This is a genomic window from Pseudorhodoferax aquiterrae (assembly GCF_014652235.1).
GTDB classification, from domain to species: Bacteria; Pseudomonadota; Gammaproteobacteria; order Burkholderiales; family Burkholderiaceae_C; genus Pseudorhodoferax; species Pseudorhodoferax aquiterrae.
Genome location: NZ_BMYK01000004.1, coordinates 464,298 through 510,293 on the forward strand (window position 1 = coordinate 464,298; position 45,996 = coordinate 510,293).

A 45,996-nucleotide genomic window follows, 5' to 3' on the forward strand; every position below is an offset into this window, starting at 1 on the left:
TCACGCTGCGCCACCGCGTGCGCGACTACCGCGCCGGTGACCTGGAGCGGCGCTACGCCCGGCTCGGCATCGAAGAGGATTTCTTCGTCAACTACGGCTTTCTGCCTCGCGCGCATGCCGACCTCATGCACCCGCGCAGCGCGCGCGACACCTGGACGCCCGAGCGCGCATTGCAGGCCGCCGCCGTGCTGGCCTTCGTGCAGGAGCGCGGCGCCGTGCACCCGCGCGAGGTCGAGGCGCAGTTCGCCCACGGGCGCACGCGCAACTGGTTCGGCGGCCATTCCAACGCGAGCACCCAGCTGCTCGACGCCATGCACTACCGCGGCCAGCTGCGCGTGCTGCGGCGCGAGGGCGGCACGCGCGTCTACGCCGTGCGTGTGTCCGGCCTGCCGCCCGACGACGCCCAGGCCATCGCCGCGCGCATGGACGCCCTCATCGATGTGGTCGTGGCCAAGTACGCACCGCTGCCGGCCGCCAGCCTGGGCCAGCTGCTGAGCCATCTGCTGCGTGGCGGCACGCCGCAATGGGCGGCCGAGCGCGCCGCCGCACTCGCGCGCGTTAGAGCGCGGTTGGCGCGCGCGCGCGTTGACGGCGTGGACTGGTACTGGCCGGCCACCGAGAACCCCGCCGCTGCGCGCTGGCGGACCGACGACGGCGTGCGCCTGCTCACGCCGTTCGACCCCGTGGTCTGGGACCGGCGCCGCTTCGAACTGTTCTGGGGCTGGGCCTACCGCTTCGAGGCCTACACGCCGGCGCCCAAGCGCCAGCTCGGCTACTACGCGCTGCCGCTGCTGTGGCACGAGCAGATCGTGGGCTGGGGCAACCTGTCGGTCGTGGGGGGCGTGCTGCAGGCGCAGTTCGGCTACGTGGCGGGCAGACCGCCGCGGGCCGCCGCGTTCCGCCGCGGGCTCGAAGAAGAACTCGCGCGCATGCGCGCATTCCTGGCCCTGTAGGTCAGAGCAGCAGGAAGGCCGCGGCAGCGACCGCGGTCGGCCCGAGTGCGCCCAGCACCAGGGCGCCGATGCTGATGGTCTCGTCGGCGAAGCCGCGCTTGAGCAGGGCCACGCCGGCCGGGTTGGGCGCGTTCGCGATCACGGTCAGCCCCCCGCCGGCCACGGCACCGGCCACCAGCATGTACTTCGCCGGGTCGGACATGCCCTCGATCAGCGAGCCCAGGTAGGTCAACGCCGCGTTGTCGGTGACGGCCGTGAGCCCCAGCGCGCCGAAGAACAGCGCCAGCGGCTCCAGCCCCGAGACGATGGGCTGCAGCCACCACTGCTGCATGCCGCCCAGCACCACCAGCCCGGCCAGGAAGAAGCCGACCAGCAGTGCCTCCTTGAGAATCAGCGGGCTCTGGTGCTGGGCATAGGCCTGCGTGAAGCCCAGGAACAGCAGGAACAGGCCGAGGAAGATCACGGGGTGGTGGGCGAACAGCACCACGCCCGCGAGCAGGGCCACGTGCACGAGCACCACGGCGGCCGGCAGCGGCTTGGCGGCCGGCGCGGGCGCCGTGCCGGGACTCTGCGCGCGCAGGAAGCGACGCAGCACGAAGGTGGCCACCGTGGCATTGACGAGCACCGCCAGCGCGGCCTTCCAGCCGAAGTTCTGCAGCATGAACAGGCTGTCCCATTGCCAGGCGCTGGCCACCATGAGCACCGGCGGCGCGGCATAGGCCGTGAGCGTGCCGCCGATGGACACGTTCACGAACAACACGCCCAGTGCCAGGTACTTCGCGCCCTCGGGCACCTCACGGCGGAAGATCTGCGGCGCGAGCATGAGCGCCGCGATGGTCATGGCCGCGGGCTCGGTCACGAGCGAGCCGAACAGCGGCACGGCCGCCAGGCCCAGCCAGGCGGTCGCCATGGGCGTGGGCACGGGCGCCAGCCGCGCCGCCTGGTCGACCAGCGCCGCCACGGTGCGCACGATGGGGCGCGAGGCCGCCATGACCATCACGACGAAGACGAAAAGCGGCTCCGTGTAGTTGCGCGATTCGGCATAGGCCAGCGCCTGGGGACCGCCCGCGGCCAGCGCGAGAACGGCGATGAGCACCATGGCCCAGAAGCCGAACACCACCTCTACCTCTCCGAGCAGGTGGAACAGGCCGGCATGGCGCGGGAAACGGTGGGAGAGCCGCTCGAGCTGCTTGGCGGCGAAGGTGTGGGCCAGCGCGATGGCGAACAGCGCGGCGGCGATCCACTGGATCGTGGGGTCGGACATGGGACGGGCAGGGCTAGACCGCGCGGCGGCCCGACCTGCGCGAAGACCTGGCATGCCCCTGCGGCACCCACCCGGGCGCGGATTCTACGGACGCGGGCCAAGCCCTTGCGCCGGACCAGGGCACCGCGCCGCGCCGGTGCCCGAGCGATCTTTCCAAGACCGCAAGTTTCACTTTCGAACTTCTCGGTTTTCCGCGCGCGGCGTGCGCCAGATACTTGCCCGCAACCCCGGATGGCACCGGACAAGACGGAAGGCGAACACCATGCAAACGTACCAACTCTTCATCGACAACCAGTGGGTGGAGCCCGACTCCGGCAGCTACTTCGACGCACTGGACCCCTTCTCCGGCGCGCCCTGGGCGCGCGTGCCGCAGGGCAATGCGCGCGACGTCGACCGTGCCTGCCGCGCGGCCGAGGCCGCGTTCCACGGCCCCTGGAGCCGCCTGTCGGCCACCGAGCGCGGCATGCTGCTGGTGCGGCTCGCGCAGCTGATCGAGCAGAACGCGGAACAGCTGGCGGCGGCCGAGAGCCGGGACAACGGCAAGCTGCTGGGCGAGGTGCTGGGCCAGGTCCGCTACACCGCCAAGTACTTCCGTTACTACGGCGGCCTGGCCGACAAGATCCAGGGTGCGGTGGTGCCGATCGACAAGCCCAAGGTCTTCAACTACACGCGCTACGAACCCGTGGGCGTGGTCGCCACCATCACGCCCTGGAACTCCTCGCTGCTGCTCACGGCATGGAAGGTGGCGCCCGCGCTGTGCGCGGGCAACACCATCGTCGCCAAGCCCTCCGAGCACACCTCGGTGTCCATGTTCCTGCTGGCCCGCCTGTTCGAGCAGGCCGGGTTCCCGGCGGGCGTGTTCAACGTCGTGACCGGGCTGGGCAAGGACGTGGGCGAGCCCCTGGTCGCGCATCCCGCGGTGGGCGTGGTGGCGTTCACCGGCGGCGACGAAGGCGGGCGGCGGGTGGCCGTGCAGGCCGCGCAGCACCTCAAGCGCTGCACGCTGGAGTTGGGGGGCAAATCGCCCAACATCGTGTTCGACGATGCCGACCTGACCAATGCGGCCAACGGCGTGGTCACCGGCATCTTCTCGGCCGGCGGGCAGACCTGCATGGCCGGCTCGCGCCTGCTGCTGCAGGAGAGCATCCACGACCGCTTCGTCGCGCGTCTGCTGGAGATCTGCAAGGACGCCCGCCTGGGCAATCCCGCCGAGCCGGGCGTGCAGATGGGACCGGTGGCCACGCGTCCGCAGTTCGACAAGGTCATGGACTACATCGCGATCGCCAAGGCCGAAGGCGCCCAGTGCGTGCAGGGCGGGCGTTCCCGTTCGGGCCCGGGCTATGGGGCGGGGCAGTTCGTCGAGCCGACCATCTTCACGGGCGTGCACAACGGCATGCGCATCGCACAGGAGGAGGTGTTCGGGCCGGTGCTGTCCGTGATCCCCTTCAAGGACGAAGCGGACGCCGTGCGGATCGGCAACGACATCCGCTTCGGCCTTGCGGCGGGCGTCTGGACGCAGAGCCTGCACCGGGCGATGGTCATGTCCGAGCGACTGCGCGCCGGCACGGTGTGGGTCAACAACTACCGCTCCACGAGCTTCACGACGCCGTTCGGCGGATTCAAGAACAGCGGCCTGGGCCGCGAGGGCGGCGTGGAGGCGGTCAAGGAGTTCCTGGAGGTCAAGAGCGTCTGGATCTCCAGCGACCTGCAGATGCCCGATCCCTTCATCCGCAAGTACTGACACGGCCGAACGGCGCCACCAAGAGGGAGCGGGAGACACCATGGACCAGATTCCAAAGGACGGCACGGCGTACGACGTGCTCGTCATCGGCAGCGGCATCGCCGGCCTGTCCGCGGCATGCGCGGCGGCGGACCGCGGTGCGCAGGTGGCGGTGCTGGAGCGTTCGCCACCCGGGGAGTTCGGCGGCAACACGCGCTGGACCGAGTCCTATCTGCGCATGAAGAACGAGCACGAGGTCAGCGACGACTTCGAGGAACTGCTGGTCGCCAACGCGGGCCACCATATCGATCCGAACGTGGTCGCCGAGGCATCCGGTCCATATGCACAGTGGCCCGGCTACGTGAAGGCCCACGGCATGCCGGATCCGGAGCTGGTCGCCACGCTCTCGGGCGGCGCGGGCCCCACGGTGCAGTGGCTCAAGGGCTACGGCATCCGCTTCGCGGCCCTGCCCACCTACTTCGTCACGGCGGCCGCGCCGCGCCTGATGCCGGTCGGCGGTGGCCTGGCGATGATCGAGGCGTTGCAGGCGCATGCGCGCGCGCAGGGCGTGGTGCTGCATTTCCACACCACCGCGCTGTCGCTGTCGCGGCGTGATGCCGAAGGATGGCTGCGCGTGGGTGTTGCTGCGGGGGTGGAGGCGGGCACCGCCATCACGCTGCGCGCGCGTGCGGTCGTGATCGCGTCGGGCGGATTCGAGGGCAACCCGGAGATGATGACGCGCTACATCGGTCCGACGGCGCGCTACCTCCGTCCGGTGGCGCGGGGCGGCTACTACAACAGGGGCGAAGGCATCCGCCTGGCCTTGGAACTCGGCGCGGCGCCGGCCGGCGACTTCAGCTCCTTCCATGCCGAGCCGCTGGATCCGCGCTCGCCCGCGCCCGAGGCGCTGGTCATGAACTTTCCCTACGGCATCCTCGTGAACCGGCAGGGCCGCCGCTTCACCGACGAGGCGCCCGGCCCGGTGGACGTGCACTACGACCACATCGCCCGCGCGATCAAGGACGAACCCGACGGCATCGCCTGGGTGGTGTTCGACCAGCGCATCCACGACGTGCCGAACTGGAAGCGCAGCATCCGCACGGACCAGCCGCCGATCCAGGCCGACAGCATCGCGGCCCTGGCCCAGGCCTGCGGCATCTCCGCCGCCGGCCTGGAGCGCACCGTGCAGGCCTACAACGCGGCATGCGGAAACGGCGAATTCAGCCCGCTGCGGCCCGACGGTCTGGCCACCCGGGGCCTGGAGCCCCCCAAGTCCCACTGGGCGCGCCCGATCAAGGATGGGCCCTACATGGCCTATCCGATCATGGCCGGCATCTGCTTCACCTACGGCGGCATCAAGACCGACAGCCAGGCCCGGGTCGTCGATGCCGACGGGCGCCCCGTTCCCGGCCTGTACGCGGCCGGCGAAGCCACCGGCCTGTACCACCAGGTCTACACGGGCGCGACCTCGGTGCTGCGCGGCGCGGTCTTCGGAAAGATCGCCGGGGAGCTGGCCGCGGCGTCGTCCGGTTGAGCTGCCTGGAACACGTCGAAATGCACAAGGAGACACCATGAACATTCCTGACCACGGCGCCACGCGCCGCGCTGCGCTCAAGGCCATGGCCTGGGGCGCAGCCGCCGGCCTGTCCGGTGCCGCCGGGGCGCAGACCGCCGCGAAGTGGGTGCCCGCCGGTCCCGTCAAGATGACCGTGCCCTATGCCGCGGGCGGCGGCACGGACGTGCTGGCACGGCTGGTCTCCAGCCAGGTCGGCAACGCGCTGGGGCAGCCCATCGTGATCGAGAACCGTCCGGGCGTGAACGGCATCCTGGGGACCAACCTGGTCTACGGCGCCCATCCGGACGGACAGACCCTGCTGTTCGCGGCCGCGGACTTCATCTCGATCGCGCCGCATGTCTACAGGAACGCGGTCAAGTTCGACCCGGCCCGGTTTGCGCCGGTGGCGCTGATTGCGAAGATGGGTTTCGTGCTGGCTTCGCGCGCCGACAACAGCGCGAAGGATCTGCAGGAGGTCATCGCGCGGGCCAGGGCCAAGGAGGTCACGTACGCCCATTGGGGGCCGGGCAGCACCTCGCAGATGGCCATGGAACTGCTGCGCTCGAAGGCGCCCGGATTTCGGGCCTTGCCGGTGCCGTACGGCGGTGCCGCGCCCGTGCTCAACGCGGTCATGGCCGGCGACGTGGAGTACGGCTTCGTGCCCACGCCGCTGGCCATGGCGAGCCAGAGCAAGCTCAAGCTGTACGCCATCGCCTCGCCGCAGCGCTTCGCGGGCATCAAGGACGTGCCCACGCTCGCCGAGAAGGGCTACGCCGTGGATGCGGACACCTGGTTCGGCGTGCTGGCACCGCCGAAGACACCGGCCGCCGTGGTCGAGGCCCTGCGCGCGCAACTGGTCGCGGCGGCTGCCGATCCGCGCGTGGGCGCGCGCATGGCCGAGATGGGCTACACGGCCACCAACATCACGCCCGAGAACTTCGGCGCCTTCATCCAGGCGGAGTACGCGCGCTGGGGCAGCGTCGTCCGCGCCGCGAACATCCAGTCCGTCGATTGACCCGCGGCGGCCCGCTGCGGGGCCGCGCGCGGCGCGACAATCCGCGCGCATGAAGCGCAAGATCCCCAGCACGATCGCCCTGTCCGTCCTCGAGGCCGCGGCCCGGCACGGCAGCTTTGCACGTGCCGCGGCCGAGCTCTACATGACCGAGAGCGCCGTGAGCCGCCAGATCGCCACGCTGGAAAGCTACGTGGGCGTGCGCCTGTTCAGCCGCGAGAAGAAGCAGGTCGAGCTGACCGAACTCGGCGCCCGCTACGCTGCCGCCATCCGGCCCGGCCTGGACGAGATGGAGGCCCAGACCCTGGCCCTCATGCACAGCAAGGACGGCGGCGGCGTGCTGGAACTGGCGGTCATCCCGACCTTCGCCGCGCGCTGGCTGCTGCCGCGCCTGCACGCGTTCCGGGCCGCGCATCCACGCATCTCCGTCAACATCGGGGAACGTGCCGACCCGTTCCTGTTCCGTGGCACGCCCTTCGACGCGGCGCTGCACTTCGACGACGGTTCCTGGGAAGGCGTGCACAAGGTCCACCTGTTCGACGAAGAGGTCGTGCCGGTCGTGAGCCCGCGCCACCACGATGTGCAGGCGCTGCGCGATCCAGCGCGCCTCGCGCAGGTGCCGCTGCTGGTCAAGCGTTCGCGCCCGGAAGCGTGGCAGCGCTGGTTTGCGCTGGCGGGCTGCACGCCGGGCAGCGTGGCGCCGGCCATGCGCTTCGAGCTCTATTCCACCGTGATCGACGCCGCCAAGGCCGGGCTCGGTGCGGGCCTGGTGCCGCGCTTCTACATCCAGGACGACGTGCGCCGCGGCGAACTCGCCATCCCGCTGGACCTGCCCATCCGCCACGAGAAACGCTATTGCCTGTTCTACCCCAGCCACCGCCCGGTGTCGTCCGTGGTGGCGGCGTTCGAGTCCTGGGTCGTCGCGCAGGCCGCGGCATTCAGCGCGGAGCTGGCGGAGGACCGCGGCGCCGCACCGTAGCGGGATGACGGGGCGCCGTGGCTCCGCGGCGTCCTCAATCCAACCGAATCCCCGCCGCCCGGATCACCGCGCCCCAGCGCCTGGACTCGGCCCGCGCCAGCGCCAGGAACTGCGCGGGCGTGCCTGGCAGCGCCTCCATGCCGATGTCGGCGAAGCGCTTCTGCACGGCCGCGGTCTGGAACGACTTGTTCAGTTCGGCATTGAGCCGCGCCACCACGGGCGCGGGCAGGCCCGCCGGCCCCAGGATGCCCTGGAAGGCGTAGACCTCGCTGTCCTTCACGCCGGCCTCGGCCAGTGTGGGCACGCCGGGCAGCAGCGCGCTGCGCTGCGCCGAGCCGATGGCCAGCACGCGCACCTTGCCGCTTTGCATCACCGACAGGCCCGAGGCCAGGTCCAGGAACATGCAGGGCACCTGGCCGCCCATCACATCGGCCATGGCCGGGGCCGCGCCGCGGTAGGGGATGTGCACGAGGAAGCTGCCCGTGCGGTTCTTGAACAGCTCCATCGCCAGGTGGTGCGGCGAGCCGTTGCCGGGCGAGGCGTAGTTGACCTTGCCCGGGTTGGCCTTCACATGGGCCAGGAACTCGGCGAAGGTCTTGGCCGGGAAGTCCGGGTGCACCACCAGCGCCAGCGGGAAGCGGCCGATCGCGCCGATGTAGCTGAAGTCCTTCTCGGGGTGGAAGGGCAGCTTGGCGAACAGGTGCTCGTTGAAGGCCAGCACGGCGTTGTCGGCCGACAGGATGGTCAGGCCGTCGGGCTTGGCGCGTGCGACGAGTTCGGCACCGATGTTGGTGGCCGCGCCCGGGCGGTTGTCGACCACGATGCTCTGGCCCAGCGGGCCCCGCATGGCCTCGGAGAGCGTGCGCGCCAGCACGTCGGTGCCGCCGCCGGCCGGGTAGGGCACGACCCAGCGGATCGGCTGGTCGCTGCCCTGGGCGTGGGCGGCCGGCGTGGCGAAGGCGGTGGCAGCCAGGGTGGCCAGAAGGTGGCGTCGTTGCATGGGGGTCAGTCTCCGTTCTCGTGGGCGGACAGCGATGGTAGGGGCAGCGCGTGCAAGGCCTCGGCCAGCGCCTGGCGGCAGCGCGCCTCGTCGCCGACCTGCTCCATGAGCAGCAGCGCCAGCCGGGCCAGGAACAGGGCCTCGCGCGCCGGGCCGGCCTCGGTGATGGCCTGGGCGCAGGCCGCGTAGAGGCGGTCGCGCGCGTCGGCGGGCAGGGCGCGGCTCACTGCTTCCATGACGGGTCCAGCCGGTCGATGCGCCGCAGCATCGCGGCGAACAGGTCCTGGCCCATGGCCGCGCCACCCAGGAAGCGGCGCGCATCCTCCACGCAGCCCTGGCGCACGGCCTCGCCGATGGGCTGGCGCGGGCCCAGCGCCGCGCCGGCCACCTGCACCTCGCAGGCGCGCTGCAGCGCCCACAGCGTGTACAGCGCCTTGGGCAAGGTCTCGCTCCAGACCAGCAGGCCATGGTTGCGCAGGACCACGGCCTGGCGCTCGCCCACGCTGGCCAGCAGGCGTGGTCCCTCGTCGGCGTGCAGCGTGATGCCCTCGAAGTCGTGGTAGGCCACGCGGTCGCTGAGCTGGGCCGCGTAGAAGTTCGTGGTTTCCAGGCCCTGGGCGCTGCAGGCCACGGCCATGCCGGCCGTGGTGTGGGTGTGCATCACGCACTGCGCGCCCGGCAGGTGGCGGTGCAGCGTGGCGTGCGGCGTGAAGCCGGCCGGGTTGATGGGCCAGGGGCTGTCGGACAGCAGGCGGCCGTCCAGGTCGACCTTGACGAGGTTGGAGGCCGTGACCTCGCTGTAGTGCAGGCCGAAGGGGTTGAGCAGGAAGTGGTGCTCGGGTCCCGGCACGCGCAGCGAGATGTGGTTGTAGATGCCTTCGCTCCAGCCCCAGAAGTCGAAGATGCGGTAGCAGGCGGCCAGTTGCAGCCGGGCCTGCCATTCGGTGTGCGCCATGCCGGGCGGGCAGGCGGCGAGCGCGGCCGGCAGCGGATCGTGGGCGGTGTTCATGCGGTGGTCTCCTCGTCGTGGTGGATGCAGCTGGCGCGCGCGAGGGCGCGGGCCAGCGCGCCGGCTGGCGGCAGCCCGGGCCAGCGCGCGGCCACGTGGCCGTCGGGGCGCAGCAGCAGCGTGGGGCCGTCGTCGCTCTGCAGCGGCAGCAGCGCCAGCGGCAGCGCCCCGGCATCGCCCGCGAGCGCCGCGGCATGCGCGGGCCGGCACAGCAGCGCGAAGCCCGGGCCGGTGTGGTCCAGCAGGTGGCCGCCGCCGGGCAGCGGCCGGTCGGCCAGCACCTCGCCGGGCAGCGGGCCGGCGATGGCGTGGGTGTCGGGCGTGGACAGCGGCGAGTCCACGTAGCGCACGGCCTCGGTCTGGCGCGGGTTGATGAGCTGGGCGATGCCGCGGTGCCGTTCGGCCAGCGACAGCGCGGCCTCGCGCAGCAGCTCGAAGCCGCGCGAGGGCGGCGACATGAACTCGGTGCTGCGCATGGCGCTCTCGGCGTTGGTGTGGAAGGCCGCGATGCGTTCCTGCGAGTAGCTGTCGAGCAGCGCGTGGCCGGCCCGACCCTGCGCCACCAGCGCGAGTTTCCACGCCAGGTTGTCGGCGTCGTCGAAGCCCGAGTTGAGTCCGCGCACGCCGAAGATCGGCATGGCGTGCGCCGCATTGCCGGCGAACAGCACGCGGCCGTGGCGGTAGCTTCCCAGCGTCATCGCGCCGGCGCGGTAGACCGAGGTCCAGACCGGCTTCCAGGGCAGGTGGCCTTCGCCGATGGCGTCCAGGTGGCGCTGCACGAAGGCCTGCACGGCGGCCGGCGTGAGCGCCTCCTCGGTGCTCTGGCCGGCGCGCAGCTGGTAGTCGATGCGCCAGATGTCGTCGGGCTGGGGGTGCATCAGCACGGTGCCGCCGCGGTGCCAGGGCGGATCGAACCAGGCGCGGCGCTCGACCGGGTGGCGGCTCGGCAGTTCGATGTCGATGATCACGTAGCGGCCTTCGTAGGCCGCGCCGTGCAGTTCCAAGCCCAGCGCCTTGCGCACGAAGCTCTGGCCGCCGTCGCAGGCGACCAGCCAGTCGGCATCGAGCGTGTAGTGGCCCAGCGCATTGCGCGCCTGCAGCTGCACCCCGTCGGCCTGCTGCGCGAAGCCGCTCAAGGCCGTGCCCCAGCGCAGGTCGATCCGACCCGGCGTGGCGGCGTTGCAGCGGTCGATCGCGTCGAGCAGGAACTGCTCGATGTAGTACTGCGACAGGTTCAGCATGGGCGGCAGCTTGTGGCCGGCGTCGTGCGGCATCGCGAAGCGCAGCACCTCGGTGGTCTGGTAGAAGCTGCGGCCTGCCGTCCAGGGCAGGCCCTTGGCCAGGAAGGCCTCGAGCGCACCCAGGCGCTGCAGGATCTGCAGGCTGCGGCGCGAGACGCAGATCGCCCGGCTGCCGGTGCAGACCGTGTCGTCGGCCTCCAGCAGCACGCTGGCCACGCCCTGCATGGCCAGCCCCAGTGCCAGTGCCATGCCGACCGGGCCGCCGCCGGCGATGGCCACGGCATGGCGGCGGGTCTCCCGGCCGTCCTGCAGCGCCGGTAGCCGCGGCGCATGGCGGGTGTAGTGGAAGGCGCCGACGGATGGCGGCGGGGGCTCGGGCGCGGGCATGTCTGTCTCCTCGGTTCTGCGCGATGGCGGGATTGTCAGGAGCCGGCGCGCCGCCGTGTGTAGTAACTTCTGATGACAAGGACAAACCCCCACCATGCAACGCTGGCGCATCCCTCCCACCGACCGGGCGCTGGCCGCCCGCGTGGTCGGCGGCGTGCTGGCCGGCGTGGGCACGGCGCGGCTCGCGGCGCACTACCTCGCGGCCCTGCAGGAACTGCTGCCCGTGACCTTCTGCACCGTGTTCGCGGTCGGTGCCAGTGGCCGCATCGAGACCGTGTCGGCCGCCAGCAGCTATGGCGACACGGCCGAGCGCACGGCCGGCCGCTACGTCGCCGAGCGCTTCGACCGCGTCGACCCCATGCTGGTCTGGCTGGCCGCGCGCAAGCGGCCCGCACGCGCCCAGCTGTGGCTGGGCCACCACCGCGGCGACGAGCTGGCCGACGCGGCCTACCGTGCGGCCTGCTACACCGATGTGGGCATCCGCGAGCGCGCCTCGGTGCTGGTGCTCTCGCCCAACGGGCAGCGTGCGGCCATCAGCTGCTACCGCAGCCTCGCCCAGCCGGCCTTCGCGGCAGCGGACTTTGCACTGCTGGAGGCGCATGCGACGCTGCTGGCCGAGGCGACCGCCGCGCATGGCCGCGTGGTGGCGGCCGGCGCCCCGGTGGCCGCCGGCCTGGCGGGCGCGCTGCTGCGCTTAAGCCCGCGCGAGCGCGAGGTACTGGACCGGCTCGCGGCCGGCCGCACGGCCAAGGAGGCGGCGCAGGACCTGGGCGTGGCACTGAGCACGGTGCGCACGCTGCAGTACCGCGCGTTCCGGCGGTTGGGGCTGCGTTCGGTCAAGGACCTGTTGCGCGGCCGGGCCTGATCGGTTCCCGGCGCAGGCCGCCCTGGCCACGCTGCAGCATCCGTGCGATGCCCTCGGAGCAGCGCCGGGTGCGGCGCAGCGTTTGGAAGTCTTGCGAGGACGGCATCGGTAAGGGGTGCCGCGCTTACTTGCTCAGCACGCCCTTGACCGGATCGGCGCGGCCCAGCGTCTGTGCGCTGACCGGGGCGCCGGCCGCGATCAGCGCCGCGCGCTGCTGCGCAATCGGCGTGCGCGTGCAGATCTGCTCGAAGCGCGCGAGGGTGTCGAAGCAGGGCAGGGCGAGCACGCGCGCCACGAAGGCGGCCGTGCGCGGCCAGCGCGTGGCGTCCAGCTGGTAGCGCGCAAAACCCAGGTTGCGGAAGAAGGTGGCGACCGCGATGTCGGCCAGCGACAGCGGGCCGAACAGCAGGCCGTCGGCGGGCAGCAGGGCCTCGAGGTGGTCCAGCGCGGCCGGGATCTCCACATCGCGCGCCTTGGCCAGCACGGCCTCGTCCACGGGCTGGTTCCAGACGAAGCGGTTGATCACGAGCTGGTTGAAGTAGCGCCAGATGAAGACCTCGCCCAGCACCGAATCGGCATATTCCTCCAGCGCCCTTGCGCGCGCCCGCGCCACGGTGTCGTCGGGCCACAGCGCGGGCGTGGGGTGCTTGTCCTGCAGGTACTCGCAGATCACCGTGGAGTCGGCCAGCGCAAGCTCGCCATCGAGCAGCACCGGCACGCGCCGCGCCGGGCTCAGCCGGGCGAAGCGCTCGTCGCCGAAGAACGGCACGATGGGGTCGATGGCATAGGGCAGGCCCTTGTATTCCAGCACGGCCAGCACCTTGCGCACATAGGGCGAGATGTAGGAACCGATGACGGTCAGCGGCGCGGTGGTCACCATGGGGCTACCTTCGGATGTTCAGTCGAACACGGCGTGCCACAGGGCCAGCACGGCGTCGCGTTCGCCGGCCACGTCGGCGGCGTCGACCTGGGTCGAGGCTTCGTCCAGCCGGGCACGGTGCTGCAGATGGCGCAGCTCGCGGTAGGCGTCGGCCGCGGCATGGCCCACGCCGGTGGGCAGCAGGCCACAGGCCTCGGCGCGGTGCAGCAGTGCGATGTTGCCAACGTTGGCGATCAGTTCGGCATGCCGGGCGGACTGCGACAGCACGAGGTACTGCACGGCGAACTCGGCATCGACCATGCCACCCGGGCTGTGCTTGAGGTCGAACTTCTCGCCGCGCACGGGATGGGCCGCGCGCACCTTCTCGCGCATGGCCACGATCTCGCTGCGCAGTGCCTGCGCATCGCGCGCCGACGTGACCACGGCGCTGCGCACGGCGTCGAAGCGCGGCTGCAGCGCATCCATGCCGACCACGAAGCGCGCGCGCGTCATGGCCTGGTGCTCCCAGGTCCAGGCGGTGTTGCTGCCGCGGCCCTTCTGGTAGTTGGCGTAGGCCTCGAAGCTCGTGATGAGCAGGCCCGAGTTGCCGTTGGGGCGCAGCGCGGTGTCGATCTCGAACAGATCGCCCTCGCGCGTCTTGACGGTCAGCCAGTTGATCATCTTGCGCACGAAGGCGGCGTAGGCCTCGGGCGCGCGCTCGTCCTCGTCCTCGTAGACGAACACGATGTCCAGGTCGCTGCCGTAGCCGAGTTCCTTTCCGCCCAGTTTGCCGTAGCCGATGATGGCGTACTGCGGCTCGGCGCGGTGCGCGTTCTTCAGGCGCTGCCAGCACCAGCGGGCCGTCACGCGCAACATGGTGTCGGCCAGGGCCGAGAGGTCGTCGGCCACCTGCTCCACGGTGAGGCGGCCCTCGACGTCGCGCGCCAGCGTGCGGAAGGTCTCGGCATGGTGGGCGCGGCGCAGCAGGTTCAGCAGTTCCTCCTCGTCGTCCTCGCCGGTACGGGCCAGCGAGGCCCGGCGCTCCTCCAGTTCGCGCTCGAAGGCCTGTGGCTCGAAACGCTCGGACAGCATCGAGGCCGAGGCCAGCTCGTCGATCACGCCGGGGTGGCGCAGCAGGTAGCGCGCCGGCCAGCGTGCCGCGCCCAGCAGGCGCAGCAGGCGCTCGTGCGTGGCCGGCCGCTCCAGCAGCAGCGCGAGGTAGCTTTCGCGGCGCAGCAGCGGCTCGACCCAGTCGGTCCAGCGCAGCGCGCCCTGCAGCCGGTGCGTGGCATCGATGCCCTCGCCCGGATGCGCGTCGCGCAGCCAGTCGGCCGTGCGCTGCACCAGGCGCAGCAGCCGCCCGCGGCTCTCGTCGCGCAGCGCCGCCACGCGCGGGTGCTCGCGCCAGGCCTCGATGCGCTGGCGGAAGTCGGACGGCAGGCGGTCGAGCACGGCGTCGAAGTCCGGCACCGCCGGGCCCTGCGCCTTGGGGCCGCCCTTGCAGTTACCCTTGCAGGGCTTGGCGTCGCCGCCAAGCAGGATGTCGAACTCCTGCGCGACGAACTCGCGGTGCTGGTCCAGCTCGGACAGGAAGGGGCAGCACGAGGCATAGCCCATGGTCTCGGCGATCCAGGCCAGGTCCTCGTCGCCCGAGGGCAGCACATGGGTCTGCTGGTCGTCCAGGTACTGGATGCGGTGCTCCACGCGGCGCAGGAACACGTAGGCCTGGGCCAGCGCCTCGGCCGTGGCCTGGGGCATGAGCCCGGCGCGCGCCAGGCGCGGCAGTGCGTCCAGCGTGGAGCGCGTGCGCAGCTCGGGGAACTGGCCGCCCCGCACCACCTGCAGCAGCTGGACGATGAATTCGATCTCGCGGATGCCGCCGCGCGAGAGCTTGACGTCGTTGGCACGCTCGGGATGGCCGGCGGCGCGGCGTGCGGCGTGCTCGCGGATCTGCCGGTGCAGCGTGCGCAGCGCCTCGAACACGTTGTAGTCCAGGTAGCGGCGGAACACGAAGGGCAGCACCACGCTGCGCAGCTCGCTGGCCGAGCCGTCCTGCACGCAGCGGCGCGGTGCGACCACGCGGCTCTTGAGCCAGGCGAAGCGCTCCCATTCGCGGCCCTGCACCTGCAAATAGTCTTCCAGCGCGCCGAGCGAGACGGCCGGTGGGCCGGAGTTGCCATGGGGACGCAATGCCAGGTCCACGCGGAACACGAAGCCGTGCTCGGTGGTGTCGCCGACCAGCGCATAGACGGTCTTGATGGCGCGCGAGAAGTACTCGTGGTTGCTGATGCGCCCGCGCCCGTCGGCCGTGCCGGCGGTCTCGCCGTCCTGGTCGTAGATGTAGATGAGGTCGATGTCGCTGGAGACATTGAGCTCGCGCGCGCCGAGCTTGCCCATGCCGATGACCCACAGCTGGGCGCGCCGGCCGTCCGCCGTGCGCGGCATGCCGTGGCGTTCGTCGAGTTCGCGCTCGGCCTGCAGCAGGGCTTCGTCCAAGGCCAGTTCGGCCAGCTCGGTCACGGCCGTGGTCACCACCGCCAGTTCGGCGCGCTGCTCGCAATCGAGCACCACCAGCCGTTCCATGACCAGCTGGCGCAGCACCCGCAGCGCGGCGCTGAGGCCATGGCCGCCCGCCAGCAGTTGCGCCAGCGTGGCCTGCATGGCGGCCTTGCGCGGCGGGCCCGGTGGCAGCAGCGCCAGTTCGGCGGCGTAGCGGCGGCGCAGGCGTTGCACGAAGCGCGAATGCAAGGTCGGCACCGGGGCCGCGGCAGGAGATTCGGGAAGGAATGGCGTTAACAAAGGGTCACGGGGGAGGGCGGAACCGGTGCCGGGGTCGCGGGTCATAATTCCTGGCCGATCTAGCTTGCAATGACTGTTCCGACGCCACGACCTTCACGCCTGCTCAGGCTGGCGGCCGTCCTGGCGCCCTGGGTGCTGGGTCTGGTTCTGTGCGTGTGGGTGGTCGTTGGCCTCGCCTGGGGGGCGTTGCACGGCTGGATTGTGCCGCGTATCGGCGAATTCCGTCCGCAGCTCGAAGCGGCCGCCAGCCGCGCGCTCGGCGCCGAGGTGCGCATCGGCGCCATCACGGCCAGTTCCGGCCGCATCCTGCCCAGTTTCGAGCTCGCCGACGTGGTGCTGCGCGACACCCAGGGCCGTGAAGGCCTGCGTCTGGCAAGGGTTTCTGCCTTGCTGTCGCCGCGCTCGCTGGTGCGCTTGGGCTTCGAGCAGCTCGTGGTCGACGGGCCGGTGCTGGATCTGCGCCGCAGCGCCGACGGACGCCTGCTGGTGGCGGGCATCCCCCTGTCCGAAGGGGCGGGCGGCAGCAGTCCTGCCGCCGACTGGGTCTTCTCGCAGCGCGAATTGGCCGTGCGCCAGGCCACTGTGCGCTGGACCGACGAGCGCGCCGGCCTGCCCACGGTGGAGCTGGCCGATGCCGACCTCGTCATCCGCAACGGCGCGCGCGGCCACCGCATCCGTTTCGATGCCACGCCGCCCGCGGACTGGGGCCAGCGCTTCAGCCTGCGCGCGGCCATGCGCCAGTCGCTGCTGAACCCGCGACGCGGCAACTGGCGCGAATGGGATGGGCCGGTCTACGCCGAGTTTCCGCAGCTCGATCTCGCGCAGCTGCGCGCCCAGCTGCCACCCGGCGTGGCGCGCGACGTGGAACTGCTGGCCGGCCGCGGCAGCCTCGCGGCCTGGATCGATGTCGTGCATGGCGAGGTCATGGGTGGGCAGCTGGACGTGGCCCTGGCCGACGCCAGCGCGCGCCTGGGACCGGGCCTGGCGCCGCTGGCGCTCACGCAGTTGCAGGGGCGCATCCGCGGCCGGCAGCTGGCCAGCGGCATGGAGCTGCAGACGCGGCAGCTGCGCTTTGCCACGGCCGAGGGCGCGCAATGGCCGCAGGGCGATGTGTTCCTGAGCTACATGCGCGGCGAAAGCCGGGTGCCGGGCCAGGGCGAACTGCGCGTGGACCGCATCGACCTGGCGGCGCTGGCCGAAATCGCCGGCCGCCTGCCGCTGGCGCCCGCATGGCAGAGCGAGCTGCAGGCGCTGGCGCCGCGCGGGCGCATCGAGCAGCTGCAGGCGCATTGGACCGGGCGCATCGAGGCGCCGGCCAGCTACCGCGCGCAGGGCCAGGTGCAGGACCTGGCGCTGGCCGCCGGCGCGCCCGGGCCGCGCCAGCCCGACCTGCACTACCCCATGGGCCGGCCTGGCGTCGAAGGCCTGTCGGCGGACTTCCAACTGACCGAGGGCGGCGGCGAGGCCCGCCTGGCGCTGGCCGACGGCGTGCTGGAGTTCCCCGGCGTGTTCGAGGAGGCCCGCGTGCCCATGGCCCAGCTCGACGGCCTGGTGCGCTGGCAGCATGTGGGCGCGCGCCTGGCGGTGCAGGTGCCCGAACTGCAGTTCGCCAATGCCGACGCCGCCGGCCAGCTGCAGGCGCGCTGGGAGAGCCAGGCCGATGCGCCCACCGACGGCGCGCCGCAGGGGCCCGGCACGCTCGCACTGGAAGGCAGGCTCACGCGCGCCGACGGCACGCGTGTGCACCGCTACCTGCCGCTGGCCGTGGGCGACGACGCCCGCCACTACGTGCGCGATGCCGTGCAGCGCGGCCGCGCCAGCAGCGTGCAGTTCAAGGTGCGCGGCGAACTCGACCACTTTCCCTACAAGGATCCCAAGCTCGGCGAGTTCTACATCGCCGCCGAGGTCGAGGACGTGCAGTACGCCTACGTGCCGCCGCGCCTGCAGGACGCAGGCGAACTGCCCTGGCCGATGCTGACCGGCCTGGCCGGCCGGCTCGTGTTCGACCGCAACGGCATGCAGGTGCGCAACGCGCGCGGCCAGCTGGCCGGCGCCGGCGGCTTCGCCTTGGCCAAAGCCGAGGCCGAGATCCCCGATTTCGCACACCCCGAGGTGGCCGTGCGGGCCGAGGGCCGTGGCCCGCTCGCGGGCATGCTGGCGGCCGTGGCCGCCTCGCCGTTGGCGCAGATGACCGAGGGCGCGCTGGCACAGGCCCAGGGCAGCGGCGCGGCCGACCTCAAGCTGCAGCTGGCCCTGCCGCTGGAGCGGCTGCAGGCCAGCCGCGTGCAGGGCAGCGTGGTGCTGGCCGGCAACGACATCCAGCTCAAGCCCGGCACGCCGCAGCTGGCGCGCACGCGCGGCACCGTGGCCTTCAGCGAGACCGGCTTCGGCCTGGCCGGCGTACAGACCACCGTGCTGGGTGGCGAGACCCGCGTGGACGGCGGCCTGCAGAACGGTGCGCTGGCCCTGCGTGCCCAGGGCACGGCCACGGCCGAGGGCCTGCGCCAGGCCGGCGAGCCCGGCGCACTGGCCCGGCTGGCCCAGCGCGCCAGCGGCAGCGCCGCCTACACCGCAGCCCTCACGCGCGCCGCCGATGGTGCGCTGGCCTTCACGCTGGAGAGCGCGCTGCAAGGCCTGGCGCTGGACCTGCCCGCACCGCTGGGAAAGCCGGCCGATGCCGCGCTGCCGCTGCGCGTGGCGCTCGCGCCCCAGCAGGCGCACCGGCAGGACCTGCTCACGCTGGGCCTGGGCAGCGTGCTGCAGGCGCGCTTCGAGCGCGACACCGCGGGCGCCACCCCGCGCGTGCTGCGTGGCAGCATCGGCCTGGGCCTGCCGGAAGGCGAGGCCGCCACGCTGCCGGCGCAGGGCGTGGCCATCGACCTGCGGCTCGACGACGTGGCGCTGGAATCCTGGCAGGCGCTGTCCGGCGTGATCGGCGAGGGCCAGACCGGCATCGGCGTGGAGGCCGGCTACCTGCCCGACCGCTTCGCGCTGCGTGCCAGGGAGCTGCGCTGGGGCAGCCGCCGCCTGCACCAGCTGGTGCTGGACGGCGCGCGTGAAGGCAGCACCTGGCGCGCCCGCATCGACGCGCGCGAACTGGCCGGCCAGCTCGAGTACCGCCAGGGCACGGGCAGCCAGCCCGGCAACGTGCACGCGCGGCTGCAACGCCTCGTGATCGCCGCCGGCGAGGAGGAGGAAGTCACCACGCTGCTGGACGAGCAGCCCTCCAGCGTGCCGGCGCTGGACATCGTGGTGGACGACTTCGAACTGCGCGGCAAGAAGCTCGGCCGGCTCGAGGTGAATGCCGTGAACCAGGGTGCGGAGTGGCAGTTGCACAAGCTGGCCCTGCGCCTGCCCGAGGCGCGCTTCGAGGCCTCGGGCCAATGGGGTGCGCGCAGCACGGGCGGCGCCGGGCGCCGCACGGCCATGGACTTCAAGCTCGCGATCGACGATGCCGGCGCACTGCTGGCGCGCCTGGGCATGGCCGGCGTGTTCCGCCGCGGCCAGGGCGAGCTCGACGGCACGGTGGCCTGGGACGGCTCGCCGCTGGCGCTGGACTATCCCAGCATGGCCGGCAAGCTGCACCTGGACGTGCGCGACGGCCAGTTCCTCAAGGCCGACGCCGGGGTGGCGCGGCTGCTCGGCGTGCTGAGCCTGCAGGCCCTGCCGCGCCGGCTCACGCTGGACTTCCGCGACCTGTTCAGCGAGGGCTTCGCGTTCGACTTCGTGCGCGGCGACGCCCAGATCGCGCGCGGCGTGGTCAGCTCCAACAACCTGCAGATGAAGGGCGTCAATGCCGCCGTGCTCATGGACGGCCGCGCCGACATCGCCCGGGAAACGCAGGACCTGCGCGTGGTGGTGGTGCCCGAGATCAACGCCGGCACGGCCTCGCTGGTGGCCTCGGTGATCAACCCGGCCATCGGCTTGGGTACCTTCCTCGCACAATGGGTGCTGCGCCGCCCGCTCATGGAAGCGGCCACGCAGCAATTCCACATCGATGGGACCTGGAGCGAGCCGCGCATCGAGCGCGTCGCGCGCAGCGCGAGCGCCCAGGCAGAGGACAGCGACAAGAAGGGAGCCGTGCGATGAAGCTGGCCGCATTGCAGATGGTCTCGGGCATGGACCTGCACGAGAACCTGGCCGCCGCGCGCGGCCTGCTCGAAGAAGCCGCCGCAGCCGGTGCCGAACTCGCCGTGCTGCCCGAGTACTTCTGCCTGCTCGGCGCGCGCGACACCGACAAGCTCGCGATCCAGGAGCCCTTTGGCGCAGGGCCCATCCAGGACTTCCTGGCACGCGCCGCGCGTGAGCTCGGCCTGTGGATCGTCGGCGGCACGCTGCCGATCACGGCGGGCGGCGAGCGCGTGCGCAACACCGCGCTGGTGTTCGATCCAGAGGGCGCCTGCGTGGCGCGCTACGACAAGATCCACCTGTTCCGCTTCGACAACGGCAGCGAGCGCTTCGACGAGGCGCGCGTGCTCGAGCGCGGCAGCGATCCCGTGCTGTTCACGCTCACCGCACGCGACGGCCGGGCCTGGCGCGTGGGCCTGTCGGTCTGCTACGACCTGCGCTTTCCCGAGCTCTACCGCAGCTACGCCGCCCAGGGCGCCGAGCTGCTGCTGGTTCCCAGCGCCTTCACGCACACCACGGGCCAGGCGCACTGGGCCACGCTGCTGCGTGCGCGCGCCATCGAGAACCTGGCCTATGTGCTGGCGCCGGCCCAGGGCGGGCTGCATGCCAACGGCCGGCGCACCTGGGGCCACAGCATGCTGGTCGACCCCTGGGGCACCGTGCTGGCCGAGCAGGCCGAAGGCCAGGCCTGCGTGCTGGGCGCGCTGGAGGCCGAACGGCTGGCGCAGGCGCGCCGCCAGCTGCCCGCGCTGGAGCACCGGCTGCTGTGACCACGCTGGCGGTGCCCGCGCTGCTGCGCCGCTGGGCGCAGTTCATCCAGCGGCGCTGGTCGCTGTGGTCGCTGCTCATCCTGCTGGTGGTGGGCCTGCTGGGCACGCTGGTCTGGCTGGCCGGCCGCTACGAGGCCACCCAGGTGCAGGGCAAGGTCGAGCGCGACACGGCCGACGCGGTGGCCGACATCCGCGCCGGCCTGCTGCGCAACGTGCAGAGCCTGCAAGCCCTGCACGCGGCCGACCCGCTGCACGAGGACTGGGGCCGGCGCGCGGCCGAGCTGCTGCGCGAGCGCCGCGAGATCATGCGGCTGGAATGGCGCAGCGCCGGGCAGCGCCTGCTGGGCGAGGCCGATACCCCGTACCGCGCGCCGGTGTTCAGCCTGCTGCCGCGCCAGGACACGCTGGGTGACGTGACGCTGAACTGCGCGACGGCGCGGCGCCTGAACGGTCCGGCCTATTCGGCGAGCTACTACCTGCCGCAACCCGATGGCCGCGGCATGGAGGTCATGGACCTGTGCCTGCCGCTGCAGGCCGATGGCCGCGTGACCGGCTACGTGCTGGCCACCTACGCGCTGCAGGACATCCTGGCCGAGTTCCTGGGCCGCCAGCTGCCGCACTACCAGGAGGCTTCGTTCATCGAGGCCGACGGCACGCGGCTGGCGCTGCACGGCGCCACGCGCCGCGGCGCGCGCGTGTTCACGGCGCAGCAGCTGCTGGACCTGCCCGGCAACCCCATCCTGCTGCGCCTGGCCAGCTGGCGCGCCGCGCCGGACCTGCTGCCCAACGTGATGACCGCGCTGGTCACGGGCATGTCGATCGCGCTGGTGTCGGTGCTCATGCTGCTGGCCAAGGACATGCGCCGGCGCCAGCGTGCCGAGCGCGACCTGGCCGATGCGCTGGCCTTTCGCAAGGCCATGGAGGATTCGCTGCTGACCGGCCTGCGCGCGCGCGACCTGGACGGCCGCATCACCTACGTCAACCCGGCCTTCTGCAGCATGGTGGGCTATTCGCCCGAAGAGCTGTGGGGCAAATCGGCGCCTGCACCCTACTGGCCGCCCGAGCTGATCGGCGAGTACGAGCAGCGCCAGGCCATCCGGCTGGCCGGCAAGATGCCGCCGCGCGAAGGCTATGAGTCGGTGTTCCAGCACAAGGACGGCACCCGCTTTCCCGTGCTCATCATCGAGGCGCCGCTGATCAACGCCCAGGGCGTGCAGACCGGCTGGATGAGCGCCTTCCTGGATATCAGCGAGCAGCGGCGCGTGGAAGAACTCTCGCGCGCGAGCCAGGAGCGGCTGCAGGCCACTGCGCGGCTGGCCACCGTGGGCGAGATGGCATCGCTGCTGAGCCATGAGCTGAACCAGCCGCTGGCCGCCATCTCCAGCTATGCCACCGGCGCGCTGAACATGCTCGCGCACGAGCCGGCCTCGGCCGCCGACATGGCCATGGCCATGCGCCGCATCGCCGAGCAGGCCGAGCGCGCCGGCCGCGTGATCAAGAGCGTGCACGACTTCGTGCGGCGCCGCGACGAGGCGCACGAGGCCGTGCCGCCGCAGGCCCTGCTGGAGGCGATCTGGCCGCTCGTGAGCCTGCAGGCGCGCAAGCTCGCGGTGCGCGTGCGCACCGAACTCGCGCCGGGGCTGCCACGCGTGCACTGCGACCGCACCATGGTCGAGCAGGTGCTGCTGAACCTGGCCCGCAACGGCATGCAGGCCATGGACGGCACGCCCGTGGCCCAGCGCGAACTGCTGCTGCGCGTGGCCCCGGCCGGCACGCGTGCGGGCGCCACGCGGCCGCAGGGCTGGCTGGAGTTCAGCGTGGCCGATTGCGGCGGCGGCATCGCGCCCGAGGTGGCAGCGCGCCTGTTCACGCCCTTCTTCACGACCAAGGCCGAAGGCATGGGCCTGGGCCTGTCGCTGTGCCGCACCGTGGTGGAGCAGCACGGCGGCTCCATGGTCTACGAGGCGCGCGAGCCGCGCGGCACCGTGTTCCGCTTCACGCTGCCGACCGAGGCCGCCGATTCCGAACCCCCCACCGATCCCATGCCGCTGCGCCCCGCGGCCGTGGCGGAGACATCGCATGCAAATCCCTAAAGACGCCCTGGTCCACATCGTCGACGACGATGCCGGCGTGCGCGACGCGCTGTCCTGGCTGCTGCGCTCGCGCCGGCTGCTCAGCGAAGGCTTCGACAGCGCCGAAGCCTTCGACGCCCGGCTGCAGGCCGGCTTCGTGCCGACGCAGGCCAGCTGCCTGCTGCTGGACGTGCGCATGCCCGGCATGAGCGGGCTGGAGCTGTTCGACCAGCTCGTCGCGCGCGGCCTGCACCAGGCGCTGCCCGTGATCTTCCTGACCGGCCACGCCGACGTGCCGACCGCCGTGGACGCCGTCAAGCGCGGCGCCTTCGACTTTTGCGAGAAGCCGTTCTCCGACAACGCGCTGGTCGACCGCATCGAGCAGGCCCTGGTGCAGTCGGCGCGCGTGCTGCAGGCCCGCCAGCACGAGACGCTGCTGCGCACGCGCCTGACCGAACTGACCGAGCGCGAGCGCGACGTGATGCGCCTGGTGGTCGAGGGCATGCCCAACAAGCTCATCGCCGACCAGCTGGAGATCAGCGTGCGCACGGTGGAGGTGCACCGTGCGCGCGTGTTCGACAAGATGGAGGTCAAATCGGCCGTCGAACTGGCGAACCTGCTGCGTGGACTCTGAACGTCTCTGGCGGTCCTACAACGGGCGCCGACGGGCGCCGACAGCGGCCACGCGGCCGACCCATCATGCTGAGGCTGTCTTCAACACAACAGCCCATACACCATGAACTCCGTCATCTACATCGTTGGCCTGGTCGTCGTCGTCATCGCCGTTCTGTCGTTCTTCGGCCTGCGTTGAGACTGCGCCGGGAGACGCCCGTCTCCCGGCTGCTCCCTCATTCTTCGCCGAGGAAGCCGCCGCTCTGGTGCGCCCAGAGGCGCGCGTACAGGCCGTCCCGGGCCAGCAGCTCGCGGTGCGAGCCTTCCTCGACCACCCGCCCACCGTCCAGGACGATCAGCCGGTCCATGGCCGCGATGGTCGACAGGCGGTGCGCGATGGCGATCACGGTCTTGCCCTCCATGAGCCGGTTCAGGCTCTGCTGGATGGCCGCTTCCACTTCCGAATCGAGCGCGCTGGTGGCCTCGTCCAGCAGCAGGATGGGCGCGTTCTTGAGCATCACGCGCGCGATCGCCACACGCTGGCGCTGGCCACCCGAGAGCTTCACACCGCGCTCGCCCACATGCGCTGCAAGTCCCCTGCGGCCCTGCAGGTCCGTCAGCTGGTCGATGAAGCCTGAAGCTTCTGCACGTTCTGCCGCCGCGCGGATCTGCGCTTCGGTGGCGTCCGGCAGGCCGTAGGCGATGTTGTCGGCCAGCGAGCGGTGCAGGAGGCTGGTGTCCTGCGTGACCATGCCGATCTGGGCGCGCAGCGAGTCCTGCGTGACCTGGGCGATGTCCTGCCCGTCCACCAGCACGCGGCCGCCGGCCACGTCGTGAAAGCGCAGCAGCAGGTTGACCAGCGTGCTCTTGCCCGCGCCCGAGCGGCCCACCAGGCCGATGCGCTCGCCGGGGCGCACCGTGAGGTTCAGGTGCTCGATCACGGCGGGCTTGTCCGGCCCGTAGCGGAAGCTCACGTCCTCGAAGCGCACCTCGCCCCGCGTCACCTGCAGCGTCCGGGCGCCCGGCGCATCGACCACGGTGCGTGGCCGGCTCAGTGTGTTGATGCCGTCCTGCACCGTGCCCACGGCCTCGAACAGGCTGGTCATCTCCCACATGATCCATTGCGACATGCCCTGCAGCCGCAGCGCCATCGCGATCGAGGCTGCCACCGCGCCCACGCCGACCTCGCCGCGCGACCACAGCCACAGCGACATGCCGGCCATGCCGGCCACCAGCCCCATGGACAGGGTGTGGTTGACGATCTCGAAGCCGCTGACCAGGCGCATCTGCCGGTAGCCCGTGACGATGAAGTCCTGCATCGCGCTGCGCGCCACCTGGGCCTCGCGCTGGGTGTGCGAGAACAGCTTGACCGTCATGATGTTGGTGTACGCGTCGGTGATGCGGCCGACCATGGCCGAGCGCGCATCGGCCTGGGCCTTGCCCACGCGGCCCAGGCGGGGCACGAAGTAGGTGGCGGCCAGGATGTAGAGCAGCAGCCAGATGACGAAGGGCCAGATCAGCCCGCCCGCGAACACGCCGGCCAGCACCGCGATGGTGGCGACGTAGATGCCCATGGTCACCACCACGTCGGCCAGCACGAACAGCGTGTCGCGCACCGCCAGCGCGGTCTGCATGACCTTGGTCGTGATGCGGCCGGCGAACTCGTCCTGGTAGAAGGCCATGCTCTGGCCCAGCATCAGGCGGTGGAAGTTCCAGCGCAGGCGCATGGGCAGGTTGATGGCCAGCACCTGGTGCTTGACGATGGTCTGCAGCGCCACCACCAGCACGCTGGCGGCCAGCGCCGCGCCCAGCCAGAGCAGCGCGCCGCCGCGTTCGGCCCACAGCTGCGCGGGCTGCACGCCGGCCAGCCAGTCGATCACGCGGCCGAGGAAGGCGAACATCAGCGCGTCGAAAGCGGCCATCGCGGCCGTCAGCAGCGCCAGCCAGGCCACCTTGCCGCGCAAGCCGTCGGTGCAGGCCCACAGGAAGGCGAAGAAGCCCTTGGGCGGCAGGGCCGGCTCGGCGGCAGGGTAGGGGGAAAGAAGTTTCTCGAAGTAGCGGAACAGCAAGGCAGGGGTCTCCGGGGCGCCGGAGACTGTAGCCGCCCTGCGTGTCGCGGGCTGGCGTGGGGACTTCAGCCCTGCGGATCGTCCGGCTTGCGCTCAGTCTGCGGCAGCTCGCCCTTGTCCCGGCCCGAGAACATGGTCCACCAGACGATGCCCACCAGCAGCAAAAGGGCTGCGAGGGCTTCGAGCAAAATCAGGACCATGAAGCGACTCTCCTGGTGGGTGGTGGGCGCGGCGATTGTAGGAACGCTCGTCGCCTGCTCCAGCAAGCCCCCACGGCCCGAACCCCCAAGCCAGCCCCCGCCAGCGGCCACCCCGGCGCCGACCTGGCCGCCCCTGCCACCGGTCGCCGACTGGCCCGGCGACACCGCGCCCCTGCCCGCACCCATCCTGCGCGGGCGCAGCCAATGGATTCCGGTGCGCTGGAACGAACTGCCCGGCGTGGGCCAGGACGCATTGCACGAAGCCTGGAACGCGTGGATGCGCAGCTGCGAGCGCCCGGGCAGCACCTGGGCCCAGCTCTGTGCCGAGGTGCGGCGCCTGTCCATCGCCACGCTCGAGGAGCAGCGCGCCTGGATGATCGCGCGGCTGCAGCCCTACCGCATCCAGCCCCTGCCGGGCCAGCCCCCCAGCGAGGGACTGCTGACCAGCTACTACGAGCCCATGTTCGATGCGGCGCGCCAGCCCAGCGCGGCCTTCCCCGTGCCGCTGTACCAGCCGCCGGCCTCGCTGGCCCAGCGCCGGCCCTGGTACACGCGCCAGGAGATGGAGACGCTGCCGCAGGCCCAGGCCGAACTCGCGGGCCGCGAGATCGCCTGGCTGGCCGACCCGGTCGACGCGCTGGTGTTGCAGATCCAGGGCTCGGGCCGGTTGCGCGTGACCGAGCCCGACGGCAGCCAGAAACTCGTGCGCCTGGCCTATGCCGGCACCAACGACCAACCCTACAAGAGCGTGGGCCGCTGGCTGCTGGACCAGGGCGCGATCCGCGATGCTACCTGGCCGGGCATCAAGGCCTGGACCCTCCAGAACCCCGGCCGCGTGCGCGACATGCTGTGGGCCAACCCGCGCATGGTGTTCTTCCGCGAAGAGCCGCTGCCGCCCTTCGATGCGGCCTTCGGCCCGCGCGGCGCCCAGGGCGTGGCGCTCACGCCGGGCCGCTCGATCGCGGTGGACCCGCAGAGCATCCCTTACGGCACGCCGGTCTGGCTGGCCTCGCAGGGGCCGGTCACCACGCTGGCGCGGCTCGTGCTCGCGCAGGACACGGGCAGCGCCATCGTCGGCGCCGTGCGGGCCGACTACTTCGCGGGCTGGGGGCCGGAGGCGGGCGATTTCGCGGGGCGGCTCAAGCAGCCGTTGAAGATGTGGGCGCTGTGGCCACGCACTACTCCACCGTGATCCCCTGCGCCTTGATCAACGTCTCCAGCTGCCTGCCCTCGCGCTGCAGCAGCGCACGGAACTCAGCCGTCTCCATCGCCAGCGGCTCGGCTCCCAGGTCGCCGTAGCGTTTGGCCAACGCGGGCTGGGCCAGCGCGCGGGCCAGCTCCTTGTTCATGCGCGCGAGGATCTCGGGCGGCGTGCCGTTGGGCGCCCACAGGCCGAACCAGATGTCCAGGTCGGCGCCGGCCACACCCTGTTCGCCGACCGTGGGCACGTCGGGGAAGAACGGCGAGCGCTTGGCGCTGACCACGCCCAGCAGCTTGACCTTGCCGCTGCGGATGTGCGGGAACGCGATGCCAGGGTCGCACACGAAGTCGGCCTGGCCCGACAGCACGTCCTGCAGCGCGGGCGCCGCACCGCGGTAGGGGATGTGCGTGACGAAGGTCTGGCTGGCGGCCTTGAACATCTCGCAGGCCAGGTGCGGCGGCGTGCCGGTTCCCGCAGACGCATAGGACAGCTTGCCGGGCTGGGCCTTGGCCAGCGCCACGAGTTCGCGCACGTCCTTCGCCGCGATCTGCGGCTTGGCCACCAGGTACATCTGCGTCTTGCCGATGCTGCCCACGGGCGCGAGGTCGCGCGAAGGCAGCAGCGGGGACTTGAACAGCCAGGGGTTGGCGGTCTCCACCGAGGTCGGCGCGATCAGGAAGGTGTGGCCGTCGGGCGCGGCGCGCACCACCTCGGCTGCGGCGATGTTGCCGCTGGCGCCGGGCTTGTTGTCGATGACGACGGTCTGGCCGATGGCCTCGCCGACCGACTGCGCGACGATGCGCGCCATCACGTCGGTGCTGCCGCCCGGCGCGAAGCCGACGACGATGCGCACGGGTTTGGCGGGCCAGGCCGGCGCCTGCGCCCACACGCTGCCGGCCAGGGCCAGGCATGCGGCGGCCAGCGCGCCGCGGCGCGCGATCTTCTTGTCCATGGTTGTCTCCTCGGGTCGTTGTGGGAATCAGGCGGTCGCGTGCTGCACGATCTCGCGCAGCTTGAACTTCTGGATCTTTCCGGAGGGCGTGGCCGGCATGGCGTCGAGCACGAGCAGCTTCTCGGGCGCGTACTGCACGGCCACCTGCTCGGCCTTCAGGAAGCGCACGATCTCGGGCAGGTCGATGCTCTGGCCGGGCTTGGGCACCACCACCGCGCAGGCGCGCTCGCCCAGGCGTTCGTCCGGGTAGGCCACCACGGCCACCTGCAGCACGGCCGGGTGCTTGTAGAGCAGCGATTCGACCTCGAACACCGGGATGTTCTCGCCGCCGCGGATGATCACGTCCTTGCTGCGGCCGCTGATGCGGATGTAGCCGTCGGCGTCCATGCGCGCGAGGTCGCCGGTGTCGAACCAGCCCTGCTCGTCGGTGCCGTTCAGGTGCGGGCGCTTGAGGTAGCCGCCGAAGTTCGACGCGGCGCGCACCAGCAGCCGGCCGGATTCGCCGCGCGGCAGCTCGGTGCCGTCGAAGTCCACCACCTTGAGTTCCACACCGGGCAGGGGGCAGCCGTCGGTCGTGGTGGCAAGTTCGTCGGGGTCGTCCAGCCGGATCAGCGTCACGGCGCCGTTCTCGCTCATGCCCCAGGCCGAGACGATCTTGGTGCCCAGCGTCTCGCGCGCCTGCTGCACCAGCGGCCCGGGGATGGGCGCGCCCGCGCACAGGAAGGTGCGCAGGCTGGGCACGGCCAGGCCGCTCTCGCGCACGCTGCGCGTGAGGTCGGTCAGGAAGGGCGTGGACGCCATCGTGAACGTGGCGCCCTCGGCGCGGATGGCCTGCACCGCGCGCGCCGGGTCCCAGACGTCCTGCAGCACGGCCGGGCACTGCAGCAGGATGGGCATGACCAGGCCATACATGAAGCCGGTCTGGTGCGCCATGGGCGAGGCCATGAACACCGTGTCGGCGCTGGACAGGCCCAGCCGTTCGGCGTAGGGCCGGATGTTGGCCAGCAGCGTGTTGGCGCTGTGCAGCACGCCCTTGGGCTCGCCCGTCGTGCCCGAGGTGTAGATGAGTTGCACGATGTCGTCCGGCCCCGGGCGGCTCTTGTGCAGGATGTCCTCGGCGTCGCGCTCGTGCTCCCAGGCGGGGCCGGACAGCAGCGTCTCGAAGTCGTCGGCGCCGCCGCTGCCGACCACCACCACGTGCTGCAGCGTGGGCAGTTCGGCCTGCAGGGCGCGCGCCATGGCCGCATGGTCGAAGCCGCGGAACTGCGCGGGCACGACGAAGACCTTGGCCTCGCCGTGGCCCAGCATGAAGCGCAGCTCGCGCTCGCGGAAGATCGGCATCATCGGGTTGATCACGGCGCCCAGCCGCGCGCAGGCCAGCGTGAGCAGCGCGAACTGCCACCAGTTGGGCAGCTGCATCGCGACCACGTCGTTGCGACCCACGCCCAGGCGTGCGAGGCCCACGGCGATGCGGTCGGCCATGGCGGCCAGTGCGCGGTAGGTGAAGCGCCGCGGCTCGGCCGCGTCGCTGCGCAGCGCGGTCAGCGCCACGCGCTCGGGGCAGGCCTGCACCGCGGCATCCAGCAGGTCGTTGAGGGTCTGGTCGCTCCAGTGGCCCTGCGCCACGCTGGCGGCACGCCGCGGTGGCAGCAGGACGGCATCGAATTCCATGGGGTGTCTCCTCTGCGTCGTTGTCGTTCAGTTCGGTACGGCCTGCCGGCCGGCGCGGGCGCGGGCGATGATGGTCTTCATGATCTGGGCCGTGCCGTCGCCGATCTGAAAGCCCAGCACGTCGCGCAGGCGCTGTTCCATGGGCCCGCGGTCGTAGCCGCCGTGGCCGAAGGACAGCAGGCACTGGTGCACCACGTCGTAGGCCAGCTTGGGCGCCCACCACTTGCACATGGCCGCCTCGGCGCTGTGCGGCAGGCCCTTGTCTTTCAGCCACAGCGCCTGCAGGCACAGCAACCGCGCGGCCTCGACCTGGGTGTCGCCGTCCGCCAGCGGGTGCGAGACGCCCTGGAAGGCCGAGAGCGGCTTGCCGAAGGCCTCGCGCTCGGCCGCGTAGGCCCAGGTCTCCTCCAGCGCCACACGTGCCACCGCCAGCACCTGCAGGCCGATCAACGCGCGCGAGTAGTCAAAGCCCTGCATGACCTGCACGAAGCCCTTGTTCTCCTCCCCCAGCCGGTGGTCCACCGGCACGCGCACGTTCTCGAAGAACAGCGCGCCGCGGCCGATGGCGCGCTGGCCGTGGCAGTCGAAGCGGTTGCGCGTGATGCCGGGCAGGTCCATGGGCACGAGCAGCGCGGTCACGCCATGGGCCTGCGATTCCACGCTGCCGGTGCGGCCGAAGACCACGGCCGCGTCGCACTGGTCGGCCGCCGAGATCGAGGTCTTCTCGCCGTTCAGCACGTAGTGGTCGCCGACGCGCTCCACGCGCAGCCGCAGGTTGGCCGCGTCCGAGCCGCCGCGCGGCTCGGTCAGCGCGATGGCCAGCAGCGCCTCGCCGCGCGTGAGCCGGCGCAGCCAGGGCGCGGCCACGTCGGGCAGGCCGTGCTGCGACAGGATCTGCCCGTTCAGCGAAGCCAGCAGGTTGATGTAGCTGATGGACAGGTCGGCCCGCGCGATCTCTTCGTGGACCACACCGGCCGCCAGCGCGCCCAGGCCCTGGCCGCCCTGGGCCTCCGGCAGCTCGGGCGCGATGAAGCCCATCTCGCCCATCTCGCGCATGAGCGCGCGGTCGAGCACGCGCGTGCGGTCGCGTTCCTGGAAGCCGGGCGCCACGCGGTCCGTCGCGAAGCGGCGCGCCTGCTCGGCAATGGCCGCCAGATCCTCGTCGATGTAGGGGTTCATTCTGGATGTCTCCTGACAAACATGGGGTGAATGGCGCCGCCTTGCGCATGCCGCGACCCGGCCCAGCGGCCGCCGCGGAACCGGCTCTGCCGGGCTGCTGGCGGCGCCCCCGGAAGGGGGTTGGCGGAGCGCGCAGCGCGCAGACTGGGGGAGAGCTATTTCGCGTACTTGCGGAAGTCGGGCTTGCGCTTGTCCTTCAGTGCAGCGACACCCTCGCGCGACTCTTCGGTGTCGTAGTACAGCTTGAGTGCATACATGCCCATGCCCGCGATGCCGGCCTGGTGGGCGGTGTCCATGTTGAAGCTGCGCTTGGCGATCGCAATCGCCGTGGGGCTGCGCTCGCAGATGGTCTCGGCCCACTCCTGCACCGTGGCGTCCAGCTGCTCGTGCGGCACGCAGACGTTGGCCAGGCCCATGGCCACGGCCTCCTGGCCGGAGTAGCGCTTGTTGAGGTACCAGATCTCGCGCGCCTTCTTCTCGCCCACCACGCGGGCCAGGAAGGCCGTGCCGTAGCCAGGGTCGACCGAGCCCATCTTGGGGCCGACCTGGCCCATGATGGCCTTCTCCGAGACGATGGTCAGGTCGCAGATGGTGGCCAGCACGTTGCCGCCGCCGATGGCGTAGCCCTGCACGCGCGCGATCACGGGCTTGGGCACGTCGCGGATGGCGGTGTGCAACTCCTCCATGGGCAGGCCGATGGTGCCGCGGCCGTCGTAGTTGCCGTCGTGGGCCGACTGGTCGCCGCCCGTGCAGAAGGCCTTGTCGCCGGCGCCGGCCAGCACGATGCAGCCCACGGCCTTGTCGTAGCCGGCCTTGTTCAGCGCGCGGATCAGCTCGTCGCAGGTGGTGCCGCGGAAGGCGTTCATCTTCTCGGGCCGGTTGATCGTGATCCAGGCCACGCCGTTGCGGACCTCGTACAGGATGTCTTCGAAGTTCATGGGATGTCTCCTTGGGTCGGGGGAAAGGTTCAGCCGTGCATGGTCAGCCCGCCCGAGACGGAGACCACCTGCCCGGTCACGAAGCCGGCGTCGTCGCTGGCGAAGAAGGCGATGGCGCCGGCCAGGTCGTCGGGCTGGCCCAGGCGCCCCAGCGGAATCGCGCTGCGGAAGGCCTCGAGCAGCTTGGCCGGGTCGCGCGCGCCTTCGGCCACGCCGGCCAGCAGCGCGGTGTCGGTCGGGCCGGGGCAGACCACGTTGACCGTGATGCCCTGGCGCGCGTGCTCGCGTGCCAGCGTCTTGGACAGCGCCACCAGTCCGCCCTTGCAGGCCGAGTACACGGCCTCGCCCGAGGAGCCGCCGCGCGCCGCGTCGGATGCCACGTTGACGATGCGGCCGCTGCGCCGCTCGGCCATGCTGGGCAGCACCGCATGCAGCATGTGCAACGCCCCGGTCAGGTTGATGGCGATCAGCCGTTCCCACTCGGCCGGCACGGTCTTCACGAAGGGCTTGAACACGTCCCAGCCCGCGTTGTTGACCAGCACGTCGACGGGCCCCAAGGCCTCCTCGGTGGCGGCGACGGCCTGGTCCACGCTGGCGCGGTCGGTGATGTCGCAGCGCAGGGCCTGGGCCGTTCCTCCTGCCGCACGGATCTGTGCGGCGACCTGCTCGGCCGCCGCCTGGTTCAGGTCGAACACCGCCACCTTGGCGCCCTCCGATGCGAGGCGCCGGCAGGTCGCCCCGCCGATGCCGCCGCCGCCGCCCGTCACCACCACCACCTTGTTCTCGAGTCCTCGCATCGCACCGCTCCTTGGGTTGCCGGGTGCCGCCTTGCTATCGTCGTGGCAAGGCATTGCCCGGATCAGAAATATAGGTAAATATGTTGACTCAATTGTGGGTCGACTGGTGCCGCAATGCAAGTCGCAGGTTCAAGGAGTTTTGATGGTTTACCCTGAAGAGGAAACGCAGGCGGCGCGCATGGCCTTGGCCAATCGCCTGTTCTTCCGTTTGTACCAATGCGCAAACATGTTGCATAAAACCGGAACGCGCGCCGTGGAGCAGGAGGGCTTGACGACGCAGCAGTGGGCGGTGCTGGGCGCGCTGTCGCGGCCCGAGGCGGGCGCGGGCATGAGCGTGGGCGAGCTGGCGCGCTACCTCAAGGTGAGCCGGCAGAACCTGTCGGGCCTGGTCGGCCGCATGGAGCGCGACGGCCGCGTGCAGACCGGGCCCGACCCGGCCGACCGGCGTTCGCGCATCGTCAGCATGAGCGAGGACGGCCGCCGGGTCTGGCAGGACGAAGCCCTGCCCAAGATCCACGGCTACTACGGCCAGGTGCTGGAGGGCTTCTCGGTCAACGACGTGACGCACAGCCTGCATTACCTGCTCAAGCTGCTCGAGAACATGCAGCGTGTGGACCGGGCCCAGGGTGGCGGCGAAGCGGCGGCCGACTGAGAACGTGTGAACGAACCGCTCACACCCACGCGAGGCCCTCGATGAGCACCCGTTCCATCATGATCGTTGCGCTCGGGGCCTCGCCCTTCGGACCGGGGCGCGCCAGGCCGCATGCGGGCGTTGCGGTCCTTGCCCGGGCACGAGCCCGGGCTGCGGCCCGCGCCTACGCCTGCGGCCCGCCGCCCCCCGTCGTGGGCGCGATCGGTTCATTCACACGTTCTGAGACGCACAATGCGGCCCCTGTCCGTTCGCCACCGCTGCCATCCATGTCCACCACCACCACGCCCGCGGCCGAGCCGCGCCTGACTTCGCTCTCCCACGGCGGCGGCTGCGGCTGCAAGATCGCGCCCGGCGTGCTGTCCGAGATCCTGCGCAACCAGGGCGGCCTGCCGGTGCCGCCCGAGCTGCTGGTGGGCATCGAGACGGCCGACGATGCCGCCGTCTACCGGCTCAACGACGAGCAGGCGCTGATCGCCACGACGGACTTCTTCATGCCCATCGTGGACGACCCGCATGACTTCGGCCGCATCGCGGCGACCAATGCGATCTCCGACGTCTACGCCATGGGCGGGCGGCCCATCCTGGCGCTGGCCATCGTGGGCATGCCGGTCAACGTGCTGTCCACGGCGACGATCGGCCGCATCCTGGCAGGCGGGCAGTCGGTCTGCCAGGCGGCCGGCATCCCGATCGCCGGTGGCCACACCATCGATTCGGTCGAGCCGATCTACGGCCTCGTGGCGCTGGGCCTGGTGCATCCGGACGGGGTGCGGCGCAATGCGGGCGCGCAGCCGGGCGACCGGCTCGTGCTGGGCAAGCCGCTGGGCGTGGGCGTGCTGTCGGCTGCCTTCAAGAAGGAAAAGCTCGACGCCGCCGGCTACGCCCGCATGATCGAGACCACCACGCGCCTGAACACGCCGGGCCCGGCCCTGGCCGCGCTGCCCGGCGTGCACGCGCTGACCGATGTGACGGGCTTCGGTATCGCCGGCCATGGCCTGGAGGTGGCGCGCGGCGCCAACTGCCAGGTGCTGCTGGACTGGGCGCGCGTGCCGGTGCTGGAGGGTGTGCGCGAACTCGTCGCGGCCGGCTGCGTGACGGGCGCCTCGGGCCGCAACTGGCTGGGCTACGGCGCCGAGGTCGGCAGCACCTTGCCCGAGGCCGAGCGCGCGCTGCTGACCGACCCGCAGACCAGCGGCGGCCTGCTGGTGTCCTGTGCGCCCGACAGCGTGGAGGCGGTGCTGGCCCTGTTCCGCGAACACGGCTTCGCGCAGGCCGCCGAGATCGGCGAGGTGCGGGCCTGGATGGACGGGCCGCGCCTCGTGGTGCGCTGAGGCATGGCCTTCGGCGCTGGGGCAGCGTCAGGCCGATGAGCCGATCTGGATGAAAGCATCGGACGCAGTCACGATGCGCATTCCATGGAAGTTCTTGAGGTCGAGAAGATGTGCGTCGCCCGACACGATCATGTCGGCTTGCGCGCCCAGCGCGGCGGCCAGGACTGCGTCGTCAGCGGGATCGCGCAGGATGGTTGGCGCGATGGAGGCCGGCCGCACCATGGCGGCCAGCGCGGCGTAGCCGTGCAGCAGGTCGTCGACGGTCAGTCCGCGTTGCGCCAGCGGTCGCGCGAACTTGGGGCGCGACAGCACACCATGCAGTTCAGCCAGCAGCGCAGCGCTGGTGAACAGTGCGACGTGCCGGGCGTCGGCTGCGTCGATGAGACGACCCGGTGTCCCGCCCCACAGGAGGCCGGACAGTGCGATGTTGGTGTCAAGAACCAGCCGCATGCCGCTGCTCGGCGCGGTAGGCGCCGATCTCGGCGTTGATCTCGTCCGGTGTCATGGCCTCCAGCGGTTCGGCGGCCAGTTGAGCGCGGGCGGCCTGCATCTTCTCGATGCGGTCCTTGCGCAGTTGCTCGCGCAGCATGCGCTCCAGCTTCGGCGGTGCCAGCAATCCCGCACTGGCGGCCTCGCGGGCCAGCGCGTCGGGTAAGGTGATCTGCAGATCGGTCATGGACGGGCTCCCTGCGCAATGCGCACGACAAGGAGTTTCTCACGGGCGCTGGTGATGGGGGCATGACGATATGTCCCTGCGACAGGTCATTTCGTAGCACACCTGCATCATCCCGCCCGCAGGCTGGACCCCCGCACCAGCAGCTGCCCCTGCAGCACGATGCGCCGCGGCGCGCGGTCGGGCTGGGCCATGCGTTGCAGCAGCAGCTCGGTGGCACTGCGGCCGATGTCCTGCGTGGGTTGGGCCAGCACCGTGATGGCGGGCTCGGGCATGGTGGTCCAATCGTTGTCGTCGAAGCCGGCCAGGGCCAGGTCGTGCGGCAGCGCCAGGCCAGCGGCCCGGGCGGCGCGCCAGGCACCCAACAGCAGCAGGCCGCTGGTGGCCAGCAGCGCATCGGGCCGGGTGCCGTCGGGCTCGGCCAGCAGCCCCGCTGCGCCGTCCTGCCCGGCCTGTGCGTCGGGCCGCAACGCCTGCACACGGGGCGCGAGGCCGGCCTCGCGCAGCACCGCCTCGTAGCCGGCCTGGCGCTGCCGGCCGGTGGTGCTGTGGCTGCCTGCCAGCAACGCGATGCGCCGGCAGCCCTGCGACAGCAGGTGGCGCGTGAGTTCGCCGGCCGCACCGGTGTTGTCCAGCAGCACGGCATCGGTGACGGCGGCCTGTGGGGCGCGGTCCACCATCACCAGCGGAAACGGCCACTGGCCGGGCGCATGGCGCTCGGTGAACTCCAGCGTGGGTGCCAGGATCACGCCGCTGGCGCGCTCGTCGGCCATCAGCTCCAGGTAGGACCGCTCCTTGGCCGGATCCTCGTCGCTGTTGCACAGGATCAGCCGCAGGCCGGCCGCGTAGGCCATGTCTTCCACGGCCCGGCTGATGGCGGTGAAGAACGGGTTGCGGATGTCGGCCACCACCAGGCCGATCAGCGAGGTGGTGCGCTGGCGCAGTCGGCGCGCCGCCAGGCTGGGCCGCCAGCCCAGCTCGGCGATGGCCTGCTGCACGCGCTCGCGCAGCGCGGGGCGCACGGCGTCCGCGTCCGTCAGCACGCGCGAGACGGTGGTCGTCGAGACGCCGGCGCGCTGGGCCACATCCTTGATGCTGGCGCTGCCCGGGTTGGCGAGAGAAGACGGCATGGAACCCATTTTGGTATCGATTCCTCGATTCTCAGGGGCAATCCTGGCGCTTATAGGCTCTTTTCACGGGTGTTTACCCTTGATTTCCGACGTGTAGGTCGCCATTCGCTGGACTGACCTCCAATTCTTGCGGAATAATTTTGGAATCGATTCCAAAACTCCGGAGACGCGCTTGGAACCCCTCCCCACCCCCGTGGAAGTCCGCCTCGCGGCCCGCCCGGCCGACCGCGACGACGCCGTGCGCAGCGCCGGCGCACTGCTGGTACAGGCCGGCTTCTGCGATGCCGGCTACGTCGCGAGCCTGCTGCGCCGCGAGCAGGTTGCCACCACCTACCTGGGCCAGGGCGTGGCCATCCCCCATGGCATGGTGGAAGACAAGGGCCTGGTGCGCCGCACCGGCCTGGCGGTGCTGCAGGTGCCGGATGGCGTGGCCTGGGGCAGCGCCGACAAGCCCGTGCACCTGGTGGTGGCGATCGCCGCCGCGTCGGACGAGCACATCACCGTGCTGCGCCGGCTCACGCGGCTCATGCGCGATGGCAGCCGGATCGACCAGCTGGTGCGCACGGCACGCGCCGAGGACATCGTGGCCGCGCTGACCAGCGATGCCGCGCCGGATGCGGCGGCTGCCCCCGCGCAGGACTTCCCGCTGGGCCTGGACCTCACGCTGAACTACCCCAACGGCCTGCACGCCCGCCCCGCCGGCCAGTGGGCGCAGCTGGCCGGGCGCTTCCAGGCCGCCCTGCGCGTGCGCCATGGCGATGCCGTGGCCGACGCGCGCAACATGGCCGCGCTGCTGAGCCTGGGCGCCGGCCGCGGCGCGGCGCTGCGCCTGTCTGCCCAGGGCCCGGACGCCGAGGCCGCGCTGGCTGCGCTGCGCGACCTGGTGCTGCGCCTGGGCGACGAGGAAACGCGCCAGGCCGAACTCGCCGCCGCCCGCCAGGCGCAGGCCCAGGGCCTGGGCCGCGTGCTGGGCGACTGGCAGCCGGCCGCGCGCCAGACCATCAGCGGCATCGCCGCCAGCCCGGGCCTGGTGGTCGGCACGCTGGTCAGCGCCGAGGCCGGCACGCTGGAGGTGGCCGACCAGCACCAGGGCTTCGCCGAAGAGGCCGCACTGCTCGACCGCGCGCTGAACGCCGCCGCCGCGCAGATCTACCACCTGGCCGAGCAGGCCCGCGCCCAGGGCCGTGCCGAGCAGGCCGGCATCTTTGACGCGCACGGCCAGATGCTGCGCGACCCCGCGCTGCTGCGCGAAGTGAGCCGCCTGGTGGTGCAAGGCCATGGCGCGGCCTGGGCCTGGCGCCATGTGCTGGCCGAGCGCGTGGCCGTCCAGCGGACCGTGGCCGACGCCGTGCTCGCCGCCCGTGCGGCCGACCTGCAAGACGTGGGCGAGCGTGTGCTGCGCCACCTGCTGGGCCGCGGCGACGATGCCGGCACCGACCCTTCCACCTGGCCGCGCGATGCGCTGCTGCTGGCCGACGACCTCTCGCCCTCGGTCACCGCGCAGATCGACGTGCAGCGCGTCAAGGGCTTTTGCACCGCGCGTGGCGGCCCCACGGCGCACACCGCCATCCTCGCGCGCGCGCTGGGCCTGCCGGCCGTGGTGGCCGCCGGGCCCGGTGTGCTGCACCTGCAGCCTGGCGAGCGCGCCATCCTGGACGGCTACCGCGGCCAGCTGCACGTGGCGCCCACCGAGAAGGCGCTGCGCGAGACCCAGTCCATGATCGAGCGTCTGGCCCGCCACCAGGCCGAGGAGGCCGCCAGCCGCCTGCAGCCGGCTACCACCACCGACGGCCACACGCTGGAGATCGCCGCCAACGTGAACCGCGCCGACCAGGTGGCCCGCGCGCTGGAGCAGGGCGCCGAAGGCGTGGGCCTGATGCGCACCGAGTTCCTGTTCCTCGAACGCGACCATGTGCCCGACGAGGAGGAGCAGTTCGCCGTCTACCAGGCCATGGTGCAGGCCCTGGGCGGGCGCCCGCTGATCGTGCGCACGCTGGACATTGGCGGCGACAAGCAGGTGCCGCACCTGAACCTGCCGGTGGAGGAGAACCCCTTCCTGGGCGTGCGCGGTGCGCGCCTGTGCCTGCAGCGCGACGACCTGCTCATGCCGCAACTGCGCGCGCTGGTGCGCGCGGCACAGACGGGCCCGCTGTCCATCATGTTCCCGATGATCAGCACGGTGGACGAGGTGCGCCAGCTCAAGGCGCGTCTGGCCGAGGTGCAGCGCCAGCTCGGCATCGGCGCCGCCATTCCCGTGGGCATCATGATCGAGGTGCCCTCGGCCGCGCGCATGGCCGACCGGCTGGCCGCGCACGTGGACTTCTTCTCCATCGGCACCAACGACCTCACGCAGTACACGCTCGCGGTGGACCGCCAGCATCCGCAGCTGGCCGGCATGGCCGACAGCCTGCACCCGGCCGTGCTGCGGCTGGTGGCCGACACCGTGGCCGGTGCGCGCCGCCACGGCCGCTGGGTCGGCGTGTGCGGCGGCCTGGCCGGCGAACCCCTGGGCGCCGCGCTGCTGGCCGGCCTGGGTGTGCAGGAGCTCAGCATGAGCGTGGGCGACCTCACGGCCATCAAGGCCCTGCTGCGGCGGCACAGCCTCGCGGAGCTGCAGGCCCTGGCGCAGCAGGCGCTGGACATGGACGACGGCGACCAGGTTCGCGCGCTCGGCGCGCGCTTGCGCAGCGCACCGGAGGGCCTGTGATGGACGACGCCATGCAGGTCATCACCCTCACGCCGAACCCGGCGATCGACCACACCGTCACGCTGGACCGGCTGGACCCGGGCGCCGTGCACCGCGCGCGGGCCGAGCAGTTCGAGGCCGGCGGCAAGGGCATCGGCGTGGCCGCCGTGCTGGCCGCGCTGGACGTGCGCGTGGCCGCGGGCGGCTGGCTCGGCGTGGAGAACCCGCAGCGCTTCGAGCGCAGCTTCGCGCAGGCCGGCATCGTGGACGCCATGTGGCGCGTGCCGGGCCGCACGCGCACCAACATCAAGCTGGCCGACCTCGCGCATGGCGAGACCACCGACATCAACCTGCCCGGCATCGTTTTCGACCCCGTGCTGCTGGCCGGCGCCGAGATTGGCCTGCTGCAGCAGCTGGTGCCGCTGGTCGGCCCCGGCACCTGGGTCACGCTGGCCGGCAGCCTGCCGCCCGGTGTGACGCCGGCCGACATGGCGCGCGTGGCGAGCACGCTGCGCCACCACGGCGCGCGGCTCATGGTGGACACGGGCGGCACCGCATTGCGCACGCTGCTCGACGCGCTGCAGCCCGCGCCCGACTTCATCAAGCCCAACCGGGCCGAGCTCGAAGAGCTGGTCGGCCGTCCGCTGCCCACCGTGGCGGCCGTGGCCGACGCGGCCGCGCAGCTGCAGCAGGACGGCATCGCGCTGGTCGTGGTCTCGCTGGGCGGCGAGGGCGCCGTGGTCGCCAGCGGCGGTGCGCGCTGGCATGCCGCCACACCGCGTGTGCCCGTGGCCACCACCGTGGGCGCGGGCGACGCGCTGGTCGCCGGCACGCTGGCCGCGCTGATCGCCGGCCGCGCGCCCTTGGACGCCGCGGTGTTCGGCATGGCCTGCGCGGCTGCGCGCATCCAGCGCATCGCGCCCGGGCTGCCGCCGCTTCCCGAGATCGACGCGCTGGTCGCGCAGATCCAGCCCCAACCCATTTGAGAGCTTGTGGAGAAATCGCTAGAGCTCACGCAAGACCCCGATGCACGCAGTCTCAACAACCAACCATTGCTCGCGGGGTCTTGCCCTGCGGGCCGGGGCGCCCACAGGCGCCGGGCGGCGTTGCGCCGCTTGTCCGTATCCCGATACGGACTGCGCGACGCGCCTTGCCCGACACCTGCGGGCACCCCGTCGTGAGCCCAACCGATTCCTTCACAAGCTCTGACTGGAGACACCCACCATGGCCCAACTCTTCGCCATCGCCGCCAGCCAGGCCGGCCCCGCCCACAGCTTCATGCTGGGCGAGGCGCTGCTGGCCGCCGCCGCCCGCCTCGGGCATGAACTCAAGCTGCGTGTGGTCAGCAGCTTCGGCACGCAGGAAGGCTTCTCGCCCGAGGAGCTGGCCGGGGCCCAGGCCGTGATCCTGGCCGCCGACGCGGGCAGCGGCATCGACCGCAGCGCGCTGCCGGCCGACCGGCTGCTCGAAGTGGCGCCCGAGGCCGTGTTCCGCGATCCGGCCCAGGTGGTGCAGCAGGCCCTCGCACGCCTGGGCATGGCGGCCGCACCCGCGGCCCAGGCCGCTGCCAAGCCGCTGCGCATCGTCGCCATCACCTCCTGCCCCACCGGCGTGGCCCACACCTTCATGGCGGCCGAGGCGCTGGAGCAGGGCGCCAAGGCGCTCGGCCACCGCATCCATGTGGAAACGCAGGGCTCGGTCGGCGCGCAGAACGCCTTGAGCGCCGAAGCCATCGCCGAGGCCGACCTCGTGCTGATCGCGGCCGACACCCAGGTCGACCGTGCGCGCTTCGCCGGCAAGCGGCTGTACAGCGCCAGCACCAAGGCCGCCATCCACGACGCGGCGGCGCTGATCGGCAAGGCCCAGGCCGAGGCCGCGCCGTGGCAGGCGGCGTCCGCCACCGCCGCGGCCCCGGCCGGCGCGCAGAAGGCCGCCGCCAGCGGCCCCTACAAGCACCTCATGACCGGCGTGTCCTTCATGCTGCCCTTCGTCGTGGCGGGCGGCCTGCTGATCGCGCTGGCCTTCGCGCTCGGCGGCATCTACGTCTACGACGACGCGCACCAGGGCACGGTCGGCTGGTCGCTGTTCCAGGTCGGCGCCAAGGCTGCGTTCGCGCTGATGGTGCCGGCCCTGGCGGGTTACATCGCGTTCTCCATCGCCGACCGGCCCGGCATCGCGCCGGGCATGGTCGGCGGCATGCTGGCCGGCACCGTGGGCGCGGGTTTCCTGGGCGGCATCGCGGCCGGCTTCATCGCGGGCTACGCCGTCAAGTGGCTGAACCAATGGATCCGCCTGCCGCGCGGGCTGGAGGGTTTGAAGCCCGTGCTGCTGCTGCCGCTGCTGGGCTCGGCCATCGTGGGCCTGCTGATGCTCATGGTCATCGGCCAGCCCGTGGCCGCGGCCATGACGGCGCTGACCGAATTCCTCAAGGGCATGCAGAGTTCCAGCGCCGTGCTGCTGGGCATCGTGCTGGGCGCGATGATGGCGGCCGACATGGGCGGCCCCATCAACAAGGCGGCCTACGTGTTCTCCACCTCGCTGATCGCCAGCGGCGTGGCCACGCCCATGGCCGCCGCGATGGCCGCCGGCATGGTGCCGCCGCTGGGCATCGCGCTGGCCTGCCGGCTGTTCGCGAGCCGCTTCTCGGCCGAGGAGCGCGAGGCCAGCAAGGCCGCCGCCGTGCTGGGCCTGGCGTTCATCACCGAAGGCGCCATCCCCTACGTGGCGCGCGATCCGCTGCGCGTGATCCCGGCCTGCGTGCTGGGCGCGGCCACCGCCGGCGCGCTGTCCATGTGGCGGGGCGTGGCGCTGCAGGCGCCGCACGGCGGCGTGTTCGTGCTGGCGATTCCGAACGCGGTGAACCATGTGCTGCTGTATGGCGCGGCCATCGTCGCGGGCACGGTGGTGACGGCGTTGGCATTGGGGCTGTTCAAGAAGAAGATCGCCGCATGAGCGCCGACGGCGCTACGCTGCAACACACACCACTCGGCGGAGGCGCCGCATGACCATGGACATCAGCCGAGACACCCAGCTGTGCATGTCGCTGTCGGGCCGGCCCGGCAACTTCGGCACGCGCTTTCACAACCACCTGTACCAGGCGCTGGGCCTGGACTACGTCTACAAGGCCTTCACCACCACCGACCTGCCGGCCGCCATCGGCGGCGTGCGGGCGCTGGGTGTCCGCGGCTGCGCGGTGAGCATGCCGTTCAAGGAAGCCTGCATCCCGCTGCTGGACGAACTCAAGCCCTCGGCGGCACGGCTGCAGTCGGTCAACACCATCGTCAACGAGGGCGGCCGGCTCATCGCCCACAACACCGACTACGTGGCGGTGGCCGCGCTGCTCCAGACGCATGGCGTGGACCCGACTGGGCGCTTCGTGCTGCGCGGCAGCGGCGGCATGGGCCGCGCCGTGCTGGCGGCGCTGGTGGACCACGGCCTGCAGGGCTGCGTGGTGGCGCGCAATGCACAGGCCGGCCCGGCCGTGGCCGCGCTGCACGGCCTGCCGTGGCAGGACGCACTGGGCGATGCGCACCAGGCCGAGGGCGCCTGGCTGGTCAACGTGACGCCGCTGGGCATGGCGGGCGCGCAGGCGGACGAGCAGGCGTTCCCGGACGGCTGGATCGCCCGTGCGGCCGGCGTGTTCGACGTGGTGGCCTTGCCGGCCGAGACGCCCTTGCTGCGCGCCGCGCGCCGGCTGGGCAAGCCGGTGATCGGCGGCGACGAGGTCATCGTGCTGCAGGCGGTGGAGCAGTTCGTGCTGTACACCGGCGTGCGGCCCAGCGCCGCGCAGATCGCCGCCGCCGCGGCGCACGCGCGCGCCCTGTGAGATCGGGCCGGCAGATCGAGGGGCCGGAGGACAGGGCTGCGCGCACGGCCTGAGCCGGCGCCACGGCGCCACTCAAGAGACCGCGATGGCGGCCAGGTGGCAGGCGTTGAACCAGGCGTGGCAGGCCATCGCGCAGGCCAGGCCGTGGCGCGCGTAGGCGTGGCCGAACACCAGCGAGGGCAGGAACACCGCCAGTGCGGCCAGGCCCTGGCCTGCTGCCAGGTGCCAGGCGGCGAATGCCGCGCTGGCCAGCACGATGGCCAGGCCGGGCTGCCAGCCACGCCGGACCAGGCTGGCCTGCAAGCCGGCGCGAAAGACGATCTCCTCCAGCACGGGCGCGACCAGCAACAGCATCCACAGCCCTGGGCCATCGGGCATGGCCGTGGCCGCGCCCCGTGGTGCCAGCGCGTGCCAGGCCCAGGCCGCCGCCGGTGCCAACAGCATGGCGGCCCACAGCGGCGCGTCCAGGCGAAGGCCGTGCGCCGGCCGGGCTGCGCTGGCCACCGCGGGTGTCATCCAGCGCGTGCGCGCCGCACCAGCACGAGGCCGGCCAGCGCGGCCAGCAGCGACAGCGTCGGATCGAACACGCCGCGCGCGCCGATGCTGCTGCAGCCACCGCCGCCACCGCCGCCGTACAGCGTTTCCACCACGCTCTCGTCGAGCTGCACGGACGCCGGATCGGCACCCTGGGCGGCCAGCGCGTCGACCAGCGTGCCGGCATAGCCCGACAGCAGCGCGGCCTGGCCGTCCGTCAGCCGTCCGTCGGCGCGGTAGGCGGCCAGTTGCTCCTGCAGCCGCTGCAGCCACTTGGCGCCCTGCGAGAACTGGGCGGTCTTCTCGCGTGCCTCGGCCGCGCTGTAGCCGCGCGCCACGCTCAGCGATGCCGCGTCGATGGAGCGCAGCAGCGGCTCGGCATCGCGCACGTACAGGAAGCGCACGTGGTCGCGCAGCAGCCCGGTCGAAGGCTGGATCGGGAACTGCGCGAAATTGGCGCACAGCGGACCGCAGTCCAGGCCACGGCCGTACAGCGAGACCTCGGCCTCGCGCACCATCTCGTCGGCGTCGGCCTGCAGCACGTAGCCCTGGGCCACGTTGCCGGCCGCGGCGGCGCGGAACTTCTGCTGGTAGTCCGCCGGCGTGGGGTAGAGCGCGGCCAGCGTCGCGCTGTCGAACGGCACATGCGTGCCGTTGAGGAAGCACAGGCCGGTGCTGCCGGCCGGCACCTCGTTGTAGCCGCTGTCCAGCGCCACCGGCACGGCGAAGGGCGCCAGGCGGATGCCGCCCAGCGCGTTGCCGCGCGCGTCACGCTGCACCGTGGTGCCGTCGGCCTGCAGCGCGATCGTCGGACTCGACGGCGGCACGGCCGTGCCGGCCGCCCACTTGCCGAGCCAGTCGATGGCCGCGGAGATCACGTAGCGGTCCGGGATGCGGCTGCGGCTGGGCAGCGCGCAGCTGTCGCGCAGCGGGGCCGAGGGCTGGTCGCGTTGCAGCAGCGCGTAGCGCACGGCGAACGAGGCCCAGTCCGAATGCGAGGTGCCGGCCATGGACCACACGCGGATGCGCTCGGTGTCGGGCTGGATCACGTTGATCTCGTTGGCCGAGGCCGGCGCCGTGTACTCGGTCTCCGACAGCAGCTTGAGCACCGGAAGGTTGAGGTCGGTGCGCAGCTTCTCGCCACCGATGTACAGCAGCGCCGCGTCGGCCAGCTTCTCGTCGCGTGGGTGGATGGCGTTGAGGTAGACCGACAGCCGGCCCGCGGACTGGGACACGCCGGCGGCCACGACCTGCTGCACGCGCGGCGCCAGCGGCCCCATCACGGTGGCGCTGCGCACGGCCTTCAGTCCCTGGGCGTAGACGTCGTAGGACAGCGGGTCGCCGCTTGTGAACCGGCCAGCGGCCGTCAGGTCCAGCGTGCCGTAACGCGCCGGGCTGAAGGCCTTCAGGCCCAGGGTCGCGTTGGTGATGGGGCCGCTCTGCGCCGTGATGCCGACCCAGGCATAGCCCTCGCGCAGCACGAACTCGTGGATGCGGAACCACAGCGCTTCCACGTCGTAGTTGCTGGTGGCGTTCATCCATTCGACGATGACCTTGCCGTTGAAGCGGGCCGCGTCGGCCGGCCGGCGCACCACCATGCGCGTCTTGTAGGCGTGGCCGCCGTCCAGCACATTGGCGGTCGGCGAGGCGCTGGGCCGCGCGCCGATGCCGCCGGCCACGGTGGCGTCGTAGCGGTTGGCCTGGCCGCTGTAGAAGAACTCCTCCTCGACATAGCCGCGCGCGGCGAGATCCAGGTCGGTGCCGAAGAACGTGCGGTTGTTGCCCGCGGCCGCCAGGTCCGAGCGGATCGGCCCCTCCACGGCCGGCACAGGCACCGCCGCCTGGCTTGCCGCCGTCCACACCAGCGCCGCTGCCGCCAGGGCGCTGCGCCAGCGCCATCCGGCCGCCCGGCCGCCTCCGTCTCCCATTTTCATGTTTGCCTCCAAAAATCGGAAAACCATTCCACACATCGTGGCGTCAAAAAATGTACGGAACGGTTCGTTATGGATGTCTGGTGGGAAACCCTGAGAAGGCGGGCCGCTGTGCAACCAATCGCAACAGCTTGGCGGCACGCCCAGGGGCGCCGTGTCGGCGCTTTCGTCGTGGAGCCCGGTCAGGTCATGGCCGTCGCGAGCCCCAGGCCGCAGCCGCCCAGCCCGCCCAGCCCGAGCGCGAGCGCCACGCGCCGGCTGGCCGCAGGCCATTGGTTCATGGCCAGCACCAGCAGCCAGCCCAGGGCCATCCAGGCCGACGCGACCAGTGCCACGGCGCCCGCGGCCCCGAGCGCAATGTCTGCGGCCGCGGCCTGCAGCACGAGGCTGGCCAGCGCGATGGCCCAGGCAGCGCGGCGGCCCATGGCGGCGTCACCCCAGGCGCGCGTCGGCACGGCGTGCGCCCAGGCTGCTAGCGGCAACAGCGATGCCAGCGCTGCGCAGCCGGCCAGCAGCACCGCGTTCACGGCGTGCTCCGGACCGGTGGGCGGCGCAGCACGGCGTGCAGTGCCGCGGCCAGGCACAGCAGCGCTGCCACGGTCCACGCCGGCAGGCCGGACCTGGCCGCCAGCCCCGCATAGGCCAGCGCTGACATGGCCCACAGCGCGCCGCTGGTGCGCGGCATCCAGGTGCGCAGCGTGGCGGCGGGCAGGGCGACCAGGCAGGCCAGCAGCAGGCCCAGCATGCCTGAGGGGCGCGCGTCGCCCGTGGCCACGACATGGGCCAGCCGAAACGACTCGACCGCCAGCGCGCCGGCCAGCCAGAACGGTGCGTGCCCTGCCTGCGCGGCCAGCCGCTGGCGCCATGGGCGTGCCGGCGCGGGGCGCGCCGGCACGGGCCTGCGCGGGGCGGCGAGCACCCGGGCCGGGCCGATGCAGGCCGCCAGCGCAGCGCAGCCTGCGCCCAGCAATGCCAGCGCCCAGGCCATGGCCGGGGCCAGCGGC

Annotated in this window: 37 protein-coding genes and 1 pseudogene (1 of these 38 cut by a window edge); 17 read left to right on the forward strand and 21 right to left on the reverse strand. The window is 72.0% G+C overall.

Annotated features, from left to right (window positions below; all coding sequences use genetic code 11):
* Positions 1-953: the 3' portion of a DNA glycosylase AlkZ-like family protein gene (locus tag IE209_RS10125; protein ID WP_189686812.1), read on the forward strand. The gene continues 145 nt to the left of window position 1, outside the view; only the last 953 of its 1,098 coding nucleotides appear in the window; its start codon lies beyond the left edge, outside the window; it ends in the stop codon at positions 951-953.
* Between the two features lies 1 nt (position 954).
* Here IE209_RS10125 and IE209_RS10130 read toward each other — a convergent pair whose 3' ends face one another.
* Entirely contained in the window at positions 955-2,217 is a 1,263-nt protein-coding gene (locus tag IE209_RS10130) for a putative Na+/H+ antiporter (RefSeq protein ID WP_189686813.1), read from the reverse strand.
* 262 nt (positions 2,218-2,479) lie between these two features.
* Between IE209_RS10130 and IE209_RS10135 the strand changes: the two genes are divergently transcribed.
* From IE209_RS10135 to IE209_RS10150, 4 genes are read left to right on the forward strand one after another with little or no spacing between them, the layout of a single operon-like run.
* A complete protein-coding gene (locus IE209_RS10135) occupies positions 2,480-3,958 on the forward strand; it encodes an aldehyde dehydrogenase (RefSeq protein WP_189686814.1) in 1,479 nt (492 codons plus the stop codon).
* Between the two features lie 40 nt (positions 3,959-3,998).
* Positions 3,999-5,471: an FAD-dependent oxidoreductase gene (locus IE209_RS10140; protein WP_189686815.1), complete on the forward strand. Its 1,473-nt coding sequence runs from the start codon at positions 3,999-4,001 to the stop codon at positions 5,469-5,471.
* 37 nt (positions 5,472-5,508) lie between these two features.
* On the forward strand, positions 5,509-6,507 hold the full coding sequence (locus IE209_RS10145) for a Bug family tripartite tricarboxylate transporter substrate binding protein (protein ID WP_189686816.1): 999 nt from the start codon (positions 5,509-5,511) through the stop codon (positions 6,505-6,507).
* A gap of 49 nt (positions 6,508-6,556) precedes the next feature.
* The gene (locus tag IE209_RS10150; RefSeq protein WP_189686817.1) at positions 6,557-7,483 is read left to right on the forward strand and encodes a LysR family transcriptional regulator; all 927 of its coding nucleotides are present in this window, start codon (positions 6,557-6,559) and stop codon (positions 7,481-7,483) included.
* A 34-nt stretch (positions 7,484-7,517) separates the two neighbouring features.
* Here IE209_RS10150 and IE209_RS10155 read toward each other — a convergent pair whose 3' ends face one another.
* The 4 genes from IE209_RS10155 to IE209_RS10170 are packed head-to-tail and all read right to left on the reverse strand — an operon-like array spanning position 7,518 to position 11,120.
* Positions 7,518-8,483 carry a Bug family tripartite tricarboxylate transporter substrate binding protein gene (locus IE209_RS10155; RefSeq protein WP_189686818.1) on the reverse strand — a complete coding sequence of 322 codons (966 nt, stop codon included), beginning with the start codon at positions 8,481-8,483 and terminating at the stop codon, positions 7,518-7,520.
* 5 nt (positions 8,484-8,488) lie between these two features.
* Complete coding sequence (locus IE209_RS10160) at positions 8,489-8,719, reverse strand: DUF2783 domain-containing protein (RefSeq protein ID WP_189686819.1); 231 nt, start codon at positions 8,717-8,719, stop codon at positions 8,489-8,491.
* The gene (locus tag IE209_RS10165; RefSeq protein ID WP_373305315.1) at positions 8,707-9,492 is read right to left on the reverse strand and encodes a class II aldolase/adducin family protein; all 786 of its coding nucleotides are present in this window, start codon (positions 9,490-9,492) and stop codon (positions 8,707-8,709) included. Before IE209_RS10165 ends, IE209_RS10160 begins: the two co-directional genes overlap by 13 nt.
* A complete protein-coding gene (locus IE209_RS10170; RefSeq protein WP_189686820.1) occupies positions 9,489-11,120 on the reverse strand; it encodes an FAD-dependent monooxygenase in 1,632 nt (543 codons plus the stop codon). Before IE209_RS10170 ends, IE209_RS10165 begins: the two co-directional genes overlap by 4 nt.
* A gap of 94 nt (positions 11,121-11,214) precedes the next feature.
* On the opposite strand from IE209_RS10170, the gene IE209_RS10175 reads away from it, so the two are divergent.
* A complete protein-coding gene (locus IE209_RS10175) occupies positions 11,215-11,985 on the forward strand; it encodes a helix-turn-helix transcriptional regulator (protein WP_189686821.1) in 771 nt (256 codons plus the stop codon).
* Positions 11,986-12,109: 124 nt separating this feature from the next.
* Here the strand turns inward: IE209_RS10175 and IE209_RS10180 are convergent, their stop codons facing one another.
* Together IE209_RS10180 and glnE are read right to left on the reverse strand one after the other, a co-directional pair.
* Positions 12,110-12,865, reverse strand: coding sequence for a glutathione S-transferase family protein (locus IE209_RS10180; RefSeq protein WP_189686822.1), 756 nt, complete (start codon positions 12,863-12,865; stop codon positions 12,110-12,112).
* Between the two features lie 18 nt (positions 12,866-12,883).
* Positions 12,884-15,688: a bifunctional [glutamate--ammonia ligase]-adenylyl-L-tyrosine phosphorylase/[glutamate--ammonia-ligase] adenylyltransferase gene (gene glnE, locus IE209_RS10185; RefSeq protein ID WP_189686823.1), complete on the reverse strand. Its 2,805-nt coding sequence runs from the start codon at positions 15,686-15,688 to the stop codon at positions 12,884-12,886.
* A 24-nt stretch (positions 15,689-15,712) separates the two neighbouring features.
* Between glnE and IE209_RS10190 the strand changes: the two genes are divergently transcribed.
* The 4 genes from IE209_RS10190 to IE209_RS10205 are packed head-to-tail and all read left to right on the forward strand — an operon-like array spanning position 15,713 to position 23,247.
* Positions 15,713-19,732, forward strand: coding sequence for a YhdP family protein (locus IE209_RS10190; RefSeq protein ID WP_189686824.1), 4,020 nt, complete (start codon positions 15,713-15,715; stop codon positions 19,730-19,732).
* Positions 19,729-20,541: a carbon-nitrogen hydrolase family protein gene (locus tag IE209_RS10195; RefSeq protein WP_189686825.1), complete on the forward strand. Its 813-nt coding sequence runs from the start codon at positions 19,729-19,731 to the stop codon at positions 20,539-20,541. The genes IE209_RS10190 and IE209_RS10195 overlap by 4 nt, the downstream gene beginning before the upstream one ends.
* Positions 20,538-22,634, forward strand: coding sequence for a two-component system sensor histidine kinase NtrB (locus IE209_RS10200; RefSeq protein WP_229882785.1), 2,097 nt, complete (start codon positions 20,538-20,540; stop codon positions 22,632-22,634). The genes IE209_RS10195 and IE209_RS10200 overlap by 4 nt, the downstream gene beginning before the upstream one ends.
* Positions 22,621-23,247, forward strand: a complete 627-nt coding sequence (locus IE209_RS10205) for a response regulator transcription factor (RefSeq protein ID WP_189686826.1) — start codon at positions 22,621-22,623, stop codon at positions 23,245-23,247. Before IE209_RS10200 ends, IE209_RS10205 begins: the two co-directional genes overlap by 14 nt.
* 214 nt (positions 23,248-23,461) lie before the next feature.
* On the opposite strand, the gene IE209_RS10210 is transcribed toward IE209_RS10205, so the two are convergent.
* Together IE209_RS10210 and IE209_RS34190 are read right to left on the reverse strand one after the other, a co-directional pair.
* A complete protein-coding gene (locus tag IE209_RS10210) occupies positions 23,462-25,291 on the reverse strand; it encodes an ABC transporter ATP-binding protein (RefSeq protein ID WP_189686879.1) in 1,830 nt (609 codons plus the stop codon).
* 68 nt (positions 25,292-25,359) lie between these two features.
* On the reverse strand, positions 25,360-25,494 hold the full coding sequence (locus IE209_RS34190; protein ID WP_268245958.1) for a hypothetical protein: 135 nt from the start codon (positions 25,492-25,494) through the stop codon (positions 25,360-25,362).
* On the opposite strand from IE209_RS34190, the gene mltA reads away from it, so the two are divergent.
* On the forward strand, positions 25,442-26,686 hold the full coding sequence (gene mltA, locus IE209_RS10215) for a murein transglycosylase A (protein ID WP_229882786.1): 1,245 nt from the start codon (positions 25,442-25,444) through the stop codon (positions 26,684-26,686). The two genes, IE209_RS34190 and mltA, sit on opposite strands and share 53 nt — an antisense overlap.
* Here the strand turns inward: mltA and IE209_RS10220 are convergent.
* From IE209_RS10220 to badH, 5 genes are all read right to left on the reverse strand, one after another.
* Positions 26,673-27,647 carry a Bug family tripartite tricarboxylate transporter substrate binding protein gene (locus IE209_RS10220; RefSeq protein ID WP_189686828.1) on the reverse strand — a complete coding sequence of 325 codons (975 nt, stop codon included), beginning with the start codon at positions 27,645-27,647 and terminating at the stop codon, positions 26,673-26,675. The genes mltA and IE209_RS10220 overlap by 14 nt on opposite strands.
* A 27-nt stretch (positions 27,648-27,674) precedes the next feature.
* Positions 27,675-29,318, reverse strand: coding sequence for a cyclohexanecarboxylate-CoA ligase (gene aliA / locus IE209_RS10225; RefSeq protein WP_189686829.1), 1,644 nt, complete (start codon positions 29,316-29,318; stop codon positions 27,675-27,677).
* A 27-nt stretch (positions 29,319-29,345) separates the two neighbouring features.
* Positions 29,346-30,497 carry a cyclohexanecarboxyl-CoA dehydrogenase gene (aliB, locus tag IE209_RS10230; protein WP_189686830.1) on the reverse strand — a complete coding sequence of 384 codons (1,152 nt, stop codon included), beginning with the start codon at positions 30,495-30,497 and terminating at the stop codon, positions 29,346-29,348.
* Positions 30,498-30,652: 155 nt separating this feature from the next.
* Positions 30,653-31,435, reverse strand: a complete 783-nt coding sequence (gene badI / locus IE209_RS10235) for a 2-ketocyclohexanecarboxyl-CoA hydrolase (RefSeq protein WP_189686831.1) — start codon at positions 31,433-31,435, stop codon at positions 30,653-30,655.
* Between the two features lie 29 nt (positions 31,436-31,464).
* Positions 31,465-32,232 carry a 2-hydroxycyclohexanecarboxyl-CoA dehydrogenase gene (gene badH / locus IE209_RS10240; RefSeq protein WP_189686832.1) on the reverse strand — a complete coding sequence of 256 codons (768 nt, stop codon included), beginning with the start codon at positions 32,230-32,232 and terminating at the stop codon, positions 31,465-31,467.
* A 142-nt stretch (positions 32,233-32,374) separates the two neighbouring features.
* Between badH and IE209_RS10245 the strand changes: the two genes are divergently transcribed.
* A complete protein-coding gene (locus tag IE209_RS10245; RefSeq protein WP_189686833.1) occupies positions 32,375-32,884 on the forward strand; it encodes a MarR family winged helix-turn-helix transcriptional regulator in 510 nt (169 codons plus the stop codon).
* A gap of 266 nt (positions 32,885-33,150) precedes the next feature.
* Positions 33,151-34,212 (forward strand): selenide, water dikinase SelD, encoded by a 1,062-nt coding sequence (gene selD, locus IE209_RS10250; protein WP_189686834.1) that lies wholly within the window; start codon positions 33,151-33,153, stop codon positions 34,210-34,212.
* 27 nt (positions 34,213-34,239) lie between these two features.
* Here the strand turns inward: selD and IE209_RS10255 are convergent, their stop codons facing one another.
* The 3 genes from IE209_RS10255 to IE209_RS10265 form a co-directional block, all read right to left on the reverse strand.
* A complete protein-coding gene (locus tag IE209_RS10255) occupies positions 34,240-34,662 on the reverse strand; it encodes a putative toxin-antitoxin system toxin component, PIN family (protein WP_189686835.1) in 423 nt (140 codons plus the stop codon).
* Positions 34,646-34,888, reverse strand: coding sequence for a hypothetical protein (locus IE209_RS10260; protein WP_189686836.1), 243 nt, complete (start codon positions 34,886-34,888; stop codon positions 34,646-34,648). Before IE209_RS10260 ends, IE209_RS10255 begins: the two co-directional genes overlap by 17 nt.
* A 107-nt stretch (positions 34,889-34,995) precedes the next feature.
* Positions 34,996-36,015, reverse strand: coding sequence for a LacI family DNA-binding transcriptional regulator (locus IE209_RS10265; protein WP_189686837.1), 1,020 nt, complete (start codon positions 36,013-36,015; stop codon positions 34,996-34,998).
* Between the two features lie 193 nt (positions 36,016-36,208).
* Here IE209_RS10265 and ptsP point away from each other — a divergent pair, with 193 nt between their 5' ends.
* The 4 genes from ptsP to IE209_RS10285 all read left to right on the forward strand — a co-directional run bounded on the left by ptsP (position 36,209) and on the right by IE209_RS10285 (position 42,527).
* Positions 36,209-38,722, forward strand: a complete 2,514-nt coding sequence (ptsP, locus tag IE209_RS10270; protein WP_229882787.1) for a phosphoenolpyruvate--protein phosphotransferase — start codon at positions 36,209-36,211, stop codon at positions 38,720-38,722.
* Complete coding sequence (locus tag IE209_RS10275; protein ID WP_189686839.1) at positions 38,722-39,687, forward strand: 1-phosphofructokinase family hexose kinase; 966 nt, start codon at positions 38,722-38,724, stop codon at positions 39,685-39,687. Before ptsP ends, IE209_RS10275 begins: the two co-directional genes overlap by 1 nt.
* A 238-nt stretch (positions 39,688-39,925) precedes the next feature.
* Entirely contained in the window at positions 39,926-41,653 is a 1,728-nt protein-coding gene (locus IE209_RS10280) for a fructose-specific PTS transporter subunit EIIC (protein WP_189686840.1), read from the forward strand.
* Positions 41,654-41,702: 49 nt separating this feature from the next.
* A complete protein-coding gene (locus IE209_RS10285) occupies positions 41,703-42,527 on the forward strand; it encodes a shikimate 5-dehydrogenase (protein WP_189686841.1) in 825 nt (274 codons plus the stop codon).
* Between the two features lie 72 nt (positions 42,528-42,599).
* On the opposite strand, the gene mrtJ is transcribed toward IE209_RS10285, so the two are convergent.
* The 4 genes and pseudogenes from mrtJ to IE209_RS10305 form a co-directional block, all read right to left on the reverse strand.
* On the reverse strand, positions 42,600-43,031 hold the full coding sequence (gene mrtJ / locus IE209_RS10290; RefSeq protein WP_189686842.1) for a JDVT-CTERM system glutamic-type intramembrane protease MrtJ: 432 nt from the start codon (positions 43,029-43,031) through the stop codon (positions 42,600-42,602).
* Positions 43,032-43,039: 8 nt separating this feature from the next.
* On the reverse strand, positions 43,040-44,995 hold the full coding sequence (locus tag IE209_RS10295) for an alpha/beta hydrolase domain-containing protein (RefSeq protein ID WP_189686843.1): 1,956 nt from the start codon (positions 44,993-44,995) through the stop codon (positions 43,040-43,042).
* 179 nt (positions 44,996-45,174) lie between these two features.
* Positions 45,175-45,519 carry a hypothetical protein gene (locus tag IE209_RS10300; protein ID WP_189686844.1) on the reverse strand — a complete coding sequence of 115 codons (345 nt, stop codon included), beginning with the start codon at positions 45,517-45,519 and terminating at the stop codon, positions 45,175-45,177.
* Positions 45,516-45,996: pseudogene (locus IE209_RS10305) on the reverse strand (hypothetical protein); the annotation flags it as partial. The pseudogene IE209_RS10305 and the gene IE209_RS10300, both read right to left, overlap by 4 nt.

What these genes read in the sequence shown, in the direction of transcription:
- glnE (WP_189686823.1), bottom strand. Translation starts at nt 15,688, where the DNA reads ATGACCCGCGACCCCGGCACCGGTTCCGCCCTCCCCCGTGACCCTTTG.
- aliA (WP_189686829.1), bottom strand. Translation starts at nt 29,318, where the DNA reads ATGGAATTCGATGCCGTCCTGCTGCCACCGCGGCGTGCCGCCAGCGTG.
- IE209_RS10195 (WP_189686825.1), top strand. Translation starts at nt 19,729, where the DNA reads ATGAAGCTGGCCGCATTGCAGATGGTCTCGGGCATGGACCTGCACGAG.
- IE209_RS10160 (WP_189686819.1), bottom strand. Translation starts at nt 8,719, where the DNA reads ATGGAAGCAGTGAGCCGCGCCCTGCCCGCCGACGCGCGCGACCGCCTC.
- IE209_RS10280 (WP_189686840.1), top strand. Translation starts at nt 39,926, where the DNA reads ATGGCCCAACTCTTCGCCATCGCCGCCAGCCAGGCCGGCCCCGCCCAC.
- IE209_RS10170 (WP_189686820.1), bottom strand. Translation starts at nt 11,120, where the DNA reads ATGCCCGCGCCCGAGCCCCCGCCGCCATCCGTCGGCGCCTTCCACTAC.
- IE209_RS10130 (WP_189686813.1), bottom strand. Translation starts at nt 2,217, where the DNA reads ATGTCCGACCCCACGATCCAGTGGATCGCCGCCGCGCTGTTCGCCATC.
- mltA (WP_229882786.1), top strand. Translation starts at nt 25,442, where the DNA reads ATGCCCACCAGCAGCAAAAGGGCTGCGAGGGCTTCGAGCAAAATCAGG.
- IE209_RS10285 (WP_189686841.1), top strand. Translation starts at nt 41,703, where the DNA reads ATGACCATGGACATCAGCCGAGACACCCAGCTGTGCATGTCGCTGTCG.
- IE209_RS10155 (WP_189686818.1), bottom strand. Translation starts at nt 8,483, where the DNA reads ATGCAACGACGCCACCTTCTGGCCACCCTGGCTGCCACCGCCTTCGCC.
- IE209_RS10220 (WP_189686828.1), bottom strand. Translation starts at nt 27,647, where the DNA reads ATGGACAAGAAGATCGCGCGCCGCGGCGCGCTGGCCGCCGCATGCCTG.
- IE209_RS10275 (WP_189686839.1), top strand. Translation starts at nt 38,722, where the DNA reads ATGGACGACGCCATGCAGGTCATCACCCTCACGCCGAACCCGGCGATC.
- IE209_RS34190 (WP_268245958.1), bottom strand. Translation starts at nt 25,494, where the DNA reads ATGGTCCTGATTTTGCTCGAAGCCCTCGCAGCCCTTTTGCTGCTGGTG.
- IE209_RS10135 (WP_189686814.1), top strand. Translation starts at nt 2,480, where the DNA reads ATGCAAACGTACCAACTCTTCATCGACAACCAGTGGGTGGAGCCCGAC.
- IE209_RS10260 (WP_189686836.1), bottom strand. Translation starts at nt 34,888, where the DNA reads ATGACCGATCTGCAGATCACCTTACCCGACGCGCTGGCCCGCGAGGCC.
- IE209_RS10180 (WP_189686822.1), bottom strand. Translation starts at nt 12,865, where the DNA reads ATGGTGACCACCGCGCCGCTGACCGTCATCGGTTCCTACATCTCGCCC.
- IE209_RS10255 (WP_189686835.1), bottom strand. Translation starts at nt 34,662, where the DNA reads ATGCGGCTGGTTCTTGACACCAACATCGCACTGTCCGGCCTCCTGTGG.
- IE209_RS10175 (WP_189686821.1), top strand. Translation starts at nt 11,215, where the DNA reads ATGCAACGCTGGCGCATCCCTCCCACCGACCGGGCGCTGGCCGCCCGC.
- IE209_RS10190 (WP_189686824.1), top strand. Translation starts at nt 15,713, where the DNA reads ATGACTGTTCCGACGCCACGACCTTCACGCCTGCTCAGGCTGGCGGCC.
- IE209_RS10295 (WP_189686843.1), bottom strand. Translation starts at nt 44,995, where the DNA reads ATGAAAATGGGAGACGGAGGCGGCCGGGCGGCCGGATGGCGCTGGCGC.
- aliB (WP_189686830.1), bottom strand. Translation starts at nt 30,497, where the DNA reads ATGAACCCCTACATCGACGAGGATCTGGCGGCCATTGCCGAGCAGGCG.
- selD (WP_189686834.1), top strand. Translation starts at nt 33,151, where the DNA reads ATGTCCACCACCACCACGCCCGCGGCCGAGCCGCGCCTGACTTCGCTC.
- badI (WP_189686831.1), bottom strand. Translation starts at nt 31,435, where the DNA reads ATGAACTTCGAAGACATCCTGTACGAGGTCCGCAACGGCGTGGCCTGG.
- IE209_RS10265 (WP_189686837.1), bottom strand. Translation starts at nt 36,015, where the DNA reads ATGCCGTCTTCTCTCGCCAACCCGGGCAGCGCCAGCATCAAGGATGTG.
- badH (WP_189686832.1), bottom strand. Translation starts at nt 32,232, where the DNA reads ATGCGAGGACTCGAGAACAAGGTGGTGGTGGTGACGGGCGGCGGCGGC.
- IE209_RS10165 (WP_373305315.1), bottom strand. Translation starts at nt 9,492, where the DNA reads ATGAACACCGCCCACGATCCGCTGCCGGCCGCGCTCGCCGCCTGCCCG.
- IE209_RS10245 (WP_189686833.1), top strand. Translation starts at nt 32,375, where the DNA reads ATGGTTTACCCTGAAGAGGAAACGCAGGCGGCGCGCATGGCCTTGGCC.
- IE209_RS10145 (WP_189686816.1), top strand. Translation starts at nt 5,509, where the DNA reads ATGAACATTCCTGACCACGGCGCCACGCGCCGCGCTGCGCTCAAGGCC.
- IE209_RS10150 (WP_189686817.1), top strand. Translation starts at nt 6,557, where the DNA reads ATGAAGCGCAAGATCCCCAGCACGATCGCCCTGTCCGTCCTCGAGGCC.
- IE209_RS10140 (WP_189686815.1), top strand. Translation starts at nt 3,999, where the DNA reads ATGGACCAGATTCCAAAGGACGGCACGGCGTACGACGTGCTCGTCATC.
- IE209_RS10205 (WP_189686826.1), top strand. Translation starts at nt 22,621, where the DNA reads ATGCAAATCCCTAAAGACGCCCTGGTCCACATCGTCGACGACGATGCC.